This window comes from Bacteroides mediterraneensis (genome assembly GCF_016900355.1).
Lineage (GTDB): Bacteria > Bacteroidota > Bacteroidia > Bacteroidales > Bacteroidaceae > Phocaeicola.
Map to the genome: position 1 here is coordinate 57,672 of NZ_JACJKA010000010.1, position 45,488 is coordinate 103,159.

At 50.6% G+C, this 45,488-nt stretch carries 42 protein-coding genes and 4 pseudogenes (1 of these 46 only partly in view); 32 read left to right on the forward strand and 14 right to left on the reverse strand.

What is annotated here, in order from left to right; genetic code table 11:
* A protein-coding gene (locus H6A28_RS07020) for an SLBB domain-containing protein (protein ID WP_430641270.1) crosses the window boundary here: on the reverse strand, positions 1 to 2,493 show its 5' portion. It extends 81 nt beyond the left edge of the window; the window shows 2,493 of its 2,574 coding nt (coding positions 1-2,493); its start codon is at positions 2,491 to 2,493; the stop codon falls past the left edge of the window.
* A gap of 299 nt (positions 2,494 to 2,792) precedes the next feature.
* On the opposite strand from H6A28_RS07020, the gene H6A28_RS07025 reads away from it, so the two are divergent.
* The 19 genes and pseudogenes from H6A28_RS07025 to H6A28_RS07115 all read left to right on the forward strand — a co-directional run bounded on the left by H6A28_RS07025 (position 2,793) and on the right by H6A28_RS07115 (position 19,064).
* A complete protein-coding gene (locus H6A28_RS07025; protein ID WP_430641268.1) occupies positions 2,793 to 3,056 on the forward strand; it encodes a DUF4248 domain-containing protein in 264 nt (87 codons plus the stop codon).
* Positions 3,057 to 3,214: 158 nt separating this feature from the next.
* Positions 3,215 to 3,652, forward strand: coding sequence for an HU family DNA-binding protein (locus H6A28_RS07030; RefSeq protein WP_204476256.1), 438 nt, complete (start codon positions 3,215 to 3,217; stop codon positions 3,650 to 3,652).
* A gap of 97 nt (positions 3,653 to 3,749) precedes the next feature.
* The gene (locus tag H6A28_RS07035) at positions 3,750 to 4,193 is read left to right on the forward strand and encodes an N-acetylmuramoyl-L-alanine amidase (RefSeq protein ID WP_204479533.1); all 444 of its coding nucleotides are present in this window, start codon (positions 3,750 to 3,752) and stop codon (positions 4,191 to 4,193) included.
* 806 nt (positions 4,194 to 4,999) lie between these two features.
* Positions 5,000 to 6,259 carry an MFS transporter gene (locus H6A28_RS07040; RefSeq protein ID WP_204476260.1) on the forward strand — a complete coding sequence of 420 codons (1,260 nt, stop codon included), beginning with the start codon at positions 5,000 to 5,002 and terminating at the stop codon, positions 6,257 to 6,259.
* A 17-nt stretch (positions 6,260 to 6,276) separates the two neighbouring features.
* Positions 6,277 to 6,978, forward strand: coding sequence for a 16S rRNA (uracil(1498)-N(3))-methyltransferase (locus tag H6A28_RS07045; RefSeq protein ID WP_204479534.1), 702 nt, complete (start codon positions 6,277 to 6,279; stop codon positions 6,976 to 6,978).
* A gap of 31 nt (positions 6,979 to 7,009) precedes the next feature.
* Entirely contained in the window at positions 7,010 to 8,512 is a 1,503-nt protein-coding gene (locus H6A28_RS07050; protein WP_204479536.1) for a DUF4836 family protein, read from the forward strand.
* A gap of 6 nt (positions 8,513 to 8,518) precedes the next feature.
* Positions 8,519 to 9,163: an ATP-binding cassette domain-containing protein gene (locus tag H6A28_RS07055; protein ID WP_204476263.1), complete on the forward strand. Its 645-nt coding sequence runs from the start codon at positions 8,519 to 8,521 to the stop codon at positions 9,161 to 9,163.
* Between the two features lie 21 nt (positions 9,164 to 9,184).
* Positions 9,185 to 10,372 (forward strand): ABC transporter permease, encoded by a 1,188-nt coding sequence (locus tag H6A28_RS07060; protein ID WP_204476264.1) that lies wholly within the window; start codon positions 9,185 to 9,187, stop codon positions 10,370 to 10,372.
* Between the two features lie 40 nt (positions 10,373 to 10,412).
* Positions 10,413 to 10,826, forward strand: coding sequence for a hypothetical protein (locus tag H6A28_RS07065; protein WP_204479538.1), 414 nt, complete (start codon positions 10,413 to 10,415; stop codon positions 10,824 to 10,826).
* Between the two features lie 147 nt (positions 10,827 to 10,973).
* Positions 10,974 to 11,353: pseudogene (locus tag H6A28_RS07070) on the forward strand (GxxExxY protein).
* Between the two features lie 406 nt (positions 11,354 to 11,759).
* Positions 11,760 to 13,289 carry a F0F1 ATP synthase subunit beta gene (atpD, locus tag H6A28_RS07075; protein WP_204479539.1) on the forward strand — a complete coding sequence of 510 codons (1,530 nt, stop codon included), beginning with the start codon at positions 11,760 to 11,762 and terminating at the stop codon, positions 13,287 to 13,289.
* 21 nt (positions 13,290 to 13,310) lie between these two features.
* Positions 13,311 to 13,556, forward strand: coding sequence for a F0F1 ATP synthase subunit epsilon (locus H6A28_RS07080; RefSeq protein ID WP_204476268.1), 246 nt, complete (start codon positions 13,311 to 13,313; stop codon positions 13,554 to 13,556).
* 69 nt (positions 13,557 to 13,625) lie between these two features.
* Entirely contained in the window at positions 13,626 to 14,117 is a 492-nt protein-coding gene (locus tag H6A28_RS07085) for a hypothetical protein (RefSeq protein ID WP_204479541.1), read from the forward strand.
* The gene (gene atpB / locus H6A28_RS07090; protein WP_204476278.1) at positions 14,035 to 15,093 is read left to right on the forward strand and encodes a F0F1 ATP synthase subunit A; all 1,059 of its coding nucleotides are present in this window, start codon (positions 14,035 to 14,037) and stop codon (positions 15,091 to 15,093) included. Before H6A28_RS07085 ends, atpB begins: the two co-directional genes overlap by 83 nt.
* 45 nt (positions 15,094 to 15,138) lie before the next feature.
* Positions 15,139 to 15,393: an ATP synthase F0 subunit C gene (atpE, locus tag H6A28_RS07095; protein ID WP_022053168.1), complete on the forward strand. Its 255-nt coding sequence runs from the start codon at positions 15,139 to 15,141 to the stop codon at positions 15,391 to 15,393.
* A gap of 18 nt (positions 15,394 to 15,411) precedes the next feature.
* Positions 15,412 to 15,915, forward strand: coding sequence for a F0F1 ATP synthase subunit B (gene atpF / locus H6A28_RS07100; RefSeq protein WP_204476270.1), 504 nt, complete (start codon positions 15,412 to 15,414; stop codon positions 15,913 to 15,915).
* Positions 15,916 to 15,922: 7 nt separating this feature from the next.
* A complete protein-coding gene (locus tag H6A28_RS07105; protein ID WP_204476271.1) occupies positions 15,923 to 16,477 on the forward strand; it encodes a F0F1 ATP synthase subunit delta in 555 nt (184 codons plus the stop codon).
* Between the two features lie 104 nt (positions 16,478 to 16,581).
* Positions 16,582 to 18,171: a F0F1 ATP synthase subunit alpha gene (gene atpA / locus H6A28_RS07110; protein ID WP_204476272.1), complete on the forward strand. Its 1,590-nt coding sequence runs from the start codon at positions 16,582 to 16,584 to the stop codon at positions 18,169 to 18,171.
* Between the two features lie 5 nt (positions 18,172 to 18,176).
* A complete protein-coding gene (locus H6A28_RS07115; RefSeq protein WP_204479543.1) occupies positions 18,177 to 19,064 on the forward strand; it encodes a F0F1 ATP synthase subunit gamma in 888 nt (295 codons plus the stop codon).
* A 206-nt stretch (positions 19,065 to 19,270) separates the two neighbouring features.
* Here H6A28_RS07115 and H6A28_RS07120 read toward each other — a convergent pair whose 3' ends face one another.
* The 4 genes from H6A28_RS07120 to rlmD form a co-directional block, all read right to left on the reverse strand.
* Positions 19,271 to 19,696 carry a hypothetical protein gene (locus H6A28_RS07120; RefSeq protein ID WP_239465292.1) on the reverse strand — a complete coding sequence of 142 codons (426 nt, stop codon included), beginning with the start codon at positions 19,694 to 19,696 and terminating at the stop codon, positions 19,271 to 19,273.
* Positions 19,697 to 19,956: 260 nt separating this feature from the next.
* Positions 19,957 to 20,580, reverse strand: coding sequence for an HAD family hydrolase (locus H6A28_RS07125; protein ID WP_204479544.1), 624 nt, complete (start codon positions 20,578 to 20,580; stop codon positions 19,957 to 19,959).
* A gap of 10 nt (positions 20,581 to 20,590) precedes the next feature.
* A complete protein-coding gene (locus H6A28_RS07130; RefSeq protein WP_204477272.1) occupies positions 20,591 to 21,511 on the reverse strand; it encodes an RluA family pseudouridine synthase in 921 nt (306 codons plus the stop codon).
* Positions 21,512 to 21,562: 51 nt separating this feature from the next.
* Positions 21,563 to 22,981 (reverse strand): 23S rRNA (uracil(1939)-C(5))-methyltransferase RlmD, encoded by a 1,419-nt coding sequence (rlmD, locus tag H6A28_RS07135; protein WP_204477270.1) that lies wholly within the window; start codon positions 22,979 to 22,981, stop codon positions 21,563 to 21,565.
* 232 nt (positions 22,982 to 23,213) lie between these two features.
* Between rlmD and ppdK the strand changes: the two genes are divergently transcribed.
* On the forward strand, positions 23,214 to 25,940 hold the full coding sequence (gene ppdK, locus H6A28_RS07140; protein ID WP_204479546.1) for a pyruvate, phosphate dikinase: 2,727 nt from the start codon (positions 23,214 to 23,216) through the stop codon (positions 25,938 to 25,940).
* A 229-nt stretch (positions 25,941 to 26,169) separates the two neighbouring features.
* A pseudogene (locus H6A28_RS15355) lies at positions 26,170 to 26,544 on the forward strand (Arm DNA-binding domain-containing protein); the annotation flags it as partial.
* Here H6A28_RS15355 and H6A28_RS15155 read toward each other — a convergent pair.
* Both H6A28_RS15155 and H6A28_RS07155 read right to left on the reverse strand, forming a co-directional pair.
* Entirely contained in the window at positions 26,520 to 26,789 is a 270-nt protein-coding gene (locus H6A28_RS15155; RefSeq protein ID WP_345944552.1) for a DUF2200 family protein, read from the reverse strand. The pseudogene H6A28_RS15355 and the gene H6A28_RS15155 sit on opposite strands and share 25 nt — an antisense overlap.
* A 350-nt stretch (positions 26,790 to 27,139) precedes the next feature.
* Positions 27,140 to 27,910: a glycerophosphodiester phosphodiesterase family protein gene (locus H6A28_RS07155; RefSeq protein ID WP_204477266.1), complete on the reverse strand. Its 771-nt coding sequence runs from the start codon at positions 27,908 to 27,910 to the stop codon at positions 27,140 to 27,142.
* 499 nt (positions 27,911 to 28,409) lie between these two features.
* On the opposite strand from H6A28_RS07155, the gene H6A28_RS07160 reads away from it, so the two are divergent.
* The 3 genes from H6A28_RS07160 (at position 28,410) to H6A28_RS07170 (ending at position 30,567) form a co-directional block, all read left to right on the forward strand.
* On the forward strand, positions 28,410 to 29,396 hold the full coding sequence (locus tag H6A28_RS07160; RefSeq protein ID WP_204479548.1) for a DUF3592 domain-containing protein: 987 nt from the start codon (positions 28,410 to 28,412) through the stop codon (positions 29,394 to 29,396).
* A gap of 38 nt (positions 29,397 to 29,434) precedes the next feature.
* Entirely contained in the window at positions 29,435 to 30,148 is a 714-nt protein-coding gene (locus tag H6A28_RS07165) for a DUF3592 domain-containing protein (protein WP_177608005.1), read from the forward strand.
* A 71-nt stretch (positions 30,149 to 30,219) separates the two neighbouring features.
* A complete protein-coding gene (locus tag H6A28_RS07170) occupies positions 30,220 to 30,567 on the forward strand; it encodes a hypothetical protein (protein WP_345944515.1) in 348 nt (115 codons plus the stop codon).
* 1 nt (position 30,568) lies between these two features.
* On the opposite strand, the pseudogene H6A28_RS15160 reads toward H6A28_RS07170, so the two are convergent.
* Positions 30,569 to 30,910 (reverse strand): annotated as a pseudogene (locus H6A28_RS15160) (glucosaminidase domain-containing protein); the annotation flags it as partial.
* 66 nt (positions 30,911 to 30,976) lie between these two features.
* Between H6A28_RS15160 and H6A28_RS15165 the strand changes: the two are divergent.
* Positions 30,977 to 31,354: a hypothetical protein gene (locus H6A28_RS15165; protein WP_239465294.1), complete on the forward strand. Its 378-nt coding sequence runs from the start codon at positions 30,977 to 30,979 to the stop codon at positions 31,352 to 31,354.
* A 448-nt stretch (positions 31,355 to 31,802) separates the two neighbouring features.
* Here H6A28_RS15165 and H6A28_RS07180 read toward each other — a convergent pair whose 3' ends face one another.
* Positions 31,803 to 32,891, reverse strand: a complete 1,089-nt coding sequence (locus H6A28_RS07180; protein WP_204479550.1) for a PD-(D/E)XK nuclease family protein — start codon at positions 32,889 to 32,891, stop codon at positions 31,803 to 31,805.
* Complete coding sequence (locus H6A28_RS07185) at positions 32,888 to 33,835, reverse strand: PGN_0703 family putative restriction endonuclease (protein ID WP_204479552.1); 948 nt, start codon at positions 33,833 to 33,835, stop codon at positions 32,888 to 32,890. The genes H6A28_RS07180 and H6A28_RS07185 overlap by 4 nt, the downstream gene beginning before the upstream one ends.
* A gap of 172 nt (positions 33,836 to 34,007) precedes the next feature.
* On the opposite strand from H6A28_RS07185, the gene H6A28_RS07190 reads away from it, so the two are divergent.
* Positions 34,008 to 34,586, forward strand: a complete 579-nt coding sequence (locus H6A28_RS07190; protein ID WP_239465295.1) for a hypothetical protein — start codon at positions 34,008 to 34,010, stop codon at positions 34,584 to 34,586.
* A gap of 223 nt (positions 34,587 to 34,809) precedes the next feature.
* Here H6A28_RS07190 and H6A28_RS07195 read toward each other — a convergent pair whose 3' ends face one another.
* Together H6A28_RS07195 and H6A28_RS07200 are read right to left on the reverse strand one after the other, a co-directional pair.
* Positions 34,810 to 35,619 carry an ADP-ribosylglycohydrolase family protein gene (locus H6A28_RS07195; RefSeq protein WP_204479554.1) on the reverse strand — a complete coding sequence of 270 codons (810 nt, stop codon included), beginning with the start codon at positions 35,617 to 35,619 and terminating at the stop codon, positions 34,810 to 34,812.
* Positions 35,620 to 35,637: 18 nt separating this feature from the next.
* Positions 35,638 to 36,129 (reverse strand): exonuclease domain-containing protein, encoded by a 492-nt coding sequence (locus H6A28_RS07200; protein WP_204475971.1) that lies wholly within the window; start codon positions 36,127 to 36,129, stop codon positions 35,638 to 35,640.
* 301 nt (positions 36,130 to 36,430) lie between these two features.
* Between H6A28_RS07200 and H6A28_RS07205 the strand changes: the two genes are divergently transcribed.
* The 5 genes from H6A28_RS07205 to H6A28_RS07225 all read left to right on the forward strand — a co-directional run bounded on the left by H6A28_RS07205 (position 36,431) and on the right by H6A28_RS07225 (position 41,929).
* Complete coding sequence (locus tag H6A28_RS07205; protein WP_204479555.1) at positions 36,431 to 36,985, forward strand: RNA polymerase sigma-70 factor; 555 nt, start codon at positions 36,431 to 36,433, stop codon at positions 36,983 to 36,985.
* Between the two features lie 73 nt (positions 36,986 to 37,058).
* Entirely contained in the window at positions 37,059 to 38,000 is a 942-nt protein-coding gene (locus H6A28_RS07210; protein ID WP_239465296.1) for a FecR family protein, read from the forward strand.
* A 4-nt stretch (positions 38,001 to 38,004) separates the two neighbouring features.
* Complete coding sequence (locus tag H6A28_RS07215; protein WP_204479557.1) at positions 38,005 to 40,491, forward strand: TonB-dependent receptor plug domain-containing protein; 2,487 nt, start codon at positions 38,005 to 38,007, stop codon at positions 40,489 to 40,491.
* A gap of 15 nt (positions 40,492 to 40,506) precedes the next feature.
* Positions 40,507 to 41,469, forward strand: a complete 963-nt coding sequence (locus H6A28_RS07220; protein WP_204475968.1) for a DUF4249 domain-containing protein — start codon at positions 40,507 to 40,509, stop codon at positions 41,467 to 41,469.
* 40 nt (positions 41,470 to 41,509) lie between these two features.
* On the forward strand, positions 41,510 to 41,929 hold the full coding sequence (locus H6A28_RS07225) for a DUF4925 domain-containing protein (RefSeq protein ID WP_204475967.1): 420 nt from the start codon (positions 41,510 to 41,512) through the stop codon (positions 41,927 to 41,929).
* A gap of 29 nt (positions 41,930 to 41,958) precedes the next feature.
* On the opposite strand, the gene H6A28_RS07230 is transcribed toward H6A28_RS07225, so the two are convergent.
* The gene (locus H6A28_RS07230) at positions 41,959 to 43,515 is read right to left on the reverse strand and encodes an ATP-binding protein (protein ID WP_204479559.1); all 1,557 of its coding nucleotides are present in this window, start codon (positions 43,513 to 43,515) and stop codon (positions 41,959 to 41,961) included.
* A gap of 176 nt (positions 43,516 to 43,691) precedes the next feature.
* Here H6A28_RS07230 and H6A28_RS07235 point away from each other — a divergent pair, with 176 nt between their 5' ends.
* Positions 43,692 to 44,930 carry a DUF4377 domain-containing protein gene (locus tag H6A28_RS07235; protein ID WP_204479561.1) on the forward strand — a complete coding sequence of 413 codons (1,239 nt, stop codon included), beginning with the start codon at positions 43,692 to 43,694 and terminating at the stop codon, positions 44,928 to 44,930.
* Positions 44,931 to 45,384: 454 nt separating this feature from the next.
* On the opposite strand, the pseudogene H6A28_RS15170 reads toward H6A28_RS07235, so the two are convergent.
* Positions 45,385 to 45,488 (reverse strand): annotated as a pseudogene (locus H6A28_RS15170) (IS982 family transposase); the annotation flags it as partial.

Consider the following 45,488-nt stretch of genomic DNA (forward strand, 5'->3'; position numbering starts at 1 on the left):
AGTGACACGTTTGTTGCTTCGGGTGGGTACGATAATCTCGCAGCCCGGCTCAATCTTGTCTTTGTTACGTCCCTTGATGCGGGCCACCTGACCGTTCATGTAGATGACGAACTTCTTGCTCTTCTTGGCATTGAGGGCGTAGCCGCCGGCCTGGTCGAGGTAGTAGTTGGCGTTCTTGCCGCTGAGATAGCCTACGGTGTTCGGCATCATCACGGCCCCGTTCACCTTCACGGTGTTGTTCAGCTTGGGCACGGTGAGCACGTCGCCTTCGCGCAGCACGAGGTCGTATTCGCTGCCGGGGTTGGCTACGGCCTTATCCAACTCGATTCCTACGCTGAAGGTACTGTCCACCTCAATTTCGAGAGAGTCCATCATGGCCTTACCGAACTGGCGGCTCATCAGGTCGATGACGTCGCGCATGCGTTTCTTCTCTTCCTCGTTGGCCACACGGGTCAGCTTGGCGCCTTTCAGGTAGGCCTTGTTCGTAGCACCGCCGGCTTTCTTCATCAGGTCGGACAGGCGTTCTTCGGTGCTGGTGAGCGAGTAGGTTCCGCCAAACAGCACTTCACCTTCTACCTGCACGTTCTGCTGTGCCTGGTAACCCGGACTGCGGCGTACGAACACCTGGTCGTAGGGCTGGAGGGTGAAGGCCTGCTGGCCGTCGATCACGAAACCGTCTTTCAGGGCGAAGGTGAACATCTGGCCGATGCTGTCGGTCGATTCGGTGCTCTTCGGGTCCTTGATACGGCGGGTGACATCCACACGTACCGTGGAAGCGGCTTCCATGAGTCCACCGGCGCGGATGATGAGGTCTTCCAAGGTCATGTTGTCGGAATAGGTATAGCGGTCGGGGTGGGCCACTTCACCGTAGATGGTGACGTCGCCATAGTCCTTCAAATCGTGGATACTGGGGATGTAGAGGATGTCGTTCTTCTGCAAGGGGACATCGGGTGCGCTGCCGGCCATGATGCCGCGTACGTCCACGCTGAGCATTTCGGAAGTGAGGTCTTCACGTTCGCGTTTCAGCACGGCACGGTTGGTGAAGGCATCGCCCCGCAGACCCTTGGCCTCGGTGATGAGGGCACGCACGGTGTTGATTTCGCCGCTCAGCTGGTAGATGCCGGGACGATAGACGGCGCCGCGTACTTCCAGACGATTGGTGAAGCGGTTCAGGATGGCCTCGGCGGTCACTTCGTCGCCGTTGTGCATGGTATACGTGGAGTAATTGATTTCCTTGACGGTGTTGACTTCGTATTCCTCTCCGTTCTGGCGGATGACGCGCAGAGAAGGAGTGTAGGCATCGGAAGTGAAGCCGCCGGCAAACTTGATGAGGGTGGCGAGGCTCTCGTTCTTCTTCATCTCGTACTTCATAGGGCGTTTCACTTTTCCCTTGAATTTCACCAGGGCCTCGTAGGCGGGCACAATCACCACATCGCCTTCCTGCAGGCGGATGTCATCGTGGGTCTTGCCTTTCAGGATGAAGTCGTACACATCGACGGTGGCCACGGTACGGCCGTTGCGGGCCAACTGTACGTTACGCAAGCTACCGATCTGACTCACGCCGCCGGCACGGTAGAGGGCATGGAATACGGTGGAGAAGGACGACAGGGCGTAGGTGCCGGGCTGCATCACTTCACCCATCACGTTGATCTGGATGGTGCGGGTGTTGCCCAAGGTCAAGCTGATCTGGAGATTGCCGCCGGGAGCGTCGAGTCCGCTGTAGGTCTTGCCCAAGATGCGTTTCAGGTGCTCATTGGCTTCGGTCACGGTCATGCCGCTGAGGTTGACCGGGCCGATTTTCTCGATATTGATGGTGCCGTCGGGCGAGATATCCTGACGGATGGTGTTCTGGCTGGTACCCCAGATGTCGATGATGACCTCATCGCCCGGACCCAGACGGTAGTCGGGAGGAGTGGCGAGGTTCACACTCGGCTCGAAGGTAAGGTTTTCGGTGTTGAAGATGTTGCGTCCGAACACTTCGTTTTCCTGCAGCACACGGGCCAGACTGTCCTGGACGGAGTAGTTCACATAGCTGGAGGCATCGAGCATGTCGGTGATTTCCAGCATGGTGGAGTTGTCTCCGCTGAACACGTCGTAGGAATGTGTGCTCTGGTCGTTTTCCTGGTCGGTATTCTGGTTGTAACGGTTGTTGCGGTTGTTCTTGGAGTCGCGGCTGTTGGAGTCGCGGTCGTATGAGTCGCGGTTTTTGGAGTCGCGGCTGTTGCGGGTGTTGCGGTTGGTGCTCCGGCTGTCGGAGTCCAGTCCGTCGTCTTGCTTGTTGCGCAGGCGTGAACGGTTTTGTTCGCTGCTTGAACTACCGGAGGTGCCGTCCAGGCTTCCCTGTTCGTACAGCTTCTTGATGCGTTCGGCCTGGGCACGGGTCACACCGCGACTGGCCAGTTCGGCAGCCATCTGGTTCTGGTCCTTACCCTGGGCCATGCCTTGTTTTACATACTCCAATACTTGCTGGTCGGTCATGCCCGACTGTGCCATGATAAGGGGCGAGCATGCCAAGAAAAGAAGAAGTGATAACGCTTTAATCTTCATATTGTCCTTTTAAAGTTGTTTTTCAGAATAATAAGGGAATGGCGCACAGACCCTCCCGCGTATTTACAATATAGGTGCAAAGGTAGTGCTAATTTGAAAGCTGTGCAACCTTTTAAGGGCTTTTATAGCCCTCTGGCGGCATCTTTTTTCGGTTTCGACAAAGAAAAAACTGGTGGAAAAACGGACGGAAAACTTGCAGGTGTAGTTAAAAATAAGTAAATTTAATACGTTTAAAATCGACAAAAATGAACGGAATGGATTGGAAAAGGATGCACGGCGGGCCGGACGGAGACCTGCCGTTTCATTGCCGGGTGTACCGGAAGAGTGAGCTGGCCCAGCTGTATTTTCCGGAGTCGGATACGAAGACGGCATTACAGGGACTGGCGCGATGGATCAAGCGGTGTACGGAATTGGGAGAGGCCCTCGAGGCGGTGGGCTACGAAAAGAACCGGCGTTTTTTCCGGAAACCGGAAGTGGAACTGATTGTGAAGTTCTTGGGAGAGCCTTGAAAAATTTTATTTCTACCTACGTCTACCTAAGTCTACATACTTCTACACGACGCAAACCGCGGGTGCTATCTTTGTGGTGTAATCGGAAAGGGAGGCGCCTCCGGACGGATTGCAGGAATTTTGTTTTCAGGTTTAATCAATTAAAAAATGACAGAAGTATGAAAAAGACAGTGACTTATTCAGTAGTAGGACGTGTGAACCCGGCAGATCGTGAAAGTGGGGAAATGAAGTATTATGCACAGTCGCAGGCCCGCGGCGAGATGGGCATCCGGGAGATTTCGGAACGTATCCACCAGATGTGTACCGTGACCCGTGCCGACGTGATGGCGGTGCTGACGGGGCTGGAGGAAATCGTGTCGGAAGGATTGCAGGGCGGCGAAATCGTGCGCTTAGGCGAACTGGGCTCGTTGCAGCTGAGTGTGAGCGGCGAAGGGGCTGCCTCGGAAGAGTTGTACGACGATTCGCTGATTGACAAGGTGCGCGTACTGTTCCGTCCGGGCACGGTGATGCAGGAAGCCATCAACAACTTAGCATTCGAGAAGGTGCCGGTGAAGTATGTGAAGAAAGAGGAATCGGACGAGGAATTAGGGGCTTAAACGGGATGAGCGATGAGAATAACGAAGGTAAAATGGATTGTGGTCAGGGTGTTGAAGTGTCTGCTTTGTATCCTGATTGGTAAAAAGCTGGATTGTGATGAGAAAAATTGACATGATTGTCATCCACTGCACGGCAACGAGGGCGGATTCTCCGCTCTCGCCTGCCGAGCTGACGAGGATGCACCGGAAACGGGGATTCAAGTGTTGCGGGTATCACTATTATGTCCGCATGGACGGGGAGATTTGCACCATGCGCCCGGTGGAACGGGCTGGGGCGCACGCCAAGGGTTACAATGCGCGGAGCATCGGCGTTGCGTATGAAGGGGGACTGGACGAGCGGGGACAGCCGGCGGATACGCGCACGGAACTGCAGAAGCGCTCGCTGCGTATCCTGGTAAGGGTGCTGAAGGAGGACTTCCCGGGCATCACGCAGGTGGTGGGACACCGCGACCTGAGTCCGGACCTGGACGGCGACGGCGTCGTGGAGCCGGAGGAGTGGACGAAAATGTGTCCGTGCTTTGAGGTGAAAAAGGAGTTTTGAGGATATTGACAGGAGAACGGAAGGGCAAAGGTGAAGAACTTTTGTCCTTTTGTTTTTTTTGACAGAAGAACAAAAGAACAAAATTAAGAACTTGTGTTTTTCTGTTCTTGTGTCCAAAAGGTTTATATGACAGAAGAACAAAAGAACAAAATTAAGAACTTGTGTTTTTCTGTTCTTGTGTCCAAAAGGTTTATATGACAGAAGAACAAAAGAACAAAATTAAGAACTTGTGTTTTTCTGTTCTTATGTCCAAAAGGTTTATATGACAGAAGAACAAAAGAACAAAATTAAGAACTTGTGTTTTTCTGTTCTTATGTCCAAAAGGTTTATATGACAGAAGAACAAAAGAACAAAATTAAGAACTTGTGTTTTTCTGTTCTTATGTCCAAAAGGTTTATATGACAGAAGAACAAAAGAACAAAATTAAGAACTTGTGTCTTTCTGTTCTTGTGTCCAAAAGGTTTATATGACAGAAGAACAAAAGAACAAAATTAAGAACTTGTGTTTTTCTGTTCTTATGTCCAAAACCCTACGGGGAGATAAAATAAAAAAAGGGAATCTTCCCAGACTCCCAATCTTCATTAACCTTAAATCTAATACCATGAAAAACACATTGCAAATGTAGGGATTTTATGTTATGAGTCATGTAAATCGATAGAAAATCTGCATCAAATTCAGCTTATTTAACATTTAAGGCCTTCCGGACGGGGTTTCTGCTTACAATTTTTGAGTAGAAGAGGCAAAATCGGTTTGGCAGTTAGGCGGAAAAGTGTATCTTTGTCGTTAAAACCAGAAAAAACGGAACAATGAATATGAAATTTCGACTGATTGTCATGAACTTCCTGCAGTTTGCCGTGTGGGGAGCGTATCTCACTTCCATGGGGACGTACCTGGCAGGTGTGGGACTGGGCGGACATATCGGCATCTTTTATGCGATGCAGGGCATTGTGTCTCTCTTTATGCCGGCGGTGCTGGGCATCGTGGCCGACCGCTGGATTCCGGCGCAGCGTCTGTTAGGACTGAGTCATCTGTTGGCTGCCCTCTTTATGGCGGGGGCCGGGTATTATGCCATGACCACCGGACCGCACGTGGAGTTTTCACCCTTGTTTGCTTTTTATTCCATGAGCGTGGCGTTCTACATGCCGACGCTGGCACTGTCGAACTCGGTGGCGTATACGGCGCTCGACAAGGCGGGGCTGGACACCATCAAGGCGTTTCCGCCCATCCGTACGTTCGGCACCATCGGTTTCATCTGCTCCATGTGGCTGGTCGACCTGATGGGATTCCAGTCGAACTACATGCAGTTCTTTACCTGCTCGGCCTGGGGCGTGGTGCTGGCCATCTATGCCCATACGTTGCCGGAGTGTCCGGTGAGCCGCGGAAGAGGGGAGAAGAAGTCGCTGGTGGAAGCGCTGGGGCTGAAGGCGTTCCTGCTGTTCAAGGACCGCAGGATGGCGGTGTTCTTCATCTTCTCGATGCTGTTAGGCGTGTCGCTGCAGATTACCAACGGGTTTGCCAATCCGTTTATCACGAACTTCAGTGCCATTCCGGAATATGCCGACACCTTCGGGGTGAAGCATGCCAACCTGCTGATTTCGCTCTCACAGATCAGTGAGACGTGCTGCATCCTGCTGATTCCGTTCTTCCTGGGACGGTTCGGTATCAAGCGGGTGATGCTGATTGCCATGGTGGCGTGGGTGCTGCGCTTCGGACTCTTCGGCCTGGGCGACCCGGGCAGCGGGGTGTGGATGTTCGTGCTGTCCATGCTGGTGTATGGCGTGGCGTTCGACTTCTTCAACGTGTCGGGCTCGCTCTATGTAGACAAGGAGACGGACCTTTCCATCCGTTCGAGTGCGCAGGGTCTCTTCATCCTGATGACGAACGGCATCGGGGCGACGGTGGGTACGCTGAGTGCGCAGGCGGTGGTGAACTGTTTCGTGGACTTCAACTCGACGGCGCCGCAGGTGGAAGGATGGAGCCGGGCGTGGTTCGTGTTCGCGGCTTATGCCTTGGTAGTGGCAATTGCATTTGCCTTGATATTCAGATACAAACATAAAACGAATTAAATAGTTACTTGAAGGATATGCACGTATTTTATACACCGGATATAGAACACACGCAGGAGTTGCCGGAAGAGGAAGCCGGACACTGTCTGCGGGTGTTGCGCCTGGGAGTGGGCGACGAGGTGACGCTGACCGACGGGAAGGGGTATTTCTACCGGGCGGTGATTGCGGCGGCCACGCAGAAACGCTGTGTGGTGAAGGTGCTGGAGAAGACGGCACAGGAGCCTTTCTGGCACGGACACCTGCACCTGGCACTGGCGCCCACGAAGAACATGGACCGCATGGAATGGCTGGCGGAGAAAGCCACGGAGATCGGCTTCGACGAGCTGTCGTTCCTGAACTGCCGCTTCTCGGAACGGAAGGTAGTGAAGACTGACCGCGTGGAGAAGATTGTGGTGTCGGCGGTGAAACAGTCGCTCAAGGCCCGCAAGCCGGTGGTGAACGAGATGACGGATTTCCGCAAGTTCATGGAGCGGGATTTCCCGGGGCAGAAGTTCATCGCGCACTGCTACGAGGGGGAGAAACCCTTGCTGCGGCACGTGCTCCGGCCCGACGAGGATGCCGTGGTGCTGATTGGTCCGGAAGGGGATTTCAGTCCGGAGGAGGTGGCACTGGCGGCGGAGAAGGGCTTTCGGGCGGTGAGCTTAGGACGGTCGCGCCTGCGCACGGAAACGGCGGCATTGGTGGCCGTGCACCTGATGAACCTGGCGCACAGCGAATGACACGCATGGTTTAACTTTAAAATAAATGAGTATGAAAAAGACGTGGAAATGGATGGGAGGCCTGGCATTGGGACTGACCTTCCTCTTAGCTTCGTGCGGGGAGAAGAATCCGTACACCAACGCGCTGCCGAAGGATGCGGCGATGGTGATTTCGATGGACCTGAAAGCGATGGCCGAAAAGAGCGGCATGGACAAGCAGGTGCAGCAGTCGGTGGGCACGATGATGAAGTCGTCGCTCAAAGGAACTGCGGATGCGCTGGTAGACAAGATAGTGGACAACCCGGAGGAAAGCGGATTGCGGCTGACCGACCGGGTGTATTTTTTTGCGACACCTCAGGTGGAAATGGGAGGTGTGCTGGTACGTGTGGCCGACAAGGACAAGTTGGAGGACCTGATCGGGCTGCTGCACGAACAGGGACAGTGTGAGGCTCCGGCCGACGGCGACGGTTGCCGCTGGACCGTGGCGGGCGGCGGACTGATGGCCTGGACGGACCATGCTTTTCTGATGGTGGTGAGCCAGGGAAATCCGAGGGACTTGCAGCACCAGGCTTCGATGTGGCTCCGTCAGAAGGACGGAGAGGGCTATTCGGGCACTCCGGACTTTGAAAAACTCAAGAAGGCGGACGAGGACATCGCCATGACGGCTTCGCTGAACCTGATGCCGAAACAGTACCTGACTATGGCGACGATGGGACTGCCGGCTGATTTGAAGTTGCAGGACCTGAAGTCGTTTTCCACCCTGGACTTCCAGGACGGGAAGGCGGTGCTGGAAATGGAAGTACTGACCGAGAATAAGGTATATAAGGATTTGCTGAAGAAACAGGCCGAGGTGGCGGGCCCGATAAAGGGGACGTACCTGGAGACATTCCCGGCCAATACGGTGGGCTGGATGAGTGCGCACGTAGACGGCGGAAAGGCGTACGAGCTGCTGCGCGAGAACCCGACCATCCGTCAGGAGCTGGACAACTCGATGATGCCGCTCGACTTTGAAGCGATTTTCAAGGCGGTGAAGGGTGACGTGGCGCTGGCTGTGCCGGAAATGTCGTTCGCACCGGGATTTATCTTCTATGCGGACGTGACGAACAGTGAGTTCATGCGCACTTTTGAGGACCTGAAACCGCTGCTGGCGATGACCAACGGACAGATGCGTCTGCTGGACAGGGGCAAGGATGCGTATCAGTTTGTGGCCGTGGATGGCTCGATGCTGGGCATGGGCCGCGGACCGGCATCCATCTGGCTGGGTGTGAAGGACAAGCGTTTCTACCTGACCAACCGTGAGAGCCTGATCGGCAAGGAAGTGAAGGGTCAGTCGTTGGAGGATTGCCCGTGGGCCAAGGACGTGAAGGGCAAGCAGTTCTACCTGAGCGTGAACTTCCAGGCCTTGTCGGCTGCTCTGCCGCAACTGCCTTACGTGGGCTTGCTGGACTACCTGACCATCGAGTCGGACGGAGCGACCAAGGGCCGCATGGTATTGCAGATGAAGAACAAGAAAGAGAATGTGCTGAAACAGTTGGTGGAAATGTTCAAGAATTAAGATGAAATGAACTCTATAGAATTACAACAAACCCTGCCGGAGGTCTTTGCGGGACGCGACACTATCGTGTCGGACGTATGGCACCGGCAGGTGGCTTTCCAGAAAGGGAAGATGTATTTGATTGAAGCGGCGTCGGGCACGGGCAAGTCGTCGCTTTGCAGTTTTATTTACGGGTACCGTACGGACTACCAGGGAATCATTACTTTCGACGGGGTGAACGTGCGGAAACTCACGGTGAAGCAGTGGACCGACATCCGCAAGCGCTCGCTGAGCATGCTGTTTCAGGAGCTGCGGCTGTTCCCCGAACTGACGGCGTGGGAGAACGTGCAGCTCAAGAACGGGCTGACGGGCTTCTGCCGCAAACAGCAGGTGAAGGACTGGTTCGAACAGTTGGGCATCGCCGACAAATGGGATGTGAAGGTGGGGAAGATGTCGTACGGGCAGCAGCAGCGCGTGGCTTTCGTGCGGTGTCTGTGCCAGCCGGCCGACTTTTTCTTCCTCGACGAGCCGGTGAGTCACCTGGACGACGGCAACGGGCAGATTATGGCCCGCATCCTGAAGGAAGAGGCTGACCGGCAGGGGGCCGGGGTGATTGTGACGTCTATCGGCAAGCACCTGCCGCTGGAGTATGACAGGGTGCTGAGTTTGTAAGGTTTTTAAACGCATAAAGAGATGATCTGGAAATTATTGAGACAGCACATCAGTGTGGCGCAGCTGGCGGGGTTTTTCCTGGCCAACTTGTGCGGTATGGTGATTGTGCTGCTGAGCATACAGTTTTACAAGGACGTGTTGCCGGTGTTTACGCAGGGCGACAGTTTCATGAAGAAGGACTACGTGATTGTGAGCAAGAAGGTGAGCACGCTGGGCAGCCTGGTGAGCAAGGGCGGTACGTTCTCGAAGGGGGACATTGCCGACATGGAGGCACAGCCGTTTGCCAAGCGTACGGGGGCGTTCACTCCGGCGCAGTTTGAGGTGTCGGCCGGCATGGGCATGGCCGGGATGCAGCTTTCTACGGCGATGTTCTTTGAGTCGGTGCCCGACGAGTTCGTGGACGTGCGGCTGGAGGGCTGGACGTATCGCGAGGGACAGGACGAGATTCCGATTATCATCCCGCGCAACTACTTGAACCTGTACAACTTCGGTTTCGCGCAGAGCCGCAACCTGCCGCAGCTGTCGGAGGGGGTGATGGGCATGATGACGCTCGACGTCCGTATCAGCGGAAAGGGCCGCACGGAACGCATGAAGGGACGCATCGTGGGTTTCTCGAACCGGCTGAACACGATTTTAGTGCCGCAGGCGTTCATGAACTGGGCGAACGCGGCCTTCGGTGACGGACGGGACAACGCGCCTTCGCGGCTGATTGTGGAGGTGGACAACCCGGCGGACGACCGCATCGCAAAGTATTTCAAGGACCGGGGGTATGAGACGGAAGGCGACAAGCTGGATGCGGGCAAGACCACGTGGTTCCTGAAAATGGTGACGGGCATCGTGCTGACGGTGGGACTGATTATCAGTGTATTGTCGTTCTACCTGCTGATGCTGAGCATCTATCTGCTGTTGCAGAAGAACACGAAGAAATTGGAGAACCTGCTGCTGATTGGATTTAGTCCGGCGGCAGTGGCGCGTCCGTATCAGGTGCTCACGGTGGCATTGAACGCGGCCGTGGCGGTGATTGGCGTGCTGGTGGTATGCGTGGCTCGCGGAAGTTATCTGGACATGCTGGGCCGGCTGGTGCCTGATTTGGAAGAGGGCAGTCTGTGGCCGGCGTTGCTGACGGCGGGCGTGCTGTTCTTAGTGGTATCGGTGCTGAACGTGGTGGCCGTACGCCGGAAGGTGGATTCCATCCGGGTAAAGAAATAAATACCTTTATATATTATTCAAACAAAAACAGAACTGACTGATGAAAAAACTGAAAAATGTATGGCTCTTTTTGGGCCTGGTGCTGATGGTGGCCGGACTGGCAAGTTGTAGTACCGAAGACCCTACGGGGGTGGAGGTATCGCGTGAAGATATTATCGGTACGTGGAAAGTGACGGCAAACGACTGGTCGGATTCGGAGGGAGATTCCGGGCGGAATGACCACGTGGGAATGACGCTGACCCTGAATAGTGACGGCACGACGGCTTTCCAGGGGTATCACTACCAATGGACGTTGGGCAATCAAGGGGTGCTGACCGTTTCGGGGGCGGGTAATCTGAACGTGCGGGTGACGATTCTTTCGCTGGAGAACGGGGTGCTGCAGGCTACGTATTCCTACGGTTCTTCTTCGGAAGCATATGAGGTGGAAGGAAATTATACCTTCCAGCGGATGTGATTTTTCTTGATATTTTTAGACAGAAGGACATAAGTACAGAGGTGTTTATTTTATGTTCTTTTGTTCTTCTGTCATATAATTTTTTTTGGACAAAAGAACAGAAGTACAGAAGTTTTTGTGTTTATAATATATAAAATAAGGTGGGGTATGGGAATTGAGGAACTTATTAAGAAGACTGTTCAGTGTGCATTTAACGTGAGAATGCATCTTGCGGCGGGTTTTCTGGAATCTGTGTATCAGAAGGCGTTGTGGTTGGAGTTGCAGGAAAATGGAATTCGAGCCGACATGGAAATGCCTATCAATTATATTATAAGGATAAGGTGGTAGGAGAATTCAAAGCGGATCTTATCGTGGAGGGTGAGATTATTGTGGAGCTTAAAGCGGTGCAGCATCTTAATGCGATGCATGAAAGTCAGTTGGTTAACTATTTGACTGCCACCCATAAAGACCATGGACTGCTGATTAATTTCGGCGGTGAACGAATTGAAATAAGACGAAAGTTCCGGGAGTATAAGAACAGACTGTAGATTTTGGACAGAAGAACAAAAGGACATACGTTTTTTTGTATATCCCTCTCGTTATTCCTTTTTTTGTTCTTATGTTCTTCTGTCAGAAAAAGACACGCACACAAAAATATGTTCTTTTGTCCTTTAGTTCAAACTCGCTTGATGTGTCCGCGCACACACAAATTTCGTGTAAATAAGTGTTTAATGTACAGCATCAGTGTGAACGATTGTAAAACGTTGAAAATAGAAACTCTTGATTTATGTCATGTTTGGAAGAATCAGTCTAAAAAATGTTACATGGAGTTACACCTATGTGAGTTTATTCTGTAAATTTGCGTTACAGAAAAGGTCAAACTTTTGACAAATACCCGGGACGTTTGGCGAAAGAGAGACCCAGAAGATTCATTTTAAATTAAAATAATAGCTTATGTCAAAAATCGTTGGACACATTTCGCAGGTAATCGGTCCGGTGGTCGATGTGTACTTCAAGTTAGAAGAAGGACAAGACGTGGAACACGCCTTGCCGAAAATCCACGATGCCATGACGATCGCCCGTAACGACGGTCGTACGCTGGTGATTGAAGTACAGCAGCACATCGGTGAAGACACGGTACGTTGCGTGGCCATGGACAGCACCGACGGATTGAAGCGTGGAATGGAAGTCGTTCCTACGGGTCATCCGATCACGATGCCGATTGGTAACCAGATCAAGGGCCGTGTGATGAACGTGGTGGGTGACACCATCGACGGAATGAAGGAACTGGACAAGAAAGGCGGTTTCCCCATTCACCGTGAACCTCCGAAATTCGAAGACCTGGCCACTACCCAGGAAGTATTGTTTACCGGTATCAAAGTGATTGACTTGCTGGAACCTTACTTGAAAGGTGGTAAAATTGGTCTGTTTGGTGGGGCGGGCGTCGGAAAAACCGTGCTCATCAAAGAGTTAATCAACAACATTGCCAAGAAACACAATGGTTTCTCTGTATTCGCAGGAGTGGGTGAGCGTACCCGTGAAGGTAACGACCTGCTGAGAGAAATGATTGAATCAGGCGTAATCCGCTACGGTGACGACTTCCTTAAGAGTATGGAAGAAGGCAACTGGGACCTTTCGAAGGTGGATTACAACGAAGTGGAAAAATCGCAGGTGGCCATGGTGTTCGGTCAGATGAACGAACCTCCCGGTGCCCGTCAGTCAGTAGCCCTTTCCGGTCTGACACTGGCAGAGTCTTTCCGTGACCGCCAGACGGGTGAGAACGGTCCGCGTGATATCCTGTTCTTTATCGACAACATCTTCCGTTTCACTCAGGCCGGTTCTGAGGTATCTGCCTTGCTGGGACGTATGCCGTCGGCTGTAGGTTACCAGCCGACACTGGCTACTGAAATGGGTCAGATGCAGGAACGAATCACTTCTACGAAGAACGGGTCCATCACTTCCGTTCAGGCCGTATATGTGCCTGCCGATGACTTGACCGACCCTGCTCCGGCTACTACCTTTACGCACCTTGACGCCACTACGGTGTTGAGCCGTAAGATTACCGAGCTGGGTATCTATCCGGCTGTGGATCCGCTGGACTCTACGTCGCGTATCCTCGACCCGCTGATCGTGGGCAAGGAACACTACGAAACCGCTCAGCGCGTGAAACAGATTCTGCAGCGTAACAAGGAACTTCAGGATATCATCTCCATCCTGGGTATGGATGAACTTTCAGACGAAGACCGTCTGACCGTGAACCGTGCCCGTCGTGTACAGCGATTCCTGTCACAGCCGTTTGCCGTGGCTGAACAGTTTACCGGTGTGCCGGGTGTGATGGTTTCCATCGAAGACACCATCAAGGGCTTCAAGATGATTCTGGACGGCGAGGTAGACTATCTGCCTGAACAGGCCTTCCTGAACGTGGGTACCATTGAGGATGCCATCGAGAAGGGTAAGAAGTTGCTGGAAGCTGCGAAGGGATAAACCATTTAAAAAGGAATAAATATGAAAGAACTTCATCTGGTTATCGTTTCACCCGAACGCCTGGTTTACGAAGGAAAAGTGAGCTTGGCTACCTTTCCGGGAGGTGCTGGAAAATTTCAGGTCATGGCCGACCATGCCCCGCTGATTTCCACGCTCGCGGCAGGGGAAGTGAAATACGTGGCCGGAAAGGAAACGCACTCGCTGCAGATTAAAGGCGGGTTCGTGGAAGTCAAAAACAATCAGATTTCAGTCTGTGCCGAACTCTGAGAAGAGTGGGGCGGACGTTGAACCGAATATGTTTTTGGCGGCTTTCCGAATGAAAAACCGCACGATACTATGTTTTTGTTGACCGTGAAGAAAAAGTTTGTGAAAGAATTGACCGTGATAGGAATCATACTGACAGCGCTTGTCGCCGTAGTGTATCACTTGTTCATACCCGACAGGTATTTCCTGTGGTTTCCTGCCATCCCGATATTCTTTTATCTTTTCGGTCTCTTCTACATAGAGATGTTCGCGTTCAATTACCGTCAGGGGGTGCAGAAGATTGCGATGACGTACCTGGTGTGCAAGGCGATGAAATTCATCCTGAGCGCAATGGTACTGATATTCTACGGATTTGTGATTGGACATGAAGTAGTGGCCTTCATGGTGACCTTCATCTTCTTTTACTTTGCGTTTCTGATATTCGAAACCCGTTTTTTCCTTCTTTTTGAAGCGAAACTCAAATTAAGACAAAAAAGAAATGATGAAAAAAATACGGTACATAGTGATTATGCTGTTACTGCTGATGGCGGTTCCGGCTGCCACGATGCAGGCACAGGCCGCTGAGGGTGACGTAGACGTGAACGAACTGGTGTTCGGACACATCGGCGATGCCTATGAGTGGCACATCGCGACCTTCGGCAACACGGAGGTGCGCATCCCGCTGCCCGTAATCGTGAAAAGCAGTACAGGCTGGCACGTGTTCTCGTCTGCCCGGCTGGAGGAAGGTCCTTACGAGGGTCTCTACGTGGCCAAGGGCGGCAGCTACGACGGCAAAATCGTGGAACGGAACGCAGCCGGCGAGGAGGTCCGTCCGCTGGACATCTCCATTACGAAGAATGTGCTGGGCTTGTTTATCAACAGTGCGGTGCTGCTGGTGATTATGCTGAGCTGCGCCCGCTGGTACAAGAAACATCCGCTGGAAGACGGGGCTCCGAAAGGGGGCGTCGGCATGATAGAGGCTACGGTGATGTCGATTTACAACGACGTGATCAAGGGCTGTGTGGGCGAGAACTACCGCCGCTACGCACCTTATCTGCTCACCGCTTTCTTCTTCGTGCTGGCCAACAACCTGATGGGGTTGATTCCGATTTTCCCCGGTGGTGCCAACGTGACGGGTAACATCGCCATTACCATGGTGCTGGCCCTGTGTACGTTCGTGCTGACCAACGTGTACGGTACGAAGGCTTACTGGAAGGAAATCTTCTGGCCTGATGTGCCTACCTGGCTGAAGGCGCCGGTACCTATGATGCCGTTGATTGAATTCTTCGGTATCTTTACGAAGCCGTTCGCACTGATGATCCGTTTGTTTGCCAACATCATGGCAGGACATGCGGCAGTGCTGAGCCTGATTGCCATTATCTTCATCACGGTGAAATCAGGACCGGTGATCAACGGTTCGATGACGGTGGTGGCTGTGGCATTCGGCATTTTCATGGATGCGCTGGAACTTCTGGTGGCATTCATCCAGGCATACGTGTTCACGATGCTGTCGGCCGTGTTTATCGGCTTGTCGCAGGTGAAGGAACATGCCAAAAAATAATAGACTAAAGAAAATTAAAGTATAACCTTTTAAAACAAGAAAATTATGTTATTGTCAGTTTTATTGCAGGTAGCTGCAGGTGTTGGTATTAGTAAATTGGGCGCCGCTGTCGGTGCAGGTATTGCAGTTTTGGGTGCCGGTATCGGTATCGGTAAGATTGGTGGCTCAGCAATGGAAGCTATGGCCCGCCAGCCGGAAGCTTCAGGCGACTTGCGTATGAATATGATTATCGCTGCTGCCTTGGTTGAAGGTGTGGCTCTGATTGCCATCGTAGTTTGTTTGTTGACATTGTTCTTGTAATACATAAAACAGTAAATTATGGGATTATTAACTCCGGACCCGGGGCTACTGTTCTGGATGATTATCACCTTCGGAGTCGTATTCTTCCTCCTGGCAAAATACGGCTTCCCGGTAATCATCAAGACGGTGGAGGACCGGAAAGCATACATTGACAACTCGCTCAAGGCTGCCCGTGAGGCCAACGAACAGCTGGCCAACGTGAAGGTGGAAGGAGAGAAAATCCTGACACAGGCTCACGAAGAGCAGAGCCGTATTTTGAGTGAGGCAGCGGCTACACGCGACCGTATCATCAAGGACGCTCAGGAAAAAGCCTTCACTGAAGGCAACCGCCTGATGGAGGAGATGAAGAAGCAGATTGAAACGGAAAAGGAAAGTGCCATCCGTGACATCCGCCGTCAGGTAGCTGTGCTGTCGGTGGGCATTGCGGAAAAAATCATGCGCAGCAAACTGGCTGACGAAAAGGAACAGGCCGCGCTGATTGACCGTATGCTGGATGAAATGATTGAATCTTCTAAAAAATAAATGAGTTATGAATACAGGAGTCGTTTCAAGGCGTTTCGCGAAGGCGCTGCTGGCGTACGCGAAGGACGAGGGACAGGAAGACAAGGTGTATGAGGAGGTGAGAACACTGGCCGCACACTTTGTGGAAGTGCCCGGCCTGCGCCACGCCATTGAGAATCCTGTACTGGAGAAAAAGAAAAAGGTGGAGCTGCTTTGCGAGGCGTCGGGAGGAAAGACGGTGAGCAAAGTGCTCACGCGCTTCTTCAATCTGGTGCTGGAGGAGAGACGGGAAAAGTTCTTGCAGTTCATGACGTGGTCGTACATCGACCTTTATCAGGAGGACAAAAACATTCTCATCGGTAAGCTGACGACCGCTGCAAGCTCGCCCAGACTGGTGGAACACTTGCAGAAACTGGCTGCGGAACGTACGCACGGCAAGGTGATACTGGAAGAAAAGGTGGACAAGAACCTGATCGGAGGGTACATCATCGAACTGGCGGGCTACCGCCTGGATGCCAGTGTGGCCAACCAGCTGAAGCGCGTAAAACAGCAGTTTATCGCGAAAAACAGAAGAATAGTGTGAGAGTGAAAAGGGAGAAGTCCAGAAGTAAAAGGTTTACTTTTAACGACTCTTGCTTTCGTCTCTCGTGTTTAACTATTAACTTTTAACTATTAATTAAAAGAACTATGCCAGAAAATACAATAAAACCCAGCGAAGTTTCAGAGGTGTTGCTCCAACAGTTGAAGGGGATTGACAACTCGCTGAAATTCGACGAAGTAGGTACCGTACTTCAGGTGAGCGATGGCGTGGCTCGTATTTACGGTCTGCGTAATGCGGAAGCCAACGAGTTGCTGCAGTTTGAAAACGGTATCATGGGAACGGTGATGAATCTGGAGGAGGACAACGTGGGAGCCGTGCTCCTGGGTCCGACCGACCAGATCAAGGAGGGGATGATTGTAAAGCGTACCAAGCATATCGCTTCCATCAACGTGGGCGAATCGATGTTAGGACGTGTGATCGACCCTCTGGGCGTGCCTTTGGACGGACGCGGTGAGATTGGCGGTGAGCTCTGCGAAATGCCGCTGGAGCGTAAGGCACCGGGAGTTATCTTCCGTCAGCCGGTAACCGAACCGTTGCAGACGGGTCTGAAGGCCATCGACGCGATGATTCCTATCGGCCGCGGACAGCGTGAGTTGATCATCGGCGACCGTCAGACCGGGAAGACGGCCATTGCTATCGATACCATCATCAACCAACGTTCGAACTTTGAAGCCGGAAATCCGGTGTACTGTATCTATGTGGCCATCGGTCAGAAAGGTTCTACCGTAGCGAGCATCGTGAACGCGCTGCGTGAAAAGGGTGCCATGGACTATACCATCGTGGTAGCCGCTACGGCTTCCGACCCTGCTGCCATGCAGTATTTCGCTCCGTTTGCGGGTGCCGCCATCGGTGAATACTTCCGTGATACCGGCCGTCATGCCCTCGTGGTATACGATGACTTGTCAAAACAGGCCGTGGCTTACCGTGAGGTATCTTTGATTCTGCGTCGTCCGTCCGGACGTGAGGCTTATCCGGGTGATATCTTCTACCTGCACTCTCGTCTGTTGGAACGTGCAGCCAAAATCATCAGCCAGCAGGAAGTAGCCGAGCAGATGAACGACCTGCCTGCCAGCCTGAAAGGCAAGGTAAAGGCCGGCGGTTCACTGACTGCCCTCCCGATTATCGAGACTCAGGCCGGCGACGTTTCTGCCTACATCCCGACCAACGTGATTTCCATTACCGATGGTCAGATTTTCTTGGAAACCGACTTGTTCAACCAAGGTTTCCGTCCGGCCATCAACGTAGGTATCTCCGTATCCCGTGTAGGTGGTAGCGCCCAGATCAAGAGTATGAAGAAAGTGGCCGGTACGCTGAAAATCGACCAGGCTCAGTATCGTGAACTGGAAGCCTTCTCCAAGTTCAGCAGCGACATGGACCCTGTAACGGCCATGGCCATCGACCGCGGACGTAAGAACAACCAGCTGCTGATTCAGCCGCAGTACTCACCGATGCCGGTGGGCGAACAGGTAGCCATCCTGTACTGTGGTACGCACAGCCTGATGCGCGAAATTCCTATCGCCAAGGTACGTGCGTTCCAGGATGCCTTCCTCACGACCCTGCGTGCGAACCACCAGGCCGACGTGCTCGACGTGCTGGCATCTGGAAAGATCAACGACGACGTCACAGCCATTATCGAAAAAGTAGCGGCAGAAACTGCCAGACAATTTAAAGCATAATCCTCATGGCATCACTGAAAGAAGTTAAAGGAAGAATCAACTCGATCAACGGCACGCTGAAAATCACTTCGGCGATGAAGATGGTGGCCTCGTCGAAACTGCACAAGGCGCAGGAGGCCATTGAAAACATGCTTCCTTATGAGCGCCGGCTGCACCGCATGCTCGACCATTTCCTGAGCGCGGGGCTGACCGTGGAGTCGCCTTTTGCAGTGAAGCGTGAGGTGAAGAAAGTGGCCGTTGTCGTATTTGCATCCAACAGCAGCTTGTGCGGTGGGTTCAACGTGAACGTCATCCGTCACCTGAACGAGGTGGTGGAGGAGTATGCCGGAACGGTGGGCCGCGAGAACATCGTGATTTACCCGGTAGGCCGTAAGGTGGCCGACGCGGTGAAGAAGATGAAAGGCGTGGTTTCGGCCGGCGACTTCCAGCACATGAGCGGAAAACCGAACTACAAGGAGGCGGCCGACCTGGCTGCCAACCTGATGGAGCAGTTTGCTGCCGGTGAAATCCAGAAGGTAGAACTGTTGTACAACCACTTCAAGTCGACTTCTTCGCAGATCCTGACCCGCGAGACGTATCTCCCGCTGGAACTGAATGCGGCGAAGGCAGACGACAAGGAGGAAGCTGCCGACGAAATGCAGGCAGACTACATCATCGAACCGTCGCCGGAACAGGTGATGCAGGAACTCTTGCCGAAGGTGCTCTGCCTGAAGCTGTACACCGTGCTGCTTGACTCTACGGCTTCGGAACATGCGGCCCGTACGATGGCCATGCAGATTGCCACGGATAATGCAAATGACTTGATACAGGAACTGACCTTGATTTACAACAAGAGCCGTCAGCAGGCCATCACGAATGAGCTGCTGGACATCGTGGGCGGGACAATGGCCTGACCCGGTGCGGCTTTTTGCACTGCATAAAAAAACGTATCGCTGTCTTTCGGCAGGATACGTTTTTTTTTTGAACGAATAAACTAAAAAATTAATTATCTTAAAAAGAAAACATGAAATTCGCTTGGTGATTTATTTATATAACAATCTGGTTGTCACCTTGTTCATTCTTCGTCGTGTTTTTTTATCTCTTTTTTTTCTTTCTTTTTTTAATAATTATGGAAGCTCACCCAGGTACCGTCGAGCTGGCATTCCAGTCGTCCGTTGCCGAGGCGGATGTTGTCCATGTAGGAGAAATCGCCGCCGCCGTAGTTGAGCCGGATGCTGGTGTAGAACGCGTCGAACCAGTCCCACACGAAATCGTAGCGGTATTCGTCCCATCGTCCGTAGGCATCCTGCACGCGGATGTAGTCTTCGCCCGTGCCGTCGGGATAGAAGCGCAGCACCTGGAAGCGGTGGTAGCCATAGTCGTCGTACCAGTCGTCCTGCCAGTCGGAGCTGCAGAGGTAGCCTGTGCGTTCGCGGTATTCCAGTGAGCCGTTTCCTAAATCCATTTCCACGTTACAAGACGGGAAGGCGAGCGTCAGTGTGAGCAGCATCGCTATATACATGAATTTTTTTGCCTTTGTTTTCATAACTTTGGGTGTTTTGGTTTCCTTCTGTGACAAAGGTATTTGGAAAAAAGCATACAAACGAATGATTTTTCCTATTCGTGGAGGGGAATTTCCCTACGGAGGGTAGGGATTGGCGCAAAAAAATCTCCTGCTTTTACTGTGGTTTGTCTTCCGGGCGGGTAAAAACAGGAGATTCTATGTGGAAGTGGAGTCTATCGGATGCGGATTCTATTTCTGAAACAGCTTCCGAAAAACTCGGTGGATCTGAGTCAGGAGTGTATTCAAGACTTCTGCAGCAGGGCAATCAGGGCATCGCGCCAGTCCTCGCCGTTGCGCGGACAGTACGTCTGGAAGCCCAAGACGTGTGCCGCCTGTACGTTGCCGGGGCCGTCGTCCACGAAGAGCGATTCTTCCGGGTCGATGCCGGCATCGGCTATCAGGAAGTCGAAAATCCGCCGGTCGGGCTTGGTCACCCCAATCTGATAGGAGAGATACAGCTTGTCGAAATACTCGTTCAGCGGTTTGCCCTTGGGCGAGAATTCCGGACTGCAGGCCCAGTCCATCACGTAAGGGTTGGTGTTGCTCAGCACGAACAGCTTGTAACGCTTGCGCAGTTCCTTGAGGCAGTCGAGCAGGCGTCCGTCTACTCCCGTAAAGAAGCCCATCCATGCCTGGCGTGTTTCTTCCCAAGTGAGTGTGCGTCCGCAGAGTTCGCCCAGTTTTGTTTGAAATTCGTCTGCCGTAATCTTGCCTTCTTCCAGTTCTTGGAAGATACCCGTCTGGTGATATTTGTCCAGACGCTGGTCGGCATCGGCCAGTCCTAATTGCTTGAAAGCCTCGACTGCTTTCTCGCGACTGATCGGGGCAATGACGCCTCCGAAATCGAAAATCAGGTTTTGTATCATTGTGTCGTTTTTATTTTCTCAGCATCAGGTTCTTGAATGAGCCGGGGTAGGGTGTTTCAAATTCCATGCGTTCGCCCGTGAGCGGATGGTAGAAGCAAAGCTTGAAGGCATGAAGCGCCAACCGTCCGAGGGGGTCGGCTTCACAACCGTAGCGTGCATCGCCCACGATGGGATGTCCGAGGGTCTGCATGTGCACGCGGATCTGGTTCTTGCGTCCCGTTTCCAATTGCAACTCCACGAGCGAGTAACCGTTGGCCCGCTTGATGGTGCGGTAGTGCGTGATGGAGAGCTTGCCTCCGTCGTCCACCGGCGAGGAGCTGACATACAGCTTGCGGTCGGTGAGCCAGGAGCGTACCATGCCCTGGTCTTTCTCCATGTCGCCCATGACGATGGCCACGTAGCGGCGGTCGTACACGATGTCGTGCCAGTTGTCGCGGAGCGTGTGCTGCGTCTTTTCGTCCTTGGCATACATCATGATGCCCGACGTCTCGCGGTCGAGGCGGTGCACCACGAAGATGCGGTTGTTGCGGTGTTCCCGCTTCACGTACTCATTGAGGATATGCTGTGCGGTACGTTCCTTCTGGTGGTCGGTAGCCACGGAGAGCAGTCCCTCTTTCTTCTCCACCACGATGAGGTACGCATCCTCGTACAGGATTTTCAGCATCGGGTGACGGAACTCGTGGTTGTGCTTTTCCCGGCTCACCTGCACCTTCATGCCCGGCTTGAGGGGATAGTTGTACTGTGTCTGGATGTTGTTGTCCACCATGACCACGCGGTTGGACAGGAGAGCCTTCACGCGTGTGCGGCTGATGCCCGCCATCTTCTTCATGAGGAACTCCATCAGTTCTGCCGGTTCGGTGACCGGATAGACCGTATATCTGGCGGCAGCCCGCGGAAGGGGACGCCGGCCGTTCGTATTTCTTCTTGCCACTTTGTGTATCGTAATCTTGGGTTAGTTATCAGTTGGGTAAATGCGGTGCGCTTAACGGCGGTCCAGGCGTACCACATTCTCCACGTGGTGCGTGTGAGGGAACATGTCGACCGGCTGTACGGCGGTCACCTTGTACTTGCCGTCGAGCAGCTGGAGGTCGCGTGCCTGTGTGGCCGGGTTGCAGCTCACGTAGACGATGCGTTTCGGTTCGGCTGCCAGAATCACGTCGATCACGTCGTTGTGCATGCCTGCGCGGGGAGGGTCGGTGATGATGACATCCGGACGTCCGTGTTCCGCGATGAAGTCGTTGGTGAGGATGTCCTTCATGTCGCCCGCATAGAACAGCGTGTTGTCGATGCCGTTCAGGGCCGAGTTCACCTTGGCATCCTCGATGGCCTCGGGCACATATTCGATGCCCACCACCTTGCGTGCCTGCCGTGCCACGAAGTTGGCGATGGTACCCGTACCCGTGTAGAGGTCATACACCAGCTCGTTACCCGTGAGTTCGGCAAACTCGCGCGCCACCTTATATAAATTATAAGCCTGTTCGGAATTGGTCTGGTAGAACGATTTCGGTCCCACCTTGAAGCGCAGTCCCTCCATCTCCTCAAAGATGTGGTCGTTGCCCTTGAACACCTCCACGTCGAGGTCGCCGATGGTATCGTTGCACTTGTTGTTGATGACGTACATCAGCGAAGTAATCTGCGGGAACTGGTCGGCCATGAACTGGAGGATTTCCTCCATCTTGCGGCGGTCGTCGTCGTTCGTCACCTTGCACTGCAACACCACCATCAGTTCGCCCGTAGACGAGGTACGGATCATGATGTTACGCAGCAAGCCTTCCTGCGAGCGCAGGTCGAAGAACGGGAAACTGTGCGCGTAGGCATAGTCGCGCACGGCGTTGCGAATCTGGTTGGAGATGTCGTCCTGCAACCAGCACTTGTCGATGGCCAGTACCTTGTCGAACGCTCCCGGAATGTGGAATCCCACCGCGTTCATCTGGTCGTACTTCACGTCCTGTTTCACCTCCTCTTCGGTGAGCCAGCGCTTGTTGGAGAACGTAAACTCCAGCTTGTTGCGGTAGAAGCGTGTCTTTTCCGAGCCTAAGATGGGACGGAATTCCGGCAGTTCCACCTTCCCGATGCGGGTGAGGTTGTCGAACACCTGTTTCTGTTTGTACTTGAGTTGTTCCTCGTAGGAGAGACACTGCCATTTGCATCCTCCGCACACACCGAAGTGACTGCAAAACGGCTCCACGCGCAGGGGAGACTTTTCGTAGAACTTTACGGCCACCGCTTCGGCGTAATGGTTCTTCTTGCGCTTCACCTGTAAATCGACTACATCGCCCGGCACTACATACGGGACAAACACTACCAGTTCATTCACTTTAGCCACGGCCTTGCCTTCTGCGGCTACATCTGTTATCGTTACTTTCTCCAGTAAAGGGAGTTCTTTCTTCTTTCTTGCCACGTTTTTTTTATAAAACCAATTTGGGAGCAAATTTAGACATTTTTCCTGACATTCTGCTATGTTTTGGAAAGAAGTTGATTTTGCAAAGTCTATGTGGCAAAATATGTCGAAGAATATATTTCTAAAATTTGGAATCTAATAAAATATGTATAGATTTGCGTCCGTTGACCGATGAAAAACACGTTGAGTTAACCGACGAAAAACATTAAAATAACCTTATCAATAAGAAAACATGGAAAAGAAAAGAGTCTACACCTTCGGGAACGGACATGCCGAAGGAAAAGCCGACATGAGAAACTTGCTGGGTGGAAAGGGGGCAAACCTGGCCGAAATGAATCTGATTGGAGTACCCGTACCTCCGGGCTTTACCATCACCACGGAGGTCTGCAACGAATATTTTGAGAAAGGAAAAGACGATGTGGTTGCCTTGCTGAAAGACGATGTGGAGAAATCCATCAAGGGCGTGGAGAGCCTGATGAAGTCGAAGTTCGGCGATGTGGAAAACCCGCTGCTCGTTTCCGTTCGTTCGGGTGCCAGAGCATCCATGCCGGGAATGATGGACACCATCCTGAACTTAGGACTGAACGACGAGGTAGTGGAGGGACTGGCCCGCAAGACCGGTAACCCGCGCTTCGCCTGGGATTCTTACCGCCGCTTTGTGCAGATGTACGGCGACGTGGTGCTGGGCATGAAACCTGTGAACAAGGAAGACATCGACCCGTTTGAAGCCATCATCGAGGAGGTGAAGAAGGCCAAGGGTGTGCGTCTGGACAACGAGCTCGACGTGGACGACCTGAAGACACTGGTGGTCCGCTTCAAGGAGGCTGTGAAGAAACAGACCGGACAGGAATTCCCGTCATGCGCCTACGAACAGCTGTGGGGCGCCATCTGTGCCGTATTCGATTCGTGGATGAACGAGCGCGCCATCCTCTACCGCAAGATGGAAGGCATTCCGGCAGAGTGGGGAACAGCCGTGAACGTGCAGGCCATGGTCTTCGGTAACATGGGCGAAACATCGGCTACGGGTGTCTGCTTCTCCCGCGATGCTGCCACCGGGGAAGATTTGTTCAACGGCGAATACCTGATCAACGCCCAAGGGGAAGACGTGGTAGCCGGTATCCGCACGCCGCAACAGATTACGAAAATCGGTTCCCAGCGCTGGGCCGAACTGCAGGGCATCTCGGAAGAAGAACGTGTGGCCAAGTATCCTTCCATGGAGGAAGCCATGCCCGCTATTTATAAGGAACTCGACGAGCTACAGACCAAGCTGGAAAACCATTACCGCGACATGCAGGACATGGAATTTACCGTGCAGGAAGGCAAACTTTGGTTCCTCCAGACCCGTAACGGAAAGCGAACGGGTGCCGCCATGGTCCGCATCGCCATGGAAATGCTGCACCAGGGTATGATTGACGAAAAGACCGCCCTGCTGCGCTGCGAGCCCAACAAGCTCGACGAACTGCTGCATCCGGTGTTCGACAAGGAAGCGCTGGGACGTGCTCGCGTGCTGACCCGTGGTCTGCCGGCCTCTCCAGGAGCTGCCTGCGGACACATCGTCTTCTTCGCCGAAGATGCCGCCGAATGGCATGACGGCGGTCACCGCGTGGTGCTGGTACGTATTGAAACTTCCCCGGAAGACCTGGCCGGTATGCAGGCTGCCGAAGGTATCCTGACCGCCCGCGGAGGTATGACCTCGCATGCAGCTGTTGTAGCCCGCGGTATGGGTAAGTGCTGCGTATCCGGTGCCGGAGCCATCAACGTGAACTACAAGACCCGCACGGTAGAAATCGACGGGGTAGTGCTGAAGGAAGGCGACTACATCTCCATCAACGGAACCAACGGCGAGGTGTATGCCGGAGAAATCCCGACCCAGCCGGCCAAACTGTCGGGCCACTTTGCCGAACTGATGGAACTCTGCGACAAGTATGCCCGCCTGAAAGTGCGTACTAATGCCGACACGCCGCGCAACGCACAGGATGCCCGCGGTTTCGGGGCCGTAGGTATCGGACTCTGCCGTACGGAACATATGTTCTTCGATGACGAAAAGATTATCGCCATGCGCGAAATGATTCTGGCCGAGGATGTGGAAGGTCGCAAGAAAGCCCTCGACAAGCTGTTGCCGTATCAGAAAGCCGACTTCAAGGAAATTTTCAAGACCATGGACGGACTGCCGGTCAACGTGCGTCTGCTCGACCCGCCGTTGCATGAGTTCGTGCCGCACGACCTGAAGGGACAGGAAGAAATGGCCGAGGCCATGGGCGTGACAGTGGAATACATCCGCCAGCGTGTGGACAACCTCTGCGAGCACAACCCGATGCTGGGTCACCGCGGTTGCCGTTTGGGAAATACTTATCCGGAAATCACCGAGATGCAGACCCGCGCCATCTTAGGTGCCGCCTGTGAGCTGAAGAAGGAAGGCTACGACCCGCATCCGGAAATCATGGTGCCGCTCATCGGTATCCTGTATGAGTTTGAGGCACAGGAAAAGGTAATCCGTGCTACGGCTGCCCAGCTGTTCAAGGAAGAAGGCGTGGAAATCCCGTTCAAGGTGGGTACCATGATCGAAGTGCCGCGTGCCGCCCTGACTGCCGACCGCATCGCTTCGCACGCCGAATATTTCTCTTTCGGTACGAACGACCTGACCCAGATGACCTTCGGCTATTCACGCGACGACATCGCTTCCTTCTTGCCGGTGTACCTGGAGAAGAAGATCCTGAAGGTCGACCCGTTCCAGGTGCTCGACCAGAACGGAGTGGGACAGCTCATCGAGATGGCCGTAGCCAAAGGCCGTTCGGTACGTCCCGACCTGAAATGCGGTATCTGCGGCGAGCATGGCGGTGAACCGACTTCCGTGAAGTTCTGCCACAAGGTAGGTTTGGATTACGTGAGCTGCTCACCGTTCCGCGTGCCTATCGCCAGACTGGCTGCGGCGCAGGCAGCGATAGAGGATACTCTCTAAGACTGGAAGCCCTCAGGCAGAATAGCAATTAAGATTTGTATCAGGCTGTAATCTACCGATTTACGCGGTAATTACAGCCTGAGTTGCGTTAAGACAGTTCGTGCAGTTGACATCAAAAAATGAGCCAAATGAGCGTATTTGTTTTACTCTATGTTTACCCCAAAAATCATCATGTTTACCCCTGTTTACCCCAAAGAATTTCTTGTATTTATCTAAAAAGGAAATAGGTATGACAACATTTAAAGCAACGGTAAAAAAGCCGAGAAGCGATGGCTTTTACACAGTTTACATCAGGATTACGCACCAGCGCAAATCCAGTTATATTAAAACAAATAAAATTGTAGACGCTGCTCATATTACGAAAGGTGGTGATCTCACTGACCCTGTTGTAAATGAGTATTGCGCTATGCTCATCAGGCAATATACGGACCGCTTGAACCGCGTGAATGCGACTTGTTGGGAAATAAAGGAAGTAATAGAGTTCTTGTTGAAAGACGATGAAGAAGCGTGCTTCAGCGATTACGCGCGAAAGTTCATAGACAGGATGGAAGCGGATGGACACGAACGCAATGCAAAGAATTACAGACTTGCGGTAAACCATTTAGAACGCTTCATGGGGACAACCCGACTTCTGTTTAGCAACTTGTCATCTTCTGCAATAAATCTTTGGATAGAGAGTCTGTCAAAAACAAACCGAGCCAAAGAAATGTACCCTACTGGCGTGTACCCTGTGAGCCATTGCACAATCTGCCGCACCTCGCTTTCCGACCGTCCCTTCCGTTCGGCCTTGGCAACCAGCAAGGGATAGACCTTGGCCAACGGCATCTGATATACTTTGTTCGTTTCCATGACACATTTATATGATGGCTGTTCACGTTCGTTTATATTGGGACAAAGTTGCTGTTCTTTTGCTAATCAGGCAATTTCCAGCTCGTTTCTTGTCATATTCTACAAAATTTTAGGAAAAGGCGTCGGAAATCATAGGTTTATGCACTTGTAAGTAAGTCGCAAGAATGAAATGATATTATCTTTTGAGGAGTTAAGGAGTTAAGAAGTTAAGCCAATACCTCTGTGTATACGGTTCTTATTGACTTACTATCGGCTTAACTCCTAACGGAGCGCAGCGGAGTGATAACTCCTTAACTTCTTAACTCCTTAACTTCTTAACTTCTTAACTCCTCCATATCATCCTCTACTTATTACTTATTACTTATCTGTTGTAGCAAAACGGGTTCATTGGTAGTGATAAAGTCCACGCCGTGGTCGATGAGCCATTGCATGTCTTCGGCCTTGTTGACAGTCCAGGCGTTGACCTTCAGGCCAAGGCGATGGCATTGTTCTATCCATTCGGGGTGTTGGCGGAAGACCTTGAAGTGATAGTCGGCTCCGGCACATCCCCAGTCCTTGAGGGTTTGCGGGTCGGCATCACCCTCCAGGTAGTAGACGGGTGTGCCTTGCGGGGCGAGGCGTATGAACTCGCGGGTGGCGTGGCGCGAGAAGGAGATGTACTCTGTGCGTTCGTCCAGTCCCAGTTCGTGTACCATCCGGATGATGCCCTGGACGGCACGGGTCTCCTGTTCGGGCGTGCGATGGGACTTCAGTTCGAGGATGAGTCGGGTGTGGAGTGTGCGGGCACGCTCCAGGTACTGGCGCAGGGTGGGCAGGGTTTCGCCATTGTCCAGGCGGACAGCGGTGCAGACAGCCAAGGAGGCATCCTGGATGGTGACGCCCCGGAAGGTGTCGTCGTGGTTCACCACTAGTTGGTTGTCACTGGTGAGCCAGACATCAAACTCCGAGCCGTAGCAGCGGATAGAGTCGGCCTTCACCAAGGCGGCGAGGGAGTTCTGTGCCGAGCCGGGCGTCTTCCAGAAGCCACGGTGGGCAATGACCTGTGTTTGTTGTTGGGCCTGTGCGGTGCCGAAGGCAGCCAGTAACAGGGCGGATGTCAGTAGGATTTCTTTCAGTTTCATAATTGTCCGGTTAAGTTATGGATTGCGGGTGCAAAGATACGATTTATGGGGGGAGGTCTGTATGAGAGGCTGTTAAATTCCTGTTAAATCTGCTGGGGCAACTACTTGGCTATAAGTAAGTCGTAAGAATGAAATGATATTATCTTTTGAGGAGTTAAGTAAATGTTGAAAATTAATTTATATGATGTGTGCCTGTCATGTTGAGCGGAGCGAAGCGAAGTCGAAACATCTCCAGAAAGACACGATTCCCTTGGGCAGTGCATGTAGTGAGATTCTTCGACTACGCTTCAACCCCCTCTTTGCTCCCCCGTTTGTCGGGGGAGAACAACGCTCAGAATGACAGATACGTCGATAGTATAAACTAAATAGGAATGATTACTTAATTATCTATATTCCGCCATAATTTGGTTTATGCTATTCGCCATATTTCACAATGCTGTAACCGTGATGAAACATCAGGATGCTATTTTTGTCATCAAATCCATTAAACATTCGTATCATGAAAGAAAAGGACCTGCGCAAAGAAGTCTATAAAGAAAGCAAGAAGAGCCAACGAAAGGAAACGGTTATTGTCTTTGCAGTAATAGCCGGGGCAGGTGCTCTTTTCTGGTGCGCATTGATTCCGATTAATTTTTGGTTTGGTTGTGGATTAGGCCTTTTCTTAATCGCAGTGGCTTGCTTCTTTGCCCATGCTACCTGGAAGAGGCATCAGACGGAGCTTCACGCGGTTGCGCAAGGTATCTTGACGGAAGCCGAAGTGGTGGAACTGAAGGATGAAAAGGACTCTGACGGCAAGCTGACGACAATGGCCGTCTATGAATTTGCCTTGCCCGGAGGCTCGAAGCAGCGCTTCAAGGAATCCGTTTCTTCCTCGATGGCAGGGATTTTGGGGCTGATACGGGTGGGCGTCAAGCTTCCCCTGTTTGTTGACCGGAATAATCCGGACATTTTCTATAAGATGAAACACCGCCTTACGGAACAATCCGTTCCGGATATGGACGATGCCGTCATCAGCCAATACCTCGGAAAGTATGGGAATAGCTTGGACAGGCTACGGCCTGAGGAGGTTGTCCGGGGATACAAGATGTTCGGGCGGATATGGAGGACATTCTTAGGGCTCGTCATCGCCGGTGCGTTGGCAGGCATCGGTTTCGTGGTGTACAATAACTGGCGGAATATGCGCCATGACGACATCGGGCTTCCTCCCGGCGTGTTTATTTCCCTCATAGGCACTACGGAGGTCTACCAGTATTTCCCCGAAACCAATGAGTGGAGCTACTATGCAGATGATTTTGGTGTAGCGCGGACAGCCCGTTGGCGTTATGACAGCAAATGCCGCAAGCCGCTCCAACTGGGCTACACCGGTGCCTCTTTTACATCCCAAGGGGCGAGCGACTGGCCGGAACTGCTCATTCCCGAAAGTTACCGTGATCGGTTGGACGAGTTTGCCGCAGACAAGACGGACAACAGTTTGACTCCTCCATGATTTATCATTTGTCCTATTCACTAAAAAACATATTCATTATGTATCCCGACAGAGAGAAGGCATTGGCCAAAGGCAGACGGAAAGGCAAAACCTTTATCCGCGTATTCTGCGGCATATTTATTTCGGTAGGTATTATCCTGCTCATCGTCGGCATCGCCGTTGGTGTCAGCGGCCACACATTCCGGCAAAAGGCTGAACCGACGGATGCCGTTATCTTGGCCATGCGCGGAGCGAGCAGCGAATCGTTGGGTACTCCTGTCGTGGAATATACCGTAGACGGAAAATCCTATACGGCCATGCTCAACATGGCATCCTCGTCCATGTATCCGGGCAAGCGGATAACCATATATTATCAGAAAAACAATCCGCGGGAAGTGCGCTATCTGGATGATAACGGTTGGCTGATTCTCATCTTCGCGTTTATAGGAACCGTGTTTACCGGAATAGGGACGGCCTTCTGGCTGGTGAAACGCAGCCATGAGCGGAAAGCCCGTCAGCTGTTGGCAACGGGGGAAGTGGTGGAAGCGGAAATTACAGGCATCGGTGAAGATACAAGCAGTTCGATGAACGGACATCATCCTATCATGGTCAGTTGCCGCTACACCGCACCGGATGGACGGGTGTACTTCTTCCGCAGCGGTTCCTTCTGGTATGAAAGCTACGAGATAGCCCCGAAGAAGAAGGTGCGCGTGTATGTGGACCGCAACAATCCGGCAAATTATTATGTAGATGTGGACAGTGCCGTAGGATAAAGAGTCATCCCTTTATGCAAAGAATTATGTGGCTATTGAAATCATTTATCGTTTGGATATGCTTCATCCCTGTGGCAATACTCAATGGCGGATTGCGTGAATATGTACTGGTCAAGTTTATTGGAGAAGAAACGGCATTACCCGTGAGCGGGATATTGCTAAGCGTATTCATCTTTCTGGTAACATGGCTGATGCTTCCCCGTTTGGTAAAAGGCTGTGGCATGAAAGGCTGTCTGGCAATAGGTGTTTGCTGGGCGTTATTGACCGCAGCCTTCGAGTCTGCCGCCGGAATTACCGGAGGCAGTACCATTACGGAAATTCTTGCCGCCTACAATCCATCGACGGGCAATCTGTGGGTGCTTGTATTGGCGACGACATTACTGTCACCTGTGCTGCTGAAAATGTTCAGACAGATTTAATTTAGAGGTATTGCTCCAATATACGGCTTAGCGAACGGACATACCTTGGGTCTTCCGCATAGCCGATGTTCTTCAGCCAAAGGAGATAGTCACCGCCCTTGAACTTGTACTGTACCTTGGTATAATAGGCCCGGACACTTTCCGTCCAATGGCCGAACTCAAAGTATTTCCCTGTCCGTGGGTTGGTCAGGCCGAACAGATTGTGCTTGTTCCTGCATACCGGGGAGGTGAACCATCCGGTTTCAAGGATGGCCTGTGCCAATACGATTTTCGGATATTGTATTCTGTTTTGTATAATTTCCGCATAAAGATTGGGAATGGTCAGTTCGGGAAGCTCTGATTTTAGGGATGTCCTTTTGTTACCTTTTTGGCCTTTTCCCTTATTCTTTTCCTTTATCGGGGTATTTATGTGCAAGGTGTCGTTTCTGACACTTTGCGCATCATTGTTGATTGTATCATTCTCTTTTCCAAAGGATTTCAAAAAATAAAAGAAGGAGGAATTATTGACATTGAATCTACCTATCCTTTTTTTAGAACAACTGTCCTGCAGTTAATGGGAACAGGAAACCAACCTACTAAAACTTCTGTTAATGTATCATTAGCAAATATAGCCAAGGCAATAGGAATTTTGGCACCTATTGGGTTTGCAGCCGGTCCTATTGGTTTAGGTATTTTATTAGGAGCTGCTGGTTTTGCAGGTGCTTCATTGCTGTCTTTACCCAAAATAGGCAAATCTATTTATCCATTGATAAGTTTGACAGAAATGATGTTAAAGAAGAAAAAGTAAATCCGTATTTATCATATTATCTGTGAATTAGAAAATACTATTCATGACCTTACATGTCAGAATAACAAACAAGTGTCTGAACTTCTTTTAGTCAAACAAGCAAATAGTGCCTTAAAATCTGACTTGGATATTATAAATCTGAATTTTTCTGATTTAAAGTAAAATACTTCTTCTAAATTAACTGTAAAAATCGCAATGGTCTTAGTCTTATCGCTTTTATATTATCTTTTGTAGGATTAATATAATATAACTGAATTCTAAAACTTTAGCAAGTAGATTCCTCTTGCCTTATTGTTAATATTAAACTATGTCAGCAAAGAGTAAAACTTTGCTAACACAGTTTTATTTACATCTTTAACTATTAGGTTCATAGTGATAGGCACTAATGTTGTATATAAAGGTTTGATACCTGTAGTTTACCGAATCTTACAATGCTTTAGTGCTGGTACTATTTTATTCTGTCCGTCAAATCTTTCATATAGAAATAGTATTCAGCCAGTTTATTTGCAATGAAGTCATGGTCATTCCCTTTTATTACTGGTAAGTGTAGATAAACTCGGCCTTGAGTCTTATCAATAAAACTATCAGGAAATTTCTTTTTCAATACCTCTTCGTATGGATAAAAGCATTCTTCTCTCCATACTGTGATATAAATGTGGAAGTCTCCAAGCGGATTATCAAGAGTTTCGTCTCGATAACTGCTTTCTATGCCGATGCGGTTACTGTGGTCGTTAAAGGAGATTCCCAAATCCCAACCTTCATGTTTCCACCATTCGGCATTTGTTTTCTGGTTTACAATCATTTGGATTTGTGCAATGTTTTCTCTTTGCCTGTTGAGTATGGATTCTTTAAAAGCGTTGTACTCGTTGATTAACTCTTCTATTTGCAGTTTATTATTAAAAAAGAACCGGTTCATTTCCATGTGCGTGTTATAATATTTGTTTTCTATTGTTCTTATGAAATCCATGAGGAAGAATAAATAGGATTGGTTGCAGTTAAGAATATAATTCCCTAAATTCTTTTTGATGACAGTAAACAATTGTTGATAGTTGACATAATGGTAACCATAAGAATGCATTCTTTTTAGCTCTGATACGTCTGTTACATTTTTAACCGATAGAACGATGAAAAATTTATGTGGTTTGTCTTTATATTTCGTATTTATATGCTGCACGTAACTTTCAAGTGGATTGTAAAGTCTTGCCCCAATCTTATTCTCTATTGCCATGACAAAACTATCGGTTTCGACAATAATGTCAATCCGTTTGTTATCCGTAGTAACCTCTTCTGTGGTTACTGTGGCGCTTTTTATGCTGTAATAGTCTGTACACTGCATCAATTCCAGCAGCGAATCTATGAACAATCCTTTTAATCCATGAGCTGCACATGGATTAAAATAGAATTTTAAGATTTGACTACATCTTTCCTCCAATCTGTCACCTCCCATCTGACAGATTTCCATAAAGGTTGGATCTGTATTTTTCTTCGGTAATATAGAAAAATCATTTAATAGTCTATTGGCAATTTCTTCTGTCATAATTTTATCTGGCTTAAATTTACCTTCTCAAATGCTAAGTATCTTTCTTTAAACTTCTCATAAACCTGGGCATAATCTCTCGGAAGGAATCGAATCATTGTATCCACAAAGTCCTCCAAGGTTATTGCGCTCAGCTTATAGGGGTATTCTGGTTTTAGATAGCGGGTCACTGACCTTATTTCTTCTTCTGTAGACGGATGCTCTTTGGGCGATAGCACCACTGAATAAGAATCTTTCAGCCCTTCCACTATTCGGTAACGTTCAGTCAGCAAAAGATTTCGGTAGATTTGTGTAAGTTTTATTTCTCCCTTTTTAAGCAGCCTTTGGAATTCTTCATTGAATAGATGGGTGTCGATGAGCAATTGTTTTTGTTCCATGCAATTGCGTGCCTCATTTACTCCGAGTACATCTGTGTATTTTGTCTCGATGGCGATTATAGACTTGCCACCTTTGGTATCCTGGAACTTGATGTAGGCATCCATGGCCGACTTGTCCTTTGTGTATTTTTCAATCGGAGTCGGTATAAATTCCAGCCCAATTTCCGTGACTTCGCATATCGGGATGTTCTTGAAAACCGACTGTAGGGCGAGTGTTACTTTTTTCGGTTGCTGTTTCAGAAGTAACATGATGGGGTGGAACAGGTTGAATGCCATCGGCATGCTTGAAAGCAGATTGTTGAATAGTCGGAACTCATCAATAGTCTCGTGCTTTTTTTTGTTTCGTACTCTTTCTTTGGCATATTCGAAGGTTTCTTTCATTAGGAAGTTCTTTCCAGACACTTCACCACCACTGATCATGTTTCCATACTTTTGCTTGGAAGTTCTTGTCGGTCCGATTCCTTCCTCTTCGTCTAATTCCACCCGATACATTGATTGAAGCAGTCTCGCTTTTTTAGTAAAAGCATTGTCGCTTTTACACTGGTTGCCGTACATCGTTGTTGCCATTGGTCTATAATTCTGTTTTATAAGGTTTATGTGATTCTACAATTTGCGGGATAAGCTATGCCAAATTTAGTCATACCCATGGAATCTCCGCTATATTTTCCTGCAAAATCCTGTTCGTAAACTGCGAAATGTGTCGCATAACACTTATCTTTGGCGGAAAATTCAGAAAAACATGATTGATACAGAATATTTGAAGCATTTTGAAGAGAGACTGCAGCAGAACGTGCTGCACTTGTGTACAACCGATGGGGTGCTCGACGGTACGTTCCTGTCCACCGAAGACTTGGACAAACGCTGGCACGACCTGGCACCGGAATACATGGCCGATGCCGTGGAGCAGATTCGCGACTATCCTACGGTGTCGGTGGCTTGGGCGGCTTACCTGGGACTGGGTGTGGCCTGCCACTGGGACGAGGACTGGGAAGCTTGCATGAAGGCCACGTACAAGTCGTACTACGGGTCGCAGGGCTTTGACGACATGGACGAGCACATCGTGCACGACCTGTTAGGTTTGCCGCTCGACGGGGTGGAAGCCAAGCACTTGGAGAATATCATTCGCCGGTGTGCGGAGTATGCGGTCGATGCCATCCGTCACGAGCAGATTGAACCGCAGAGTCCGCGGGCCTTTCACGTGTTTGCCCGTGCCTGCCGGGTGATGTTCCGCATGGGGGCAGCCATCGAACTGAAACGCCTGGGCTACAAGTTCCAGAAAGTACAGTTCAGCCACTTCCCGGGAGGTATCCCTTGTTGAGATTCTGATTTGGCAAATAGCGGGTAATCAGCAGAGTTTATAGTTACTAAGAAACGCCCTTACGTTTTGTCTTAAACGCCTTTACGTTTTCTTTCAAACGCACTTGTGTTTTGGGTAAAACGTAAGGGCGTTTTGTTTCGAATGCACTTGCGTTTTTGAGAAGTTTAAAAGGAGTTTGGAAGGCATGAACTTGTTGCTTATGAAGCAGGATTGGGGAGAGGGGCTAAGGCTTGGCGGAGGAGTGGAGGTTAGGACCGAATTTCTCTTCAAACTCCGTGACAAGCCGCTGGAAATGTGGCGGTAAATAACGCATCGTTTGGGCGTGCAGGGCAGGGGGAATGCCGTAGAACGCTTCGGCGATGCTGCTCGTGATGCAGGCCAGCGTATCGCTGTCGCCGCCCAGTGAAACGGCGTTGCGGAGGCAGTCTTCCAAATCCGTTCCGTCCAGAAAAGCACGGATGGCCTGGGGTACGGTACCCTGACAGGTAGCGTCCCACCCGTACGAATCACGGATACCGTCGCAAGTGAAATTCAGGTTGTAGCCGAATTTTGCTTCGACGGTATTTTTTATTTCCTCCTTACTCTTTCCGTTTCGGGCCAGGAAGATGCAGAGGGCCGTGGCCTGCGCTCCCTTGATGCCTTCGGGATGGTTGTGCGTGCAAGCAGCGGAGAGACGGGCCGCTTCCAGGGTCTCTTCCTCCGTGCGGAATGCCCATCCTACGGGTCCTACGCGCATGGCCGAGCCGTTGCCGCAGCTGCCGTAGGGAACGAGCTTTCCCGTCTGCTGTCCTTGCCGGAGCCATTCGCGGAAACGTCCGCCGAAACCGCCCAGCGGACACGGGTAGCGGGTGGCGTAACGGAAATAATACGTTGCACAGTCCCCGCCGTGCAGCAGCCAGTCGGCTGTGGCGAGAGTCAGGATGCTGTCGTCGGTATATCCCTTTTGCGGGGTGAGGAGTGGGAACTGTTTGGTCTTGATGTTATGGAACTCGTAGACGCTGCCTACGATGTCGCCGAGGATGCTTCCAATCATGAGGTAAAAAATATAAGGTTACAAAATTTCTCTGGCAATCCACGCGCAGGCTTCGGCATCGGCCAGGGCATGGTGATGTTGTTTCAGGTCGTATCCGCAGAGGGCGGCCACGGTGTGCAGCTGGTGGTTCTCCGCCCACGGGAATGCGCGACGGGAGGGACCCAGCGTGTCATAGAAATCATAGTCGGGATAGTCCATCTGGTAGACCCGGAAGACGGCTTTCAGGCAGCTCTCGTCGAATGCTTTGTTGTGGGCCACGAGGGGGAGTCCCTCAATCAGCGGAGCCACTTGTGCCCATACCTGACTGAACACGGGTGCCTCGTCGGTATCCTCGCGGGTGAGTCCGTGCACCTGTGTGCAGAAACGGCTGTAGTAGTTGGGCTCCGGTTGGATGAGCGAGTAGAACGTGTCGGTGATTTCTCCGTGGCGCACCACCACCACGCCCACACTGCATACCGAGCTGCGGGCCCCGTTGGCGGTCTCAAAATCGATGGCGGCAAAGTTTTCCATGGTCTTTTTCGTTGGTTTGGATACAAAGGTACACAGAATTTGGCGATACCTTTCCGTCCGGGAGCTGATTTTTGTGCGTCTGCCGATGAATGTTTCTCGGGTCCGGACCGATTGTATCTTGCTCTTCGGGAGTCAGGGCCTTGGGATAAATCCGAAAATCATATTTAGTGAGAAATACCTGTCTGGTTCGTCATTTACTGGCATCAAATACACCTACATAGGCAGGCATTGTATCCGAGGTTGGTGATTTTATTGTAACTTTGCGGAGAATTTGATTTTCTAAAATGTGCGACAGGTTCCAATGGATAATTTAATTTTTCAGATACAGCAGGATAACGAATATGCCTTCAAGCAACTCTATCAGAATTATTATTCGAGAGTGGTGACTTTTATCACGGGCATTATCAAGAGGCGGGAGACAGCCCAAGATTTGGCACAGGATGTATTTGCCAATCTCTGGCTTAACCGGAAGACGCTGGATGTTTCACGAAATCTGCAGAACTATCTTTTTGTCGCTTCGCGTCATGCAGCCATTAATTATTTGAAAAAAGAATTGTCTGTCATATCGGAGCCGATAGAAGACATGCACACGGATATAGGTTCCGACATGACGGTAGAAGATACGCTTTTCGCCAAGGAAATTCGTCTGCTCATAGAAATGGTCGTTTCGGAAATGCCTGCACAGCGGCAGCGCATTTATCGGATGAGCCGGGAGCAGGGGGTGAGCAATGAAGAAATAGCCGGCACGTTGGGAATCAGCAAAAGAAGTGTGGAGAACCAGATCAGTCTGGCTTTGAAGGAAATCAGACAGGCCGTTACTGCCTACGTGATTTTTCTGTTCTGCATGTTATCATAAGTTAAAAAAACTGTCCGTGGAAGTGAGTATGGACGGAAATGTTTGTACTTGATGGTAGAAAACAGAAAAACTTATGAATTACATTCATGAAATTATCAGACGATATGTCAATCGCCGATACCCTCAGAAGCTGGAGAGAAAAATCCAGCGCTGGCTCTGTGAGGATGAAAATGCGGAAGCGAAGGAGGAAGCATTGCTCCGTTACTGGAATGGAGCGGAGACCGTGTCCGACAGTCGGGAGATGAAAGACGGATGGAAACGGATTTCCGGTCGGCTGGGTTTCAGAAGCAGAAGCCGCCACTGGTACAGGTACGGCTATGCCGCTTCTTTCCTGATTTGCGTGCTGGCCGTTTCTTTCTGGCTATGGAACTCCACAGAAACTTCTCTTATACAAACGGTGACAACCGGAAAAGGAGAGTCGAAAACCGTTACTTTACCCGACGGTTCCCTGGTCCGTTTGAATCCTTCTTCAGAAATTGCCTTTCAGCAAGCTTTTGAGGATACTGTCCGTCGGGTTAGGCTGAAAGGGGAAGCCTGGTTCAATGTAGTCCATCATGCAGACAAGCCCTTTATCGTGAACGCTCCAAATCTGACCACAAGGGTGCTGGGCACCCGGTTTTGTGTGGATGATTATCCGGAGGACGGACAGGCTGCCGTGTATCTGCAAACGGGGGCGGTTGAAATAAACCCGGCAGAAAGTTTCCACTCACACGTATTGCATCCCGGTGAATATTTGGTATATGACAAGACCACACACCAGCTACACATTTCTGCGCGAAAGCCGCCTTACCTGTATTTCCGGAATGCGAGTCTGGAGGAAATCAGACACTCGCTGGAGCGGAAGTTCAATATTCCGATAAAACTGGAAGGTGTTTCGAAAGAAAAGTACACCCTCGAATTTGATTCGACGGCCACCGTCAGGGAAGTGCTGGAAACCCTTTGCGTACTGGATGAACACCTTACTTGGAGAACCAGCCATGACCATACAATCATTCTTAGTATAAAACACGAATAACACGATGAAGACCAAACTGTTTATATTGTCCTGCCTGTTGGCTTTTATGGTTGGAAGCACCCTGTATGCCCAACATTCGGCTCAGACTGTCTTCTCCATCGAGGGGACGTATGATGCCTCCGGATTTCTGGAACTGGTCAGGGAAAAGACCGGTTGCCGGATTGCCTATAAGGAGTCTGATCTGAAAGATAGTCGGAAAGTCTGTTTACACTATCAGAAGGAGCCTCTGGATGTCATTCTGAAGGATGCCTCAGAAAAATATGGACTTCTGTTTGTGAAGCATGGAAACCAGCTGATTGTCAGGAAACGAACGCAATCACCTTCTGTCTCAAAGGAACAGTCGGCCCCGGTTGCGAAAGATACCGTGCGTAGTTTCTACATGCAGGAAGTGGTGAAGACTGCCCCTCGCATCGACAGGCTCCGGAACCCGCAAATGGGAATGACGGTGATGGATGACAACGCCATCCGAAGCGTACCGACGCTTTTGGGAGAACCGGACGTCATCAAGGCACTTCAACTGCAGCCCGGAGTGTCTGCCGGTACGGAAGGGTTTGCCGGTATGTTCGTCCGGGGAGGGGAAAATGATGAGAACCTGTTTCTTATCGACGGATGTCCCATTTATCAGACCAATCACCTGGGCGGATTGTTTTCTCCCTTTAATGCCGATGCGGTCAGTCACCTGACGTTCTATAAGAGTGCTTTCCCGGCACGTTACGGGGGAAGGCTCTCCAGTGTGACGGATCTTTCGATGAAAAGCGGAGATTATAAAAGCTGGCATGGAAACTTTACGGTGGGACTGACATCGGCCAATGTCAGTTTCTCCGGTCCGTTGGTGAAAGACCGGACTTCCCTGTTTGTCGCACTCAGGCGTTCCTGGCTGGAACTGGTTTCCGTACCGGCACTGGCCATCATCAACGCCTCGAAAAAGAAATCCGGCGAGAAAGTCATAGCCGGTTACAATTTCACGGATTTCAACCTGAAACTTGACCATCGGTTGGGGCGTTTCGGAACACTTTCCTTGCTGGGATATTATGGGCATGACCGTCTCAAGATGGGGGAACATCGCTTTTCGGGTGATGGGGAAGATACGGAGCCTTATCTCCATAAGAATGAAAACCGGTTGGGGTGGGGGAATATGCTGACTGCCCTGAAGTGGCACCTCCCTATCAATACCCTTTTCGTATATGACATGAAGGCTTCTTATACACGCTATCAGTCTGATTTCAGGAAAACGGTAGAAACGGTATCGGGTCGGGAGAGTGAGAACGGCTATGAAAATAGCTGGTCGCGAACCGAGAACCGAAATGCCATTCACGACCTCTGTGTAGATGCCTCCTTGGCGTTTATTCCGTCCGACCGGGTCATTATCCGCTTGGGAACGCAATATACACACCATCGTTATGCACCGGAAGAGGAGGTACGGGAATCTACCTCTCTTCCATCGGGAAACGGGAACAGAGAAAGTCGGGTAATTGCCAATGAGTGGAACGCTTATCTGGAGGGTGACCTTGAAGTTTGCCGCTGGTTGCGGTTCAATGCCGGACTGCACGGTTCTTTCTTCCGGGTGGAAGGAAAGCAATATCAGGTCTTCGAGCCCCGTGTCTCGGCTGATTTCCGGCTGAGTCCGATGGTCAGCCTGAAAGCCGGATATGCCCGTATGAGCCAGTTCGTGCAACAGGTAAGCGACAATTACATTTCTTTGCCTACCGACTACTGGCTGCCCATTACCCGGAACTTCTCGCCGCTGACTTCCGACCAGGTTTCGGCTGGTATCTATGTGTCGCCCGGTAAAAAGTACACTTTCTCCGTTGAGGGGTATTATAAGAAGATGGACCACCTGCTGGAGTACCGGGATGATTACAAGGATTTACAGGTCACCTCCTGGGAAGACAGACTGACCAGCGGAAGCGGCAGGGCTTACGGAGTCGATTTTCAGGCAGAAGCCGATATGGGAAAACTGCACGGTTTCATCGGTTACGGGCTGATGTGGAGCGACCGGCTCTTTGCTGACCTGAATGGGGGAAAGCGCTTTCCGTCGAAATATGATAACCGCCATAAGGTAACCTTGTCGGCTACCTGGAAGTGCTCCGAACGGGTGGAACTGAATGCCGGATGGGTATTCATGACCGGGAACAGGGTTACGCTGTCACTCGAGAACTATCCTTATCCGGACGGTTATCCTACGGATATTGTCCCCACTTATCCGCATAAGGAGGAGGAGATGCCCGATTACTATGCAGGGAAAAACAATGTACGTCTTCCGGCCTATCACCGGCTGGATGTGGGCATCAATATCTATCGTCCGTTAAGACGCGGACGGACCGGAATATGGAACGTTTCGCTCTATAACGCCTATTCCCGCATGAACCCCATCATGATAGAGAAGAACAACCAGAAACAGAGTATGGAAGGTACACCGCTGGCTCCCCGATTCCGGCAGTTTGCCTTGTTTCCCGTCATTCCCTCTGTCTCTTATACTTATAAATTCTAACGGACACATCGCTATATGAATATACATTTTCATCACAGTATTTGGGTGCTACTGACCGGCTTCTCGTTGACGGCCTGTTACAAGGACATCGACCTGGAGAAGTATCGTCCTGAACCGACACTTGTACTTAACAGCATACTTTCGCCCGATACGGTTGTCCGGGTACAGGTAGCCCGTACGGTATTCTTTACCGACCATCGGGAAGCGGACACCAATGTGGCGGATGCGGAAGTCAGAATGTGCGTGAACGGCAGGTTTACGGAAACCTTGCGCTACGATGAAATAAACCGAATGTATCTGTCGGATTATCATCCTGTGCCCGGTGAGCTCATCAGTCTGGAAGCGGAGAGTCCCCTCGGGCATGTGTCCGGACAGGGAATCATCCCCGAAGCGGTACCCATAGAAGGTGTCAGACTGACGGCCCGTACTTTTGATGACCCGGACCAGATGTACTGGGCTCCCGGCGGGGTTACTTACGGGAAATCGTACGAGGCAACCTATTATATTACTTTTACCGACCCTTCGGCGGAACGTAATTTTTACTTCATCCGGGTAGAAAGCGGTGATGGAATAGCCGCCGAAACGATTGATTACTCGTACGACGACGTCTTTCTGGCACAGCAGGAGTCTATTGACGGAATCACAACGGATACCGGTATTTATGGGAATGAAGGTCGTACGTTTACGGATGATTTGTTCAACGGGAACCGCTATACGCTGAAAATCGTAGAAAAGGCTCCTTTATACACGAATGATTCACGCCCTCGTAAAATTATCCTTTATTCGCTGTCGGAAGATTATTATCATTATCTGACCGGTATTTTCAATACGGATGAGGAATCTGTCAAGGGCAGTCTGACAGACCTTGGACTGACAGAACCTTCTCCTCATTATTCCAACATCACAGGCGGAACCGGTATTGTAGGTGGCGTGCAAAGCCGGTCGGTTCGGGTAGACTTGAAATCTGTCCTCAAATAGAAAACTCTTTTTAAAAACTTTGTAAATAGATAAAAACATCATGAGATTTAAATTAGTAGCGGCCTTATTGGCCTTGGGAATGGCAACCGTGACTTTCACCTCTTGTGGCGACGATACGCCGGACAAAGGGTTTGAACTGACAAGTTATCTGGATGGAAATTATACGCCTACCGACGATGCCTGTCACTTGTCGGCAATCCTTAATGGGGAGAAAGTGTCCGAAAAGGCTTCAGTCACCTTTCATACCAGAGATTTGCAGACCGGAAGCATGGTACTTAATAATCTCTTTGAAGGATATGCATCCGTCAAAATCGAAGAATTTACGTTGGTTCAGGAAACGGAAGGAGAATCTGTACGCCTAACGTTTGCAGGGACTCATCAAGTAGATGAAACGCTCCGGTTCAGCTATTCCGGTTATGTGGTTTATGGAAAACTATACATCGAGTTCAACATGGAATAGTTATTTCAGAAGGTCTATCGCATTTTACTTTATTTTCCTGCTTCTACCTTCACTTCCTGAATGTTCCGCAGCTCGTCACTGAAGTTGACACCAATTCGGTAGACCGTGCGGCTGTCCTTGGCAAAAGGAGCAGCATAGCCTTTCTCCTGAATCTGGGCCAGCGCCTCGTCCGCACTGCCGTTCAGCTTGAATTCCATGACGTACACGTAGTCCTGCGTCTGGAGCACCAGGTCAATCCGTCCGCGGCTCGTGTGGTATTCCACCTGCACGTAGAAGCCCATCAGCTTGAAGATGATGTACAGGATGTTCTGGTAGTGTACCTCGCGGTCGCGGGCCAGCTCGTAAGGGATGTCGGCAAACATCGTCTTCAGGCGGTCGAAGAAATCGTCCACCTTGCCCGCCATCACTTCCTCTACGAAGCACTGAATCTGGTAGGGCGACTTGCTCACGCTCACCGACGCATAGTTGGGCAGCAGGAACTTGAAGAAGCCCTGCTCCACTTCGCGGTTGGGGAAGCCCAGGGTGTAGTTCTCGAACATCTTGTTGTAACCCTTGATGGTGAGGTAGCCGCTCTGGTAGATGACCGGAATCGGGTCGGTAGAAGCCGTGTCAATGCTGTCCAATACCGGCTGGCTGGTGACGATGTGTTCCAGGTCCTCTATCGGATAATGATGAAGCTTGAGCAGTTCGACGAGGTAGGTGGGCGTGCCCGTCTCAAACCAGTAGCTGCCGAACTTTTTCTTCGCAAAGGTATTCAGCAGGCTGAAAGGATTGTACATGCCCACAGCATTTTCCGTGAAGTGGTAGCCGTCGTAATTGGCTTTTAATTCTGCGCACGCTTGCTCGTAACTCATCCCCGTAGCCGTGGCCAGTGCGTGAATATCTTCTTCAAAATATGCATGGATTTCCTTCTCGCTGATGCCGCAGATTTCCACATAGCGGTCGTCCATGGAAATGTCCATCAGGTTGTTCAAATCGCTGAACACGCTGACCTTGCCGAACTTGGTCACTCCTGTCAGCAGGGCGAAGCGGATGCAGCCGTCCATGGACTTCAACGCCCCGTAGAACGCCTTCAGGGTGCTGCGGTATTCGTTCTGCAAGGCTTCATTGCCGATGGCCTGCAGCATGGGCTTGTCGTATTCATCGATGAGAATTACCACCCGGTGGCCTGTCTGCTCGCATGCGCGGCGGATGAGGCCTTGAAAACGGAGGGAAAGACTCGTTTCGCTCTCCCGCGCGCCATATCGGCTTTCCCAAGTACATAAATTGTCGTTCAGGATGCTGGTCAGCGACTCCGGCGAATCGTATTTCTGCGTATTCAAATCCAGGTGCAGCACCGGATATACCGTCCAGTCCTTTTCCAGTTTTTCAAGCGCCAGTCCCTTGAAAAGTTCCTTCTTTCCCTGCGCGTAGGCTTCGAGGGTGGACAACAGCAGGCTCTTGCCGAAACGTCGCGGACGGCTCAGAAAATAGTAACTTCCTGTGTTAAACAACTCGTAAATCAAGGCAGTTTTATCGACATATTCGTAACCGCCCAAAATCACTTTTTCAAAGTTCTGCACTCCTACCGGATATAGCTTGCTCATAACAACTGGATTTTGATTCTACTGCGAATGTAGTGATTTCTATTTTCTCTTTCAAATAACTTTTACGGGATTTCAATTTTTTCATGCGAGGGGATAGGGGTATTTTGACCTTTCCGCGTTTTTATAAAATGATGAAAGTTCCAAAACGTGACTAGACATAACTAAAAATAACAAGTATGAAAGGAAAAAACTTATTTGGAATCTTTGTGCTGTTCCTATGTACACTCAGCCTTATCGGCTGCCACGAAAAAGACGACTTTAAAGATCAGGTGGAAACCATCTGCATGTATGTGTCTGCCGAAACAAGTACCTATGTTCCTTGGGGGAGCGACCAACCGATTGAATGTATGCTTGTCAAAGAAGAAGGGAGACCGGAATATTCGCACCTCTCCTTTAAAGGAATCACCGGATTTACGTACGAGCAGGGACATGAATATGTTTTGAAAGTAGAAAAACGGACCTCGGTCGCCCCGCTGGCTGACGGTACCCGTGTCAGATACAAGTTGCTTGAGATTATGCAGGACACTTCCATCGCTCCGTCGTCTCCGCAATGGACTTTCCTCATTGATGACCGCAAGGAATCCGATATAGATCCCAGTACTTCCTATTTGGGCATACAAATATGGCCAGCTTTTGCCCATCGTCCAGACATTTATGTAGGAGCAGTCTATCCGAAAAGCGCGTTTGCCACTTCCTTCGACAGGGAGGTTACAGACGAAAAGAGACCTATAGACCTGACATTCAGTTTTTCCAATCCCTATTATCTCACCACCATGGAGAAGGTCAGACATTTTGAGTACTTGAAAAAAATTAAGGAAGCGATAAACTCGGAGGAATATGCAAGTTATATGACTCCCGGCCGTCCTTATACCGCACAGCTGGCCGAAGTGAAAAGTCTGGAAAGCCTGAGTGGCTGCTTCATGAAAAACCAGACATTTAGCCGCACACTGGAAGATATCTGCCGACAGAAGTTCGACATGAAAAAGGTAAAAAGCCTGACAGTCGGCAAGGTTGTTTTCAAAGGTTTCACGGTATCGATGGATATGCCGGCCGACGGACTGTTCGTGAATGTACCGTCCAATCTGGACGACTTGGTGTGTGTATGTGGACTGACTTACGGGACGAGCGCTTATTTTGTAATAGCCAGCGAGTCTCCTTATGAGGATGTGTTATCGGCCTTTAAAGGTGCATTCGTGCGTGAATACAGCCAGCCCCACGGTACCTTACACACAGCCCAAATCGTTTTGCTGACGGTCTCGGAGGTGGACCAGAATGCCATAGTCAATGATTCGTTTGAAGCTTTGGCAGATTATCTAAGGAGTCCTTTCCGAGATGGAAAAACCTACGGGTATCCCATCTTTTGCAGAGGACAGTATGTAAAAGACAACAGTTTGTTTGTCAAAAGAAAAGAATAATGCCCGGCAGGCATAAAAAATCTATAGGTGGATTTTATGAGCTATATCTTATTTTGTATTTTTAGGCTTCAGCATAAAAGTCAGCACTCAACAGTGTTTTAATGATGAAAAGATGGAACCATTCAAGCTACGAACCTGGAGTAAATAGGATATACCGGCATTGTAGCGATGCGAATATACATGTATAGGATAATTGCTTGTTATGCTATATTTTGTTTCCCCATCTTCACTTGCTTATCGGCACATAGTGGGGGTGCAGAATCAGGAAGAAACCTTGTTTCATCTTCCGGTTGAGGAAATGCACTATCCTGTTTCGGCGAAGTTCGGCAGAAATCTTTATCCCTTGATACGTTGAGGATAGAAATTAATTTCTTAATTTTGAGAGGTCAGTTGCTGACTTTTATATTTTGATTTGCATACTTTTGACCTTAAAATAACGTGAGTTCGATATAATTCAAAACATAGTAAGTTGCCCGTCTTTGACAAAACACAGGTCAATGGCGGGCTTCTTTTCAAAGAAACAGTATGCTGCTATGGCAGATAGAGAATTGGCAATGA

Bases quoted from the DNA above. Each gene is read 5' to 3' on its own strand.
- H6A28_RS07025 (WP_430641268.1), top strand. From the start codon at position 2,793: ATGAACGGAATGGATTGGAAAAGGATGCACGGCGGGCCGGACGGAGAC.
- H6A28_RS07055 (WP_204476263.1), top strand. From the start codon at position 8,519: ATGAACTCTATAGAATTACAACAAACCCTGCCGGAGGTCTTTGCGGGA.
- H6A28_RS07060 (WP_204476264.1), top strand. From the start codon at position 9,185: ATGATCTGGAAATTATTGAGACAGCACATCAGTGTGGCGCAGCTGGCG.
- ppdK (WP_204479546.1), top strand. From the start codon at position 23,214: ATGGAAAAGAAAAGAGTCTACACCTTCGGGAACGGACATGCCGAAGGA.
- H6A28_RS07205 (WP_204479555.1), top strand. From the start codon at position 36,431: ATGGATAATTTAATTTTTCAGATACAGCAGGATAACGAATATGCCTTC.
- H6A28_RS07085 (WP_204479541.1), top strand. From the start codon at position 13,626: ATGTTTTTGTTGACCGTGAAGAAAAAGTTTGTGAAAGAATTGACCGTG.
- H6A28_RS07155 (WP_204477266.1), bottom strand. From the start codon at position 27,910: ATGAAACTGAAAGAAATCCTACTGACATCCGCCCTGTTACTGGCTGCC.
- H6A28_RS07165 (WP_177608005.1), top strand. From the start codon at position 29,435: ATGTATCCCGACAGAGAGAAGGCATTGGCCAAAGGCAGACGGAAAGGC.
- H6A28_RS07190 (WP_239465295.1), top strand. From the start codon at position 34,008: ATGATTGATACAGAATATTTGAAGCATTTTGAAGAGAGACTGCAGCAG.
- H6A28_RS07050 (WP_204479536.1), top strand. From the start codon at position 7,010: ATGAAAAAGACGTGGAAATGGATGGGAGGCCTGGCATTGGGACTGACC.
- H6A28_RS07120 (WP_239465292.1), bottom strand. From the start codon at position 19,696: ATGAAAACAAAGGCAAAAAAATTCATGTATATAGCGATGCTGCTCACA.
- H6A28_RS07105 (WP_204476271.1), top strand. From the start codon at position 15,923: ATGAATACAGGAGTCGTTTCAAGGCGTTTCGCGAAGGCGCTGCTGGCG.
- H6A28_RS07185 (WP_204479552.1), bottom strand. From the start codon at position 33,835: ATGGCAACAACGATGTACGGCAACCAGTGTAAAAGCGACAATGCTTTT.
- atpF (WP_204476270.1), top strand. From the start codon at position 15,412: ATGGGATTATTAACTCCGGACCCGGGGCTACTGTTCTGGATGATTATC.
- H6A28_RS07045 (WP_204479534.1), top strand. From the start codon at position 6,277: ATGCACGTATTTTATACACCGGATATAGAACACACGCAGGAGTTGCCG.
- H6A28_RS07040 (WP_204476260.1), top strand. From the start codon at position 5,000: ATGAATATGAAATTTCGACTGATTGTCATGAACTTCCTGCAGTTTGCC.
- H6A28_RS15155 (WP_345944552.1), bottom strand. From the start codon at position 26,789: ATGGAAACGAACAAAGTATATCAGATGCCGTTGGCCAAGGTCTATCCC.
- H6A28_RS07230 (WP_204479559.1), bottom strand. From the start codon at position 43,515: ATGAGCAAGCTATATCCGGTAGGAGTGCAGAACTTTGAAAAAGTGATT.
- H6A28_RS07030 (WP_204476256.1), top strand. From the start codon at position 3,215: ATGAAAAAGACAGTGACTTATTCAGTAGTAGGACGTGTGAACCCGGCA.
- atpB (WP_204476278.1), top strand. From the start codon at position 14,035: ATGAAAAAAATACGGTACATAGTGATTATGCTGTTACTGCTGATGGCG.
- atpD (WP_204479539.1), top strand. From the start codon at position 11,760: ATGTCAAAAATCGTTGGACACATTTCGCAGGTAATCGGTCCGGTGGTC.
- H6A28_RS07065 (WP_204479538.1), top strand. From the start codon at position 10,413: ATGAAAAAACTGAAAAATGTATGGCTCTTTTTGGGCCTGGTGCTGATG.
- H6A28_RS07215 (WP_204479557.1), top strand. From the start codon at position 38,005: ATGAAGACCAAACTGTTTATATTGTCCTGCCTGTTGGCTTTTATGGTT.
- H6A28_RS07195 (WP_204479554.1), bottom strand. From the start codon at position 35,619: ATGATTGGAAGCATCCTCGGCGACATCGTAGGCAGCGTCTACGAGTTC.
- H6A28_RS07225 (WP_204475967.1), top strand. From the start codon at position 41,510: ATGAGATTTAAATTAGTAGCGGCCTTATTGGCCTTGGGAATGGCAACC.
- H6A28_RS07115 (WP_204479543.1), top strand. From the start codon at position 18,177: ATGGCATCACTGAAAGAAGTTAAAGGAAGAATCAACTCGATCAACGGC.
- H6A28_RS07080 (WP_204476268.1), top strand. From the start codon at position 13,311: ATGAAAGAACTTCATCTGGTTATCGTTTCACCCGAACGCCTGGTTTAC.
- H6A28_RS07035 (WP_204479533.1), top strand. From the start codon at position 3,750: ATGAGAAAAATTGACATGATTGTCATCCACTGCACGGCAACGAGGGCG.
- H6A28_RS07220 (WP_204475968.1), top strand. From the start codon at position 40,507: ATGAATATACATTTTCATCACAGTATTTGGGTGCTACTGACCGGCTTC.
- H6A28_RS07235 (WP_204479561.1), top strand. From the start codon at position 43,692: ATGAAAGGAAAAAACTTATTTGGAATCTTTGTGCTGTTCCTATGTACA.
- atpA (WP_204476272.1), top strand. From the start codon at position 16,582: ATGCCAGAAAATACAATAAAACCCAGCGAAGTTTCAGAGGTGTTGCTC.
- H6A28_RS07200 (WP_204475971.1), bottom strand. From the start codon at position 36,129: ATGGAAAACTTTGCCGCCATCGATTTTGAGACCGCCAACGGGGCCCGC.
- H6A28_RS07180 (WP_204479550.1), bottom strand. From the start codon at position 32,891: ATGACAGAAGAAATTGCCAATAGACTATTAAATGATTTTTCTATATTA.
- H6A28_RS07125 (WP_204479544.1), bottom strand. From the start codon at position 20,580: ATGATACAAAACCTGATTTTCGATTTCGGAGGCGTCATTGCCCCGATC.
- H6A28_RS07210 (WP_239465296.1), top strand. From the start codon at position 37,059: ATGAATTACATTCATGAAATTATCAGACGATATGTCAATCGCCGATAC.
- atpE (WP_022053168.1), top strand. From the start codon at position 15,139: ATGTTATTGTCAGTTTTATTGCAGGTAGCTGCAGGTGTTGGTATTAGT.
- H6A28_RS07160 (WP_204479548.1), top strand. From the start codon at position 28,410: ATGAAAGAAAAGGACCTGCGCAAAGAAGTCTATAAAGAAAGCAAGAAG.